At 72.4% G+C, this 56,540-nt stretch carries 51 protein-coding genes, 1 tRNA gene and 2 pseudogenes (1 of these 54 only partly in view); 31 read left to right on the top strand and 23 right to left on the bottom strand.

The genetic code is table 11. The features are described from left to right. Window positions 1-158: 158 nt before the first annotated feature. Window positions 159-1,109, top strand: coding sequence for a cation diffusion facilitator family transporter (locus HNQ79_RS05550; RefSeq protein WP_229923190.1), 951 nt, complete (start codon window positions 159-161; stop codon window positions 1,107-1,109). On the opposite strand, the gene HNQ79_RS05555 is transcribed toward HNQ79_RS05550, so the two are convergent. The 3 genes from HNQ79_RS05555 to HNQ79_RS05565 all read right to left on the bottom strand — a co-directional run bounded on the left by HNQ79_RS05555 (window position 1,106) and on the right by HNQ79_RS05565 (window position 3,944). After that, the gene (locus HNQ79_RS05555) at window positions 1,106-2,626 is read right to left on the bottom strand and encodes a bifunctional phosphatase PAP2/diacylglycerol kinase family protein (protein ID WP_185027446.1); all 1,521 of its coding nucleotides are present in this window, start codon (window positions 2,624-2,626) and stop codon (window positions 1,106-1,108) included. The two genes, HNQ79_RS05550 and HNQ79_RS05555, sit on opposite strands and share 4 nt — an antisense overlap. A gap of 181 nt (window positions 2,627-2,807) precedes the next feature. Further along, window positions 2,808-3,350: a type 1 glutamine amidotransferase domain-containing protein gene (locus HNQ79_RS05560; RefSeq protein ID WP_185027448.1), complete on the bottom strand. Its 543-nt coding sequence runs from the start codon at window positions 3,348-3,350 to the stop codon at window positions 2,808-2,810. Between the two features lie 204 nt (window positions 3,351-3,554). Continuing rightward, window positions 3,555-3,944: a DUF2795 domain-containing protein gene (locus HNQ79_RS05565; protein WP_185027450.1), complete on the bottom strand. Its 390-nt coding sequence runs from the start codon at window positions 3,942-3,944 to the stop codon at window positions 3,555-3,557. Between the two features lie 396 nt (window positions 3,945-4,340). Here HNQ79_RS05565 and HNQ79_RS05570 point away from each other — a divergent pair, with 396 nt between their 5' ends. The 7 genes from HNQ79_RS05570 (at window position 4,341) to HNQ79_RS05600 (ending at window position 9,607) form a co-directional block, all read left to right on the top strand. Further along, the gene (locus HNQ79_RS05570) at window positions 4,341-4,484 is read left to right on the top strand and encodes a hypothetical protein (protein WP_185027452.1); all 144 of its coding nucleotides are present in this window, start codon (window positions 4,341-4,343) and stop codon (window positions 4,482-4,484) included. Continuing rightward, complete coding sequence (locus HNQ79_RS05575; RefSeq protein WP_185027454.1) at window positions 4,447-4,848, top strand: phage holin family protein; 402 nt, start codon at window positions 4,447-4,449, stop codon at window positions 4,846-4,848. The genes HNQ79_RS05570 and HNQ79_RS05575 overlap by 38 nt, the downstream gene beginning before the upstream one ends. Continuing rightward, complete coding sequence (locus HNQ79_RS05580) at window positions 4,845-5,327, top strand: DUF3618 domain-containing protein (protein ID WP_185027456.1); 483 nt, start codon at window positions 4,845-4,847, stop codon at window positions 5,325-5,327. The genes HNQ79_RS05575 and HNQ79_RS05580 overlap by 4 nt, the downstream gene beginning before the upstream one ends. A 1-nt stretch (window position 5,328) precedes the next feature. Next, entirely contained in the window at window positions 5,329-5,595 is a 267-nt protein-coding gene (locus HNQ79_RS05585) for a DUF4235 domain-containing protein (protein ID WP_185027458.1), read from the top strand. A 495-nt stretch (window positions 5,596-6,090) separates the two neighbouring features. Next, window positions 6,091-6,882, top strand: coding sequence for an RNA polymerase sigma factor SigF (locus HNQ79_RS05590; RefSeq protein WP_185027460.1), 792 nt, complete (start codon window positions 6,091-6,093; stop codon window positions 6,880-6,882). A gap of 325 nt (window positions 6,883-7,207) precedes the next feature. Then, a complete protein-coding gene (locus HNQ79_RS05595; RefSeq protein WP_185027462.1) occupies window positions 7,208-8,488 on the top strand; it encodes an aminotransferase class I/II-fold pyridoxal phosphate-dependent enzyme in 1,281 nt (426 codons plus the stop codon). A gap of 60 nt (window positions 8,489-8,548) precedes the next feature. Continuing rightward, complete coding sequence (locus HNQ79_RS05600; protein WP_185027464.1) at window positions 8,549-9,607, top strand: MBL fold metallo-hydrolase; 1,059 nt, start codon at window positions 8,549-8,551, stop codon at window positions 9,605-9,607. 51 nt (window positions 9,608-9,658) lie between these two features. Here the strand turns inward: HNQ79_RS05600 and HNQ79_RS05605 are convergent, their stop codons facing one another. Next, complete coding sequence (locus tag HNQ79_RS05605) at window positions 9,659-10,270, bottom strand: DedA family protein (RefSeq protein ID WP_185027718.1); 612 nt, start codon at window positions 10,268-10,270, stop codon at window positions 9,659-9,661. A 68-nt stretch (window positions 10,271-10,338) separates the two neighbouring features. Next, entirely contained in the window at window positions 10,339-11,112 is a 774-nt protein-coding gene (locus HNQ79_RS05610; RefSeq protein WP_185027466.1) for an MBL fold metallo-hydrolase, read from the bottom strand. 245 nt (window positions 11,113-11,357) lie between these two features. On the opposite strand from HNQ79_RS05610, the gene HNQ79_RS05615 reads away from it, so the two are divergent. From HNQ79_RS05615 to HNQ79_RS05625, 3 genes are all read left to right on the top strand, one after another. Continuing rightward, the gene (locus tag HNQ79_RS05615) at window positions 11,358-11,747 is read left to right on the top strand and encodes a hypothetical protein (RefSeq protein WP_185027720.1); all 390 of its coding nucleotides are present in this window, start codon (window positions 11,358-11,360) and stop codon (window positions 11,745-11,747) included. A 159-nt stretch (window positions 11,748-11,906) separates the two neighbouring features. Next, window positions 11,907-14,039 carry a phage holin family protein gene (locus HNQ79_RS05620; RefSeq protein WP_185027468.1) on the top strand — a complete coding sequence of 711 codons (2,133 nt, stop codon included), beginning with the start codon at window positions 11,907-11,909 and terminating at the stop codon, window positions 14,037-14,039. Window positions 14,040-14,119: 80 nt separating this feature from the next. Continuing rightward, window positions 14,120-15,511, top strand: coding sequence for an amino acid permease (locus tag HNQ79_RS05625; protein ID WP_185027470.1), 1,392 nt, complete (start codon window positions 14,120-14,122; stop codon window positions 15,509-15,511). A gap of 16 nt (window positions 15,512-15,527) precedes the next feature. On the opposite strand, the gene HNQ79_RS05630 is transcribed toward HNQ79_RS05625, so the two are convergent. Further along, window positions 15,528-16,337, bottom strand: a complete 810-nt coding sequence (locus tag HNQ79_RS05630; RefSeq protein WP_185027472.1) for a helix-turn-helix domain-containing protein — start codon at window positions 16,335-16,337, stop codon at window positions 15,528-15,530. Between the two features lie 40 nt (window positions 16,338-16,377). Between HNQ79_RS05630 and HNQ79_RS05635 the strand changes: the two genes are divergently transcribed. Further along, window positions 16,378-16,974, top strand: coding sequence for a GNAT family N-acetyltransferase (locus HNQ79_RS05635; RefSeq protein ID WP_185027474.1), 597 nt, complete (start codon window positions 16,378-16,380; stop codon window positions 16,972-16,974). A 97-nt stretch (window positions 16,975-17,071) separates the two neighbouring features. After that, window positions 17,072-17,377: a 4a-hydroxytetrahydrobiopterin dehydratase gene (locus tag HNQ79_RS05640; RefSeq protein ID WP_185027476.1), complete on the top strand. Its 306-nt coding sequence runs from the start codon at window positions 17,072-17,074 to the stop codon at window positions 17,375-17,377. Between the two features lie 12 nt (window positions 17,378-17,389). On the opposite strand, the gene HNQ79_RS05645 is transcribed toward HNQ79_RS05640, so the two are convergent. Beyond that, the gene (locus HNQ79_RS05645) at window positions 17,390-18,364 is read right to left on the bottom strand and encodes a LysR family transcriptional regulator (protein ID WP_185027478.1); all 975 of its coding nucleotides are present in this window, start codon (window positions 18,362-18,364) and stop codon (window positions 17,390-17,392) included. Between the two features lie 379 nt (window positions 18,365-18,743). Then, window positions 18,744-19,592 carry an NmrA family NAD(P)-binding protein gene (locus tag HNQ79_RS05650; RefSeq protein WP_185027480.1) on the bottom strand — a complete coding sequence of 283 codons (849 nt, stop codon included), beginning with the start codon at window positions 19,590-19,592 and terminating at the stop codon, window positions 18,744-18,746. Window positions 19,593-19,692: 100 nt separating this feature from the next. Here HNQ79_RS05650 and HNQ79_RS05655 point away from each other — a divergent pair, with 100 nt between their 5' ends. After that, window positions 19,693-20,631, top strand: a complete 939-nt coding sequence (locus tag HNQ79_RS05655) for an AraC family transcriptional regulator (RefSeq protein ID WP_185027482.1) — start codon at window positions 19,693-19,695, stop codon at window positions 20,629-20,631. A gap of 21 nt (window positions 20,632-20,652) precedes the next feature. Here the strand turns inward: HNQ79_RS05655 and HNQ79_RS05660 are convergent, their stop codons facing one another. The 4 genes and pseudogenes from HNQ79_RS05660 to HNQ79_RS05675 all read right to left on the bottom strand — a co-directional run bounded on the left by HNQ79_RS05660 (window position 20,653) and on the right by HNQ79_RS05675 (window position 23,725). Continuing rightward, the gene (locus tag HNQ79_RS05660; protein ID WP_185027484.1) at window positions 20,653-21,516 is read right to left on the bottom strand and encodes a trypsin-like serine peptidase; all 864 of its coding nucleotides are present in this window, start codon (window positions 21,514-21,516) and stop codon (window positions 20,653-20,655) included. A 170-nt stretch (window positions 21,517-21,686) separates the two neighbouring features. Further along, window positions 21,687-22,019: pseudogene (locus HNQ79_RS05665) on the bottom strand (serine protease); the annotation flags it as partial. Window positions 22,020-22,182: 163 nt separating this feature from the next. After that, a complete protein-coding gene (locus HNQ79_RS05670) occupies window positions 22,183-22,650 on the bottom strand; it encodes an RICIN domain-containing protein (protein ID WP_185027487.1) in 468 nt (155 codons plus the stop codon). 244 nt (window positions 22,651-22,894) lie between these two features. Beyond that, window positions 22,895-23,725, bottom strand: a complete 831-nt coding sequence (locus HNQ79_RS05675) for an aldo/keto reductase (RefSeq protein ID WP_185027490.1) — start codon at window positions 23,723-23,725, stop codon at window positions 22,895-22,897. 139 nt (window positions 23,726-23,864) lie between these two features. Here HNQ79_RS05675 and HNQ79_RS05680 point away from each other — a divergent pair, with 139 nt between their 5' ends. Then, on the top strand, window positions 23,865-24,683 hold the full coding sequence (locus tag HNQ79_RS05680) for a class I SAM-dependent methyltransferase (protein ID WP_185027492.1): 819 nt from the start codon (window positions 23,865-23,867) through the stop codon (window positions 24,681-24,683). A gap of 218 nt (window positions 24,684-24,901) precedes the next feature. Here the strand turns inward: HNQ79_RS05680 and HNQ79_RS05685 are convergent. The 3 genes and pseudogenes from HNQ79_RS05685 to HNQ79_RS05695 form a co-directional block, all read right to left on the bottom strand. After that, window positions 24,902-25,807 (bottom strand): annotated as a pseudogene (locus tag HNQ79_RS05685) (ATP-binding cassette domain-containing protein); the annotation flags it as partial. 444 nt (window positions 25,808-26,251) lie between these two features. Next, entirely contained in the window at window positions 26,252-28,078 is a 1,827-nt protein-coding gene (locus tag HNQ79_RS05690) for an AMP-dependent synthetase/ligase (protein WP_185027494.1), read from the bottom strand. A gap of 317 nt (window positions 28,079-28,395) precedes the next feature. Further along, window positions 28,396-29,262: a LysR substrate-binding domain-containing protein gene (locus HNQ79_RS05695; protein ID WP_185027496.1), complete on the bottom strand. Its 867-nt coding sequence runs from the start codon at window positions 29,260-29,262 to the stop codon at window positions 28,396-28,398. Between the two features lie 100 nt (window positions 29,263-29,362). On the opposite strand from HNQ79_RS05695, the gene HNQ79_RS05700 reads away from it, so the two are divergent. Both HNQ79_RS05700 and HNQ79_RS05705 read left to right on the top strand, forming a co-directional pair. Next, window positions 29,363-30,448, top strand: coding sequence for a bile acid:sodium symporter family protein (locus HNQ79_RS05700; protein WP_373312452.1), 1,086 nt, complete (start codon window positions 29,363-29,365; stop codon window positions 30,446-30,448). Further along, a complete protein-coding gene (locus HNQ79_RS05705) occupies window positions 30,445-30,849 on the top strand; it encodes a (2Fe-2S) ferredoxin domain-containing protein (RefSeq protein ID WP_185027500.1) in 405 nt (134 codons plus the stop codon). Before HNQ79_RS05700 ends, HNQ79_RS05705 begins: the two co-directional genes overlap by 4 nt. A gap of 146 nt (window positions 30,850-30,995) precedes the next feature. Here HNQ79_RS05705 and fdhD read toward each other — a convergent pair whose 3' ends face one another. Then, window positions 30,996-31,826 carry a formate dehydrogenase accessory sulfurtransferase FdhD gene (gene fdhD, locus HNQ79_RS05710; RefSeq protein ID WP_185027502.1) on the bottom strand — a complete coding sequence of 277 codons (831 nt, stop codon included), beginning with the start codon at window positions 31,824-31,826 and terminating at the stop codon, window positions 30,996-30,998. A gap of 202 nt (window positions 31,827-32,028) precedes the next feature. Here fdhD and HNQ79_RS05715 point away from each other — a divergent pair, with 202 nt between their 5' ends. From HNQ79_RS05715 to HNQ79_RS05765, 11 genes are all read left to right on the top strand, one after another. Next, entirely contained in the window at window positions 32,029-32,988 is a 960-nt protein-coding gene (locus HNQ79_RS05715; RefSeq protein ID WP_185027504.1) for a beta-ketoacyl-ACP synthase III, read from the top strand. A gap of 679 nt (window positions 32,989-33,667) precedes the next feature. Beyond that, window positions 33,668-33,755 (top strand) — tRNA-Leu (locus HNQ79_RS05720). Window positions 33,756-34,363: 608 nt separating this feature from the next. Further along, window positions 34,364-36,148, top strand: coding sequence for a hypothetical protein (locus HNQ79_RS05725; protein ID WP_185027506.1), 1,785 nt, complete (start codon window positions 34,364-34,366; stop codon window positions 36,146-36,148). A gap of 4 nt (window positions 36,149-36,152) precedes the next feature. Further along, complete coding sequence (locus HNQ79_RS05730) at window positions 36,153-37,370, top strand: ATP-grasp domain-containing protein (protein ID WP_185027508.1); 1,218 nt, start codon at window positions 36,153-36,155, stop codon at window positions 37,368-37,370. After that, window positions 37,367-38,152: a gamma-glutamyl-gamma-aminobutyrate hydrolase family protein gene (locus HNQ79_RS05735; RefSeq protein WP_185027510.1), complete on the top strand. Its 786-nt coding sequence runs from the start codon at window positions 37,367-37,369 to the stop codon at window positions 38,150-38,152. The genes HNQ79_RS05730 and HNQ79_RS05735 overlap by 4 nt, the downstream gene beginning before the upstream one ends. Then, window positions 38,149-39,036 (top strand): hypothetical protein, encoded by an 888-nt coding sequence (locus HNQ79_RS05740; RefSeq protein WP_185027512.1) that lies wholly within the window; start codon window positions 38,149-38,151, stop codon window positions 39,034-39,036. Before HNQ79_RS05735 ends, HNQ79_RS05740 begins: the two co-directional genes overlap by 4 nt. Then, on the top strand, window positions 39,033-39,992 hold the full coding sequence (locus HNQ79_RS05745; RefSeq protein WP_185027514.1) for a hypothetical protein: 960 nt from the start codon (window positions 39,033-39,035) through the stop codon (window positions 39,990-39,992). The genes HNQ79_RS05740 and HNQ79_RS05745 overlap by 4 nt, the downstream gene beginning before the upstream one ends. Then, window positions 39,989-40,681, top strand: a complete 693-nt coding sequence (locus HNQ79_RS05750) for a hypothetical protein (protein WP_185027516.1) — start codon at window positions 39,989-39,991, stop codon at window positions 40,679-40,681. Before HNQ79_RS05745 ends, HNQ79_RS05750 begins: the two co-directional genes overlap by 4 nt. Then, complete coding sequence (locus HNQ79_RS05755; RefSeq protein ID WP_185027518.1) at window positions 40,678-42,003, top strand: MFS transporter; 1,326 nt, start codon at window positions 40,678-40,680, stop codon at window positions 42,001-42,003. The genes HNQ79_RS05750 and HNQ79_RS05755 overlap by 4 nt, the downstream gene beginning before the upstream one ends. Further along, the gene (locus HNQ79_RS05760) at window positions 42,000-44,552 is read left to right on the top strand and encodes an ATP-grasp domain-containing protein (protein ID WP_185027520.1); all 2,553 of its coding nucleotides are present in this window, start codon (window positions 42,000-42,002) and stop codon (window positions 44,550-44,552) included. The genes HNQ79_RS05755 and HNQ79_RS05760 overlap by 4 nt, the downstream gene beginning before the upstream one ends. Further along, complete coding sequence (locus tag HNQ79_RS05765; protein ID WP_185027522.1) at window positions 44,545-45,870, top strand: ATP-grasp domain-containing protein; 1,326 nt, start codon at window positions 44,545-44,547, stop codon at window positions 45,868-45,870. Before HNQ79_RS05760 ends, HNQ79_RS05765 begins: the two co-directional genes overlap by 8 nt. 184 nt (window positions 45,871-46,054) lie before the next feature. Here the strand turns inward: HNQ79_RS05765 and HNQ79_RS05770 are convergent, their stop codons facing one another. Continuing rightward, a complete protein-coding gene (locus HNQ79_RS05770; RefSeq protein ID WP_185027524.1) occupies window positions 46,055-46,498 on the bottom strand; it encodes a nuclear transport factor 2 family protein in 444 nt (147 codons plus the stop codon). An 84-nt stretch (window positions 46,499-46,582) separates the two neighbouring features. Here HNQ79_RS05770 and HNQ79_RS05775 point away from each other — a divergent pair, with 84 nt between their 5' ends. The 3 genes from HNQ79_RS05775 (at window position 46,583) to fes (ending at window position 49,371) form a co-directional block, all read left to right on the top strand. Further along, a complete protein-coding gene (locus HNQ79_RS05775) occupies window positions 46,583-47,152 on the top strand; it encodes a PadR family transcriptional regulator (protein WP_185027526.1) in 570 nt (189 codons plus the stop codon). Further along, on the top strand, window positions 47,133-47,975 hold the full coding sequence (locus HNQ79_RS05780) for an SGNH/GDSL hydrolase family protein (protein WP_373312450.1): 843 nt from the start codon (window positions 47,133-47,135) through the stop codon (window positions 47,973-47,975). Before HNQ79_RS05775 ends, HNQ79_RS05780 begins: the two co-directional genes overlap by 20 nt. 148 nt (window positions 47,976-48,123) lie before the next feature. Beyond that, on the top strand, window positions 48,124-49,371 hold the full coding sequence (gene fes / locus HNQ79_RS05785) for an enterochelin esterase (protein WP_185027530.1): 1,248 nt from the start codon (window positions 48,124-48,126) through the stop codon (window positions 49,369-49,371). Window positions 49,372-49,423: 52 nt separating this feature from the next. Here fes and HNQ79_RS05790 read toward each other — a convergent pair whose 3' ends face one another. The 6 genes from HNQ79_RS05790 to HNQ79_RS05815 all read right to left on the bottom strand — a co-directional run. After that, window positions 49,424-49,618, bottom strand: a complete 195-nt coding sequence (locus tag HNQ79_RS05790; protein WP_185027532.1) for an MbtH family NRPS accessory protein — start codon at window positions 49,616-49,618, stop codon at window positions 49,424-49,426. Then, on the bottom strand, window positions 49,615-53,565 hold the full coding sequence (locus tag HNQ79_RS05795; RefSeq protein ID WP_185027534.1) for a non-ribosomal peptide synthetase: 3,951 nt from the start codon (window positions 53,563-53,565) through the stop codon (window positions 49,615-49,617). Before HNQ79_RS05795 ends, HNQ79_RS05790 begins: the two co-directional genes overlap by 4 nt. Beyond that, window positions 53,562-53,804 carry a phosphopantetheine-binding protein gene (locus HNQ79_RS05800; protein WP_185027536.1) on the bottom strand — a complete coding sequence of 81 codons (243 nt, stop codon included), beginning with the start codon at window positions 53,802-53,804 and terminating at the stop codon, window positions 53,562-53,564. Before HNQ79_RS05800 ends, HNQ79_RS05795 begins: the two co-directional genes overlap by 4 nt. A gap of 4 nt (window positions 53,805-53,808) precedes the next feature. Then, window positions 53,809-54,441 (bottom strand): isochorismatase family protein, encoded by a 633-nt coding sequence (locus HNQ79_RS05805; protein ID WP_185027538.1) that lies wholly within the window; start codon window positions 54,439-54,441, stop codon window positions 53,809-53,811. A gap of 53 nt (window positions 54,442-54,494) precedes the next feature. Next, entirely contained in the window at window positions 54,495-56,123 is a 1,629-nt protein-coding gene (locus HNQ79_RS05810) for a (2,3-dihydroxybenzoyl)adenylate synthase (protein WP_190012327.1), read from the bottom strand. 192 nt (window positions 56,124-56,315) lie between these two features. Beyond that, window positions 56,316-56,540 carry the end of an ABC transporter substrate-binding protein gene (locus tag HNQ79_RS05815; RefSeq protein ID WP_185027540.1) on the bottom strand. 768 nt of this gene lie beyond the right edge of the window, so 225 of the gene's 993 nt are visible here — the last part of the coding sequence; its start codon lies beyond the right edge, outside the window — the gene reads right to left on this strand; its stop codon occupies window positions 56,316-56,318.

Here is a 56,540-nt window from a genome sequence, read left to right on the forward strand (position 1 = left end):
GTTCGGGGGGGGGGGTGGGCCCGCGCCCGGGGCCCCCCGAATCCGTCGCGAGGAGCAGCCCTCCCCACGAACGCGGGGAGGGCTGCGTGCGCGCCCGGGGCCCCCCGAATCCGTCGCGAGGATCCCCGCGAACACTTCCCCCGAAGGACCGAGGTGTTGTGACCAGCCGCTCCGACGACCGGAAAACCCGGATCACCATCCTGGTGGCGCTCGCCGCCAACCTCCTCATCGCCGCCGCCAAGGCTGTCGGCGGCGTGATCGCGTCCTCACCCGCACTGCTCTCCGAAGCCGCGCACTCCGTCGCCGACAGCATCAACGAGGTCTTCCTGCTGGCGGCACTGCGCCGCAGCCGCCGCCCCGCGGACCGCCGGCACCCCTTCGGATACGGCAAGGAACGCTACTTCTGGTCCCTGCTCGCCGCCGTCGGCATCTTCGTGCTCGGCGCGGGCTTCTCCTTCTACCAGGGCATCTCGGCCCTCGGCTCCCCCGCGGCCGGGGAGACCGGCACGGGCTACCTCGCCGGCCTCGTCGTGCTCGGCGTGGCCCTGCTCGCCGAGGGCACCTCGCTGGTGCGCGCGCTGCGGCAGGTCCGCCGGACGCCGGGCAGGAGCCTGGCCCAGGACCCGGCGCTGCGCACCGTCGTCGCGGAGGACGGCACGGCCGTGGTCGGCGTGCTCATCGCGATGACCGGGATGATCCTGCACATGACCACCGGGCACGTCGTCTGGGAGGCGGCGGCGTCCCTGTGCATCGGTCTGCTCCTGGTGTACGTGGCCTACCGGCTCGGCTCCGACGCACGTGCCCAGCTCATCGGCGAGGCGGTCGACCCCGAACTGCGCGACGGCATCCGCGACCTGCTCGACGAGCAGCCGGAGATCGACCGCGTGGCTTCGCTGCTCACGATGCGGCTGGGCCTCGACTCCACGCTGGTGGCGGCACGTATCGACCTCCGGCCCGGCCTGGACAGCGAACGCGTCGAGCTGGTCTCGGAGCGCATCAAGCGGAACATAGGGGAGACCTGGCCCGAGGCGGACCAGGTCTTCCTCGATGTGACGGAGGCGCCGACGGACATGGACGGCGAGGGGGAGCTCGTCCCGCAGCGGCGCTAGAGGCTGTTGCTCAGCGCGATCGGCAGCGGGCGGTACACCGTGAGCGCCTCGTCCGCCTTGTCCACGACGAACGCGGCCGGAGCCGTGGCCACCTCGCCGTCGAACGCGAGCGGCGTGCCCGGCTCGATGCCCGCCACCCGCAGCCGGCGCATCCGCCCCGCCGCGTGGAAGGCGGACCTGCTCAGCGGACCGGCGAGCGCGGCCAGCATCAGCCGCAGCCCGGGCAGCCGGCCCCCGTGCACCACCCGGACGTCCAGCAGCCCGTCCGCGAGGTCGAAGCGGCGGCCCGGCGTGGGGCCCATCCGCTGGTACAGGCCGTTGCCCGCGAACAGCATCCACATCCCGCGCCGCTTGCCGCGCACCTCCGCCTCCAACGGCCGCTCCCCGCGCAGTACTTGGAAGGCGGCCAGTACGCCGGCGGGCCAGCCGCCGATGCGCGGCGACCAGTGCTCGCGGATGCGGACCAGCTCCGGGTAGACGCCGAGGCTGAAGGTGTTGAGGAAGTAGCCGGGGGCGCCGTCCGGGTTCGGGCCCGGGGTGAACCGGCCCAGGTCGACCTTGACCGCGTCCCCGGCCGTCAGCGCACGGCAGGTGTCGTCCACGGTCTCTATGCCGAGGTCGTACGCGAAGTGGTTGAGGGTGCCGCCGGGGAACACGGCGAGCGGAATCCCCGCACGGGCGGCGGCCACGGCCGCCCGGTTGACGGTGCCGTCTCCGCCGCACACGCCGAGCGCACGGGCGCTCTTGACGGCCCGGTCGATTTCGTCGCACAGATCATCGGGTTCCACCTCGCGCACCTCGGCCGCGGGAAGTGCCTCCCGCACCAGGGCAGCCTTGGCCGTGGCGCTGCCGGACGCCTTGTTGACGACGACGACCAGATCCTTGCCGCCGGGCAGCCGGGGCGCCTCGGTGTGAGGGCGACCGGGGGAGGGCAGCTGGTCCCGGGTCGGCACCAGCCCGCGTACCGCGAACGCGGCCCCCACGCCGAGTGCCGCACCGACCGCCACATCGCTGGGGAAGTGCGCGCCCGTGTAGATGCGCGACAGCGCGACCGCGCCCGCCACCGGCGCCACGACCGCACCCCACCCCTTCGACTCCAGCGCGACACCCGTCGCGAAGGCCGCGGCGGACGCCGAGTGCCCCGAAGGGAAGGACGTGGTCACGGGCTGCCGCTTCAGCTGCCGCATCAGCGGGACGGCGTCCAGGACGGGCCGTATGCGGCGTACGGAACGTTTGCCGACGGTGTTGACGGTCGCCGAGGCCAGTGCGAGGGAGGCGACCCCGCGCATCGCGGCCCGCCGCGAGCGGGTGCTCTTGCCGACGGCGACGATTCCGGCCGCGGCACCGAACCACAGCAGCCCGTGGTTCGCGCTCTGGCTCAACCGGGGCAGCACCCGGTCCGCGCCCGGCCAGTGCCGCGAGGCGACGGCGTGGAACACGGCGTGGTCCCGCCTGGACAGCCATTCGGCGACGCGGCGGCCCGGAGAGACGGAAACATGCGAAGTGAGCTCGGACATGGCACCCGGTTACCCGCCCCGCCGCCTCCGAACCGGCTTCGGGGTCGCGTACGAGCCCTGCGGGCGACCGGGGTCTGCCCGCAGGGCTCGTACGGTGTCTCCACTTCCCGCGGCTGCCGTGGCGCGCGCGGGACTCCGCTCGTCCTTCAGGGGGCGCGCTGCGCGAGGACGGGGCTGCCGGTCAGCGTGCGCTCTTCGCGAACTCCGCGGTGAACGTTTCGCAGAACGCCTTCAGGTCGTCCGGCTTGCGGCTGGTGACCAGGGTGTTGGGTCCGCCCGTGCAGACCTTGACCTGCTCGTCCACCCAGGTGCCGCCCGCGTTGGTGATGTCCGTGCGCAGGCTCGGCCACGAGGTGAGGGTGCGGCCCGTCAGTACGTCCGCCTCGACCAGGGTCCAGGGGGCATGGCAGATCGCGGCGACGGGCTTGCCCGCCGCGAAGAAGGCCTTGACGAAGGCGACCGCGTCCGCGTCCATCCGCAGGGCGTCCGGATTGGCCACTCCGCCCGGCAGCACCAGGGCGTCGTACTCCTCGACGGAGGCGTCCTTGACCTCCTGGTCGACGGGGAACGTGTCGCCCTTGTCGAGGTGGTGGAAGCCCTGGACGGTGCCGGAGGCCGTGGAGATCAGCCGGGGGGTGTCCCCGGCGGCGGTGACCGCCTCCCACGGGTCGGTCAGCTCGACCTGTTCGACACCCTCGGGAGCGGTGAGGAATGCGATGCGCATGCCGCGGTTCCTTTCTGCGTGCTGATGCCTGCTGTCTGATTGCCTGTGCTGTCTGAAGGGTTTCTGCGGTGTGCGGTGCCTGAACCCGCGTCCCAGCACATCACCGATGTGCTGGGCCCGCATCAGCTGGTCCGCCCCGGCGAGCGGGACTCCCGGCCACGGTGCCGGGCCACGTGGCGTCCGCCGCCCGCACCGTTGCTCGCCTCAGCGGGACCGGCCGGCTTCCGGTACAGCGGCCACGGCGACCGCCTGGACGTTGTCGAACACGGCGTCCCCGGGCAGTGCGGCCACCACGTCGCAGAGCCGGTCCGGGGCGTGGCCGTGCCGCAGCATCGAGACGACGCCGTCCCGGTCCGCGGGGAACTGCGTACGCCCCAGGTGCCGGGCCAGCTCGAAACGCACCTTCTCGAATTCGCCCTCGGGACCCGGCCGCGGCATCGGGTCCGAGGCGAGTTCCGGGTCGTCGTCCGCGACCGGCTCCGGGTCGTGCCATTCCTCGGTCCTGGTCGGATGACCGGACCGCAGCAGCCCCTCCAGCTCGTGCTTCATCTCGTCGTCCTGACGCCGGCTGACGCGGTCGCTGCCTCGCTGCATGTGTGCATCACTCCATGGTCTGTTCGGGGATGAAAGTCGCCTACCCGACACATGGCAGCCAAACGCCGCCCGCCGGGCCGATCCCAACTTCCACGTCCCTCGCGGGGTTTGGGATGGACGGGGCGGGGGACCCGGACCGCGGCCGAGTGGCCACTGGGATAGGGATGGGCTCCGGGCGCGGACCCGCGCACCGTCAGGGACGGCGGTCGCGGACCCCGCGCCCGGAGTGCTGTGCGGACGTCGGCCCGACCGTGCTCACCCGCCCCGAGCGGCCGCGCCCCACCCTTCCGGGGCGGACGGGGTTTACCGGCGGGCACCCGGGTCACCCGCAGGACACAGGCCCGTACACAACCCGTTGTCGGGGACGCAGAAGGGCCCACAGGGAAGGACGGGGCCATGGCCCTGCTGACCGTGCTGCTACCCGTGTTCATGCTGGGCGTGGTCATCGCGCTCGGCCGTTACGAAGAAGTGCTGCTCATCCCAATGACGGAGGCGAAGGACCGTGAACCAGCCCCAGTCCGCCGAGCCCTCGGCAGCTGACCTGGTGAAACGGGCGACGGAACAGTTCTCCGAGCTCGTACGCGAAGAACTGCGGCTCGCCCGCGCCGAAATGAAGGACAAGGGAAAGAAGGCGGGCATCGGCGGCGGCCTCTACGGCGGCGCCGGAATCACCGCCTTCCTGGCCCTGCAGGCACTGGTCGCCACCGGGATCGCAGCCCTCGCCCTGGTGCTGCCCGTCTGGGCGAGCGGTCTGATCGTCACCGCGATCCTGGCCGCGCTCGCCGCGATACTGGCACTGGCCGGCCGGAAGAAGACCCGCAGCGCGGCACCGCTCGCACCGGAACAGGCCGCGGAGAACGTACGGGCCGACATCCAGGAGATCAAGGAGAGGGCACACCGATGAACGACGACGGCAGCGACCACAAGAATCAGGGAAGCGTCGAACCCGCCGAGGTCGAGGAGGCGCGCAAGGACGTCGCCGAGGCCCGCGAGCGGCTGGGCGAGACCGTCGAGGAACTGGCCGCCAAGGCCGACGTGAAGGCACGCGCCCAGGAGAAGGCGGGCGAGTTCAGGGCGCAGGCCCAGGACAAGGCGGCCGAGGTCAAGGTGCAGGCCCAGGTGAAGGCCGCCGAGGTCAAGGTGCAGGCCCAGGAGAAGGCCGCCGACGCCAAGGTGCAGGCCGAGGTGATCGCGGTGCAGGCACAGGAGAAGGCCGCCGAGGTCAGGACCCACGTCCAGGACAAGGCCGCCGAGGTCGCGGCAGGGTTCCAGCAGTACGCCCCCGAGCAGGTCCGCCGCAGCCCCGTGCCGTTCGCGGTGGGCGTCGGCGCGGCCCTGGTGGTCGCCGCGCTGGTCGTGCGCCGCCGGGGGAGGAGTTGCTGACATGAGCAAGGGCAAGGTGCTCTACAAGCCCCTGGGCATGGCCTTCGGCATGGCGGGCGGTCTGCTCGCGGGCGCCGCGTTCCGCAAGACCTGGAAGCTCGCGACCGGGCAGGACGATGCCCCCGACGGGCTCGACCAGGAGCGCAAGTGGCGGGAGATCCTGCCCGCCGTGGCGGTGGAGGGCGCGATCTTCGCGGTCGTCCGCACCGCCGTGGAGCGCGGCGGCGCGACCGTCGTGCGCCGCATGACCGGCTACTGGCCGGACTGACCCGCCGACCGGACTGACCCGCCGGGCGGACTGACCCGCCGGGCGGACTGACCCGCCGGGCGGGCAGGATCCGCGGTGCGGGACGAGAGAGTGGGGGCGGCCGGGTACCGGCCGCCCCTTGTTGTGTCCGGGCTGCCCGCTGCCGGACCCCGACAGGAACCCCGTCGGGCGCGCCGAGTCCGGCAGCCGGCCCGGAGGGTGCGCGGTGCCTCCGGTCCTGGGACGCGTCATCTCCCCGTGCCCGGCCCGGTCGCTTTTCGGCCGGTCCTCGGCCGGACCCCTACGGGTACCGGATTCGGCGCCCAGGAAACCCGTTTGGCTCCCCGGGACCAGGGCAGGCGGACCCCGTGCTTCGGACAGGAGGCACGTCCGTGGGAGTGGCAGTCGGCACTCCGGGCGTGTCGCGGCCGCATGGCCGACCGGGCGCCGGATCTCGACTCCCTTCGCACGGTGACCGCCCACCTTCTGCACCGTTCGAGGTTTCAGGGAGCACACATGCGTACTCAGTCCGTGGGAAAGCACCCGCACGACGACGCACCCGACACGACGGCCGAGTTCCAGCGGCTCGCCGGCCTGCCCGCCGGCCCCGAGCGCGACCTGTTGAAGCAGGAACTCGTCAACGCCTGGCTGCCGATGGCCGAACGCATCGCGGGCCGGTTCCGCAACCGGGGCGAGGCTCTGGAGGATCTCCGCCAGGTGGCCGCGCTCGGCCTCGTGAAGGCCGTCGACAGGTACGACCCGCAGCACGGGGCGGCCTTCGAGAGCTTCGCCGTTCCCACCATCACCGGTGAGATCAAGCGCCACTTCCGTGACCACATGTGGACCCTGCACGTGCCGCGCCGCGTCCAGGACCTCCGCAACCGGGTGCGCTCCGCCCACCAGGAACTCGCCCAGACGATGGTGGGCCGCGGCCCGACCGTCGCCGAGGTCGCCGCCCAGGCCGGCATGACCGAAGCGGAGGCGCTGTCCGGCCTGGAGGCCCTCGACTCCTTCACCGCGCTCTCCCTGGACGCGGAACTGCCCGGCAGCGAGGACGGTTACTCGCTCATCGACGCGATCGGTGGCCCCGACCCGGCGCTCGACATCGTCATCGACCGCGAAGCGGTGAAGCCGGGCCTGCAACGGCTCCCCGAGCGGGAGCGGAAGATCCTGTACATGCGCTTCTTCCGTGACATGACTCAGAGCAGCATCGCGGAGGACCTGGGGCTCTCCCAGATGCACGTATCCCGGCTGATCAGCAGGTGCTGCACACAGCTACGGGCACAGGCCATGAAGGAAGCGGCCTGATCCGAAGGGTTCCGCCGGCCTGCCGTGCGCGCGCCGCGTGCCGGGCCTGACGGCGCGGGCCCGACCGGCCGCGGCGTGCGGCGGCGTCGGGTCGTACCTCCGGGGAGCACGGGCTCGCCCGTCGGGCAGAGGCATGCACGGGCCAGCAGACCGTTCGGCCCCTTCACTTCCCCATGCCCCCAACCGCCCGGCCGGCCCTTCCCCGTGCGCCCGTGCGCAACCGCGCATATAAAGGGCGTGAGGGCGCCCACCGCTGCACATCCGACCCACGCCCCCCACCCGCCGTACGCCCGCCCCGGAAGAGAAACTCACCCGAGAGGTCACCATGCGGACCCTCCCCGAGGACCACGGCCGAGTCCAGCACGGCCCTCCCGTCCCTTCCCCGGGCCTCCCCGTCCTCCCGGAGCTCGCCGCCCTCTTCGCCGCCGCCGCGTCCCGTACCGAACCCGAACCCCCCGGCGGCGCCCGCGCCCTCCGCGAGGCGGCCGCCGCGCACTGGCGCCGGCAGGGCCTGGACGCGGACCCGCGCCACGTGGTCGCCGCACCGGGCGCACCCCAACTGCTCTTCGCCCTGCTGGCCGCCGCCGAGGGCGACGTTCTGCTGCCGCGGCCGTGTCCGGCGTGGTGGGCGCCCCAGATCCGTCTCCTGGGCAGCGTCCACGACCGCACCCGCTCCGCGTACCACGTGCCCACTCCGGCGGAGTGCGGTGGCGTACCCGACCCGTACGCCCTGCTGGAGACCGTCCGGCGGGTCCGGGTCGAGGGCGGCGACCCCCGGCTGCTCGTGCTGTCCGTCCCCGACGACCCGACCGCCACCGTCGCGCCGCCGGAAGTGGTCCACCAGGTGTGCGAGGCGGCCCTCGCGGAGGGGCTGCAGGTCATCAGCGACGAGACCTGGCGCGGTACCGTCCACCGTGCCACCCCCCACCAGCGCGACCGGCTCGCCCACGGCCCCGCGCCGCATCCCCGCGAGCCGGTGTTCGTCGGCCCGGCCGAGATGTTCCCCGATCGGGTGACCGTCCTGACCGACCTGGCCGGCGCGCACCTGCCCACCGCCTGGCCCGCCGCCGTCGCCCGACTGCCGGACACCGCGCACGGGGAGTCCTGGCGCGCCCGCGCCCTCGACGTGCTCGCCGCGCTCGGGGCGGGGATCGCGGCCCCGGTGGCCGAGGCGGCCGCGTACGCGCTCGGCGACCCCGGGCCCGTGGTGGCCCGCGCACGGGCCGCCGCCGCCCTGCACGCGCGCGTGCAGGGCGGCGTTCACCGCGCCGTGCTCGCCGCGGGCGCCCTGTCGCGCCCGCCGACGGCCGGACGCCACCTGTACGTCGACCTCGACCCGCTGCGGGCAGGTCTCGCCGCCCGTGGCGTGAGTGACGCGATGGAACTGGAGGACCACCTCACCGATCGACTGGCCACTCCCGTCCCCGGCGGGCACCGCTTCGGCGATCCGCTGGGCGCGCTGCGCGTACGCATCGCCACCGCGCCTCTTCTCGGGACAACCCCGCAGCAGCGGATGGAGTCCCTCATGGCACAGGACCCGCTTGAACTGCCGCATGTGGAGCGCATGTTGAACGACCTGGGTGCAGCCTTCGCCGAACTGGGCTGATCCGACAGCCGTGCACGTCCCGCGCGCACGGCTGGGCACGCCACCGAACGGAGCCTCTCGATGACGGAACAGACCGAACTCACCGATCCGCCGGAGCACCCCGGCAGCGGCAGGCCGGGCCTGGTGGAACGATCCCGGTGCACCGTCCGTTCCTCGCTCACCCGCTCCCTCGGAGAGGTCCGCTCCACGCCCTGGCCCCGCACCTTCGCCGACCGCCTCACCGCCCCCCTGCCGGGTGTGAAGGCGCTCGCCCGGCTCGCCCGCGAGGGGGCCGTCCGGCCAGGGCGCGAAGGGCTGCGCGACATCGCCAGGCTCCCCTACGAGCCGGGCCCGCTGCCGGTGGCCGACACCGACACCGTCGCCGTCACCTGGGCCGGGCATGCCAGTTGGGTGGTGCGCATCGGCGGGCTCACCGTGCTCACCGACCCGGTCTGGTCCCGCAAGATCCTCGGAACGCCCGCCCGCGTCACCCCCGTCGGCGTCCGCTGGGAGGATCTGCCTCCCGTCGACGCCGTGGTCATCAGTCACAACCACTACGACCACCTCGACGCCCCGACCCTCAGGAGGCTGCCGCGCGACACGCCCCTGTTCGTCCCGGCCGGTCTCGCGGGCTGGTGCCGCCGCCGCGGCTTCACCCGGGTCACGGAGCTGGACTGGTGGGAGGGTGTCGAGCTCAGGGGCGTACGGCTGGACTTCGTGCCGGCGCACCACTGGAGCAAGCGTTCCCTCACCGACACCTGCCGCACGCTGTGGGGCGGCTGGGTCCTCAGCGACGGACGCGGCCGAAGCGTGTACTTCGCGGGCGACACCGGATACGGCCACTGGTTCCGGGAGATCGGCGACCGCCATCCCGGGCTCGATCTCGCCCTGCTCCCCATCGGGGCGTACGACCCGCGGTGGTGGCTGCGCGACGTCCACATGGACCCGGAGGAAGCGGTACGGGCATGCGCGGACGTCGGCGCGCGGAACATGGCCCCCATGCACTGGGGCACCTTCGTGCTCTCCGCCGAACCGGTGCTCGAACCGCTCACCCGCGTCCGCGCGGCCTGGGCGGAGACGGGCCGCCCGCGCGAGGAGCTCTGGGACCTGCCGGTGGGCTCCTCCCGCGTCCTCACATAGGACCGTGCACCGAGGACCGCCTATGTGCGTGCGGAGAACCGTGGATGCGCGTCAGCCCGTGGCCCCGCGCACCCGCCGCCACAGCGCCGGTGCGCCGCTGATCAGCAGCGTCACCGCGATCGCCGCCGCCACCCCCTGCCACGGCCGGGCGAACAGGGCGCCGCCCAGGACACCGACGAGCTGGTACGCGGCCGCCCAGGCCAGGGCCGCCGGCACGTCACCCCGGGCGAACCGGCGGATCGGCATCTTCGCCAGCAGGCACGCCAGCATCACCGGTATCCGTCCCGCCGGAACGAGCCGCGACAGCGTCAGCACCTGCGACCGGTGCTCCTCCAACTTGCGCCGGGCCTGTTCCAGCCGGTGCTGCGGCGCCCGCTTGCGCAGCGCGTCCAGCCACTTCGACCCGTTCTTGGAACGCACCCCGCGCACCCCGAGCCAGTACAGCGTCAGGTCGCCCACGAAGGCAGCGAGCGCCGCGACCAGGAAGACCAGCAGCAGCGACAACGCCGGCACGCTCTGGTGCAGCGCGACCACCGCCGCCGTGCTCACCAGCGCCCCTGTCGGCACCACCGGCACCAGCGCTCCCAGCACCACCAGTGCGAAGAGCGCCGGATAGCCCACCACCTGCTGCGTCGCCTCCGGGGGAACCGCCACCGCCCGCACGGCATCGTCGAACCACTGCCCGCCGAACCACCGCCCGGACAGCGGGTGCCCCGCCGCCCACTGCCCGGTCACGCGGGGCCCTCCGTCCGCACGCTCTCGCCGTGCTCCAGCCGGTGCACCGCCACCCCGGGCGCCAGTACGGCAGCCCGGCGCACGAACTCGATCCCCGGTGTGTGGAACTCGTGCGGCCTCACCCCGTCCAGCCCGATCGGCCAGTACGTCCCGTAATGGATCGGCACCCCGTGCCGCGGCTCCAGCGCGGCCAGCGCCTGTGCGGCCCGGCCCGCGTCCAGGTGCCCGGCCCCCAGATTCGGCCCCCACCCGCCCACCGGCAGCAGCGCCGTGTCCACCGGACCGACCGCCTCCGCCATGCCGTCGTACAGCCCGGTGTCCCCGGCGAAATAGGTGGTGGACGCGCCTTCGACGACGTACCCCAACGCGGGGCAGCGGTGCGGGCCCAGCGGCAGCCGCCGCCCGTCGTGCTCCGCGTGCACCGCCCGCACGGACAGCGCACCGACCCGTATGCGCTCGCCCGGAGCCACCTCGGCGGTACGGAACCGGCGCAGCCCCGGCACCTGGCGCACCGCGCCCCGCGGCACGACCACGAGCGTGCCGGGAGCCAGCCGGGCGAGCGAGGGAAGATGCAGGTGGTCGGAGTGCAGATGGGAGACCAGCACGGCGTCGGCGTGCGCCGCCCGTGCCGTGGGCAGGGCGCCCCGCCGTCGCCGCAGGTGGGCGAAGCGCCGCACGAAGAGCGGATCGGTCAGCAGCCGCACCCCCGAGTCCTCGACCGTGCAGGTGGCATGACCCCACCACGTGACGACGGTGCCTGCGCTGTTCACGGGGTACGGGCTCCTTCCGGGACGTCCGGCCCACCCTACGGCGCACCGCGCGCCCCGTGCGCACGCCTCCTCGCGGCGGGGGAGGGCGGAGTAGGGTCGTGCGGTGACAGCGGCGAAGGGGACGGGTCATGGACGGCGTAGGGGCGGCGAACGCACAAGGCGGCGCCCAGGGCGACGCTCGGGGTGAAACACCGGACGGCGCGGGGAGCCACGAGTTACCGGACCGGGCGCGGGGCGACGTACGCGTGGCCGTCATCGCCAGCTTCACGCCGCTCGAAGAACTCGACGGCGATCCCTTCCTCGTGGACACCCGCAGCCAGTACGCGATGTGCGCCCGCTGGGCCGCCGACAAGGGGTACGTCGTCAGCCGTCAGCTCGTCCTGCACCAACTGCCTCCCGACCACCACGCCCTGTGGGCGGACGTCGAGGCCGGGCACGTGGACTTCTTCGTGACCCCCAACGAACGCGTCCTGGCACGCGCCCTCGCCTCCCCCGTCGACTTCTCCGCCCAGTGCGAGAGGCGCGGCGTACGCCTGGAGACCGCCGGGCTGGACGAGCCGGTGTACAGCGCTTCGATGAAGGCCGGGGTCCACCGGCGGCTCTCCATGCCGACAGCCGGATACGACGGCTGCTGATCCGGTTCGTCCAGCGCTCCGCGCCCCTGTGTCAGGCTTTGGTCGAAAGCCGGGGAGCCGGAAAACGGCACGGAGAGCGGCACGAGCAGCGGCACGCGCGGCGGTGACGTGCGCGGCACGACCGGTGACGCGGCCAGGGACAGAGGCGGGTACGACGTGGTGGGCGAGAGACGAGTGCGCAGAGCGGGCGGCACCCTGCTGCGGGTGATCACCGTCTGGGCGGTGTCCACCCTCACCATGCTCGCCCTCGCCGGCATCCTCCCCGACTTCCAGCTCCAGCGCGACAACGACGAGAGCCTCACCGACGTCGCCCTCACCGCGGTCTGGGCGGCCGGCGCCTTCGGTCTGCTGTCCGCGCTGGTCTGGCCGATCGCCGTACGCGCGCTGCTCCTCGTCCCCGCACTCGTCCTCGGCCTGCTGGTCTTCTTCCTCAACGGCTCGCTGCTGCTCGTCGCGCTCAGCCTCCTCCCCGACGGCAGCGGCGAGGCCGACCCGCGGACCGCCGTGGTCGTCGCCGCCGTGATGTCGGCCGTCGCCTCCGCCACGTCCACCGCCTTCGCGGTGCGCGACGACGAGGCCTACCGCCGCAGGCTCTCCCGGCTCGCCCAGCGCCGCCGCGGCGGACGCCGCGACGAGGCCCGGCACGGCATGCCCGGCACCCTGTTCCTCCAGCTCGACGGCCTCGGCCACGACACCCTGTGCCACGCCCTCGGCAAAGGCCTGCTGCCCACCGTCGCCGCCCTGCTCGACGGCGAGCACCCCAGCCACCGGCTCGCCCCCTGGCACACCGACTGGTCCAGCCAGACCGGTGCCAGCCAGCTCGGCATCCTGCACGGCTCCAACCACGACGTGCCGGCCTTCCGCTGGTACGAGAAGGACAGCGGCCGGACCATGGTGTGCTCCAGCCCGGCCAGCACCGCCGAGCTCCAGCACCGCGCCATAGAGCGCACCGGTGACGGAGGCCTCCTCACCTTCGACGGTGCGAGTCGCGGCAACCTCTTCTCCGGCGGCGCCGACCAGCTCGCTCTGGTGCTGTCCATCGCCGCCCGCCGCGGCCCCAGCAACCGCTCGCGCGCCGGGTACTTCGCGTACTTCTCCGACCCCGCCAACGCCGTCCGCACCGCCCTCTCCTTCGTCGCCGAGGTCGTCCGGGAGATCCACTCCTCCACCCGCTCCCGGCTCCGCAAGGAGACCCCGCGCGTCGGCCGCGGCGGCTTCTACCCCTTCATCCGCGCGTTCGCGACCGTCGTCGAACGGGACGTCGTGGTCGCCGCCGTCATGGGGGACATGCTCGCCGGACGCACCGCGATCTACGCCGACCTCGTCGCGTACGACGAGGTCGCCCACCACTCGGGCCCGCGCAGCCGGGACGCCGAGCGGGTCCTCGGGCGCCTCGACCGCTCGGTCGCCCTGATGGCCGAGGTCGCCGCACACGCCCCGCGCGCCTACCGCGTCGTCCTGCTCTCCGACCACGGGCAGAGCCCCGGCGAGACCTTCGAGGGACGCTACGGGCTGACCCTGCGCGACTACGTCCGCGCCAGCTGCGGCCTGCCCGTCCCGCGCCGCGCCCAGCACAGCAAGTCCGGCTCGGAGGCCCGTGACGTCGTCCGCACCGCACTCCACCGGCCCGTCGCCGGTACGGAGGACGACCTGTCGCCCTCCACCGCACCGGCCACCGACCCGATCGTCCTCGCCTCCGGCAACCTCGGCCTGATCAGCTTCCCCGACCTGCCGGGACGCGCCACCCGCGAAGAGATCGACCGCCGCCACCCCGCCCTGCTGCGCGTGCTCGCCGGGCACCCCGGGATCGGGTTCCTGCTGGTGCGCAGCGAGGAGTACGGGGCGGTGCTGCTCGGCGCGGGCGGCGCGGAGATTCCCCTGCCGGAACTCCACGACGGCGAGGGCCCGTTGAAACCCTTCGGCAAGGGTGCCGCCGATGCGATCCGGCGCACCGACGGCTTCCCGCACACCGCCGACATCATGGTCAACTCGGCGTACGACCCCGCGACCGGTGAGGTGCACGCCTTCGAGGAGCAGATCGGTTCGCACGGCGGTCTCGGCGGCGAACAGTCCCGCCCCTTCCTGCTGTGGCCCGTCACCCTGTCCGATCCGGTGCCCGAGGGGGAGGACATCGTCGGCGCGGAACGCGTTCACCAGGTCTTCCGCCGCTGGCTGCGGGAGTGCCAGGGCCCGCAGGTGCCACTGGGACCCGCGCAGATTTCCCTGCCCACCGACCGGCCCGAAGGAGGTTTTCCCGCCGCAGACCGCGCCGTACAGGATGAAAACGCTTGATTTTGTGCATGCTTCCCCGTACCCGACCATGGCTGTCGCCCGGCGACCCTGGGCACTTCGTACGGCGAGAGGCACCACCCATGCACGACACCGGAACCGCTCCCCAGCCGGATCCGGCCGACACCGCCGAAGGGCAGGGCAAGCACGCGCGGCGCTTCGGCCTGCCGGCCGCCACGGCCCTGGTGATGGGCAACATCATCGGCGGCGGGATCTTCCTGCTGCCCGCCTCCGTCGCCCCCTTCGGCACCATCAGCCTCGTCGCCTTCGGCGTCTTGACCCTGGGCGCGATCTGCCTCGCCCTGGTCTTCGGCAAGCTTGCGAACCAGCACCCCAGGACGGGCGGCCCGTACGTCTACGCCCGTGAGGCCTTCGGTGACTTCGCCGGATTTCTCGCCGCCTGGAGCTACTGGATCACCGCCTGGGTCTCGAACGCCGCGCTCGCCGTGGCCGCCGTCGGCTACCTGGACGTCCTGATCCCGCTCGGCGACTCCAGGTACGCGATGATGCTCGCCGCGCTGGTCATCCAATGGCTGCCCGCCGCCGCGAACCTCGCGGGCACCCGCTACGTGGGCGCGGTCCAGGTCGTCGCCACCGTCCTGAAGTTCGCCCCGCTCCTGCTGGTCGCCCTCGGCGGCCTGTTCACCTTCGAGGCCGGCAACATGGGCCCCTTCCAGGCGTCCGGCAGCGGACCCGTCGGCGCCATCTCCGCCTCCGCCGCGATCCTGCTGTTCAGCTACCTGGGCGTCGAGTCCGCCGCCGTCAGCGCGGGCGAGGTCCGCAACCCGCGCCGCAACGTCGGCCGCGCCACCATCCTCGGCACCCTGGGCGCCGCGTTCGTCTACCTCCTGGGGACCCTGTCGGTCTTCGGCAACGTCCCGCACGACCGGCTGGTGGACTCCGGGGCGCCCTTCTCCGACGCCGTGAACCACATGTTCGGCGGCACCTGGGGCGGCACCCTCGTCGCCTGCGCCGCCGTGATCTCCATCCTCGGCGCCCTCAACGGCTGGACGCTGCTCAGTGCCCAGACCCCGTATGCCGCCGCCAGGGACGGCCTGTTCCCGGCCGTCTTCGCCACCAAGCGACGCGGCGTGCCGACGGTGGGAGTGCTCGTCACCGTCGTCCTCGCCTCGCTGCTGACGGTCTACAACTACACGGCCGGCTCGCAGGGCGTCTTCGAGATCCTGGTCCTGGTCACCACCTTCACGGCCACCGTGCCCTACCTCCTGGCCACCGCGGCCCAGCTGTACTTCCTCTTCTCCGGGCAGTCCGCGCGCGTCGACCGGGGCCGCCTGGTCCGCGACGGCGTCCTCACCGCCCTGGCCGCGGCCTTCTCGATGTGGCTGGTCGCCGGTTCCGGCTACGCGGCCGTCTACCAGGGCGTGCTGTTCCTCTTCACCGGCGTCCTCGTGTACGCCTGCATGGCCGCCCACAAGAAGGGCGCGGCCTTGCGGGAACAGCACGCGACGGAGTGAAAGGAACGCCGACCGCTCACGCGTCGGCCCGTTCGCGCAGAAACGCCACGGTGGCCCGGTCCGCCGGGAGCAACGTCTCGATGGCCAGCTCGGCGACGGTGATGTCCATCGGAGTGTTGAAGGTCGAGATCGACGACACGAACGACAGCACCTGCCCGGCGTGCTCGATCCGCAGCGGCAGCGCGAAATGGGCGGTCGGTGGTGCGGCGGGCGGCTCCGCCCCCTCGGGGGCGGGAGGCATCGGATACGCCGCCACCTCGTCGTACAGCGCCCGCAGCGGCGCCGACCTGGCCAGGGCTATCTGACGTTCCATCTGGTGCAGCAGGTGCCCGCGCCATTCGGGCAGGTTGCGGATGCGCGGGGCGAGGCCCTCGGGGTGCAGGGTCAGGCGGATCGCGTTCAGCGGGGACGCAAGGAGGTGGCCCGCAACGCCGTCGAGGAGCATCCCGATGCCGCTGTTGGCGGCGACGACCCCGTACGTTCCGTCGACGACCAGCGCCGGATAGGGCTCGTAGCCCTTGAGGAGCTGGTCGATGCCGGCGCGCAGGGCGCCCATGGCGGGGTCGTCGAGCGGGGTTTCCCGGTACTGAGGTGCGTAACCGGCGGCCAGCAGGAGGTCGTTGCGCTCGCGCACCGGAACGTCCAGGTGCTCGGCGAGCTTCAGCACCATGTCGGCGCTGGGCCGGGAGCGGCCCGTCTCGATGAAACTGATGTGCCGGGCGGAGGAGTCGGCGCGCAGCGCGAGTTCCAGCTGACTCAGCCGCCGGGTCTCGCGCCAGTGGCGCAGCATCGCGCCAACCCGCTTCTCGGTGAGGGTCGTTGTCATACGACGAAAGTAGCCGCAGCCGCCGTGCCACGATGGGCGGATGATCAACGACATACCTGACGTGGTGCCCGCCGGACGGATGCGGGACATGGTGCAGCCGGTGCTGGCGCTGCCGGGCGGCCTGGAGCTGCGCCCGTGGCGGACGGCGGACGCCCCGCGGCTCGTGGAGGCCCGCCGGGATCCGCAGATCCGGCAGTGGAACCGCCCGGCCCCGCTGTCGGTCGCCGAGGAGGAGCAGCGGATCGGGAAGTGGGCCCGGCGCTGGCGGGACGAGGCGGCGGGAATCTGGGCGGTCGCGGAGCCCGGGGGAGGGGAGGCGGTGGGACTGGTGGGCCTCGGGGACGTGCAGCTGCGGCACGGGAGCGGCGAGATCCTCTACTGGCTGCTGCCCGCCGCCCGCGGCCGGGGCATCGCCGTCGAGGCGGCGGTCCGGCTGACCGGCTGGGCGCTGGACGACCTCGGCCTGCACCGGGTGCGGCTGACCCACTCCACGGCCAACCCGGCGTCCTGCCGGGTCGCCGAAAAGGCCGGCTTCGCGTACGAGGGAACCATGCGCAGTGCCCTGCTGCACGCGGACGGCTGGCACGACGAGCACCTGCACGCACGGGTGCAGGGAGATGCGCTGCCCGCGGTCTGAGTGACCGGGGGCAGTTGGTGGCAGGCTGTTCCCGACAGGTGACGTGTCCTGTTCCCCCACAGGTGACGCGTCGGACCGTACGGAAGGGAGTACAGCCATGGCCCCTGAGCCGCTGTCGCAGAAAGAGATCGAGGACCGGCTCCGCGAACTCCCCGGCTGGTCGCTCCAGGACGACAGGATCGCCCGTACCTACCGGCTCGGCTCGCACTTCGCGGCGGCCGCCATGGTCGTCCACGTGGCCGCCGTCCAGGAGGAGCTCGACCACCACTCGGACCTCGCGCTCGGGTACCGCACCCTCGACCTGTCCGTGCACACGCACAGTGTCGGCGGCGCGGTCACCGAGCTGGACTTCGAACTGGCCCGCCGCGTCGAGGACATCGCCTCGGGGCACGGCGCGCACTGACGCGCGGCGGGGTCAGCGCGCCCCGGCCCCCGCGCCGAAGCCGGGGCGGGGAGCCGCGGCGAGCCACCGCGCGTAGGACTCGCTCCGGGCGACCGCCTCACCGTACGCGGCGGCCGTGTACCCGGCGACCTCCCGCGCGGCCTCCGCGGCGGGCGCAGCCGGATGCCAGCCCAGCAGATGCCGCCAGGTCAGCGGGGCCCCGGCCAGCGGTCTCGTCACGATCCCCGGGGCCGGCGGGAACGTCGCCCGGCACAGGCCCACCGCCCGTCCCACCTGCACCAGATGGACGCAGGACGCGGTGTCCGTCTCGTACACCTGCGTCGGGGCGAACCCGGCCCGTGCGCACGCCGCGGTGAAACAGTCCCCGAAGCAGCCCTCGCCCGGCACGTCGGTCCAGCACTCCGCGGACAGCCGGGACAGCTCCAACTCCTCCTCGTCCGCCAGTGGATGGTTCTGCGGCAGCATCACGAACACCGGATCCACCCCGACCGCCTCCCAGCTCAGCCGGTCCGTCGCGGGCGGACGGCTCTCGCCGCAGGTGCCGATCAGGGCGTAGTCGAGGCGTCCCTCGATCAGCATGGTGCTGATCTCGGTGACCGACCAGGTGGTGTGCGTCGTGACCGGTACGGCAGGACGGGCCGTGGCCAACTGGTCCACCAGGCCGCCGAGCAGCGGTCCGTGCGTCGCCCCCAGCCGGAACCGGTCGAGGTGTGCCCAGGTATTGGCGAAACGGACGGCGTCCTCCTGCAGTTCCCGCACCGCGGGGAGCAGGACGCGGGCCCGGTCCAGTACCAGTTCGCCCAGCGGGGTCGGCCGGGACCCCGTGTGGTCGCGGTCGAACAACGGTCCGCCCAGGGCGCGTTCGATCCGACGCAGCTGAGTGCTGAGCGCGGGCTGTGCGAGTCCGAGCGCGGCGGCGGCCTTGGTGAGGCTTCCGGCGTCGGCGATGGCCCGTACGGTCCGCAGGTGGCGCAACTCCAGGTCCATATCAGCAAGTTATGGGGAGTGGTTACGCCCGGCAATACGCGTGCGCGAGTTATGTGCGGGACGGACGAGGAAAGGGTGACGGAAGTGGCCAAAGTGACGATGGGGGGTGCGCCGAGGACGGAAGCCGACCTGCGAGGCCCGCGTGGCCGGGGCCGGGCCAGAAGGGCGGAGCCCGCCGTACGGGATTCCGCCCGTACTCGACTCCGCGCCTCTTCCTCGCCGAGGCCGGACCAACAGGGCGGCGCCTGCCGCGCGAGGACCCGGCCGGCACCCCGACCCGCCCGCGTACCCGACCCGATTCGCCCCCAGACCCCGATTCGCCCCCAGACCTCGATTCGCCCACGGAGCCCGACGGTGTCGTCTCCACGCCCGGGGCCGGTCAGGACGCCGGGCCTGCCCACACCTCCTCCGCGAACGTCCGGAAGTCGCGGGCCTCCCGTCCCAGTACCGTGCGCACCCCGTCCGTCGTCGTCGCGTTGTGGCCGTCCAGCAGGGTCCCGAAGAGGTCCGCCAGCCACTGCGCCTCGGCCTCCGGCAGCCCGAAGCCCTGCAGTGCGGAGGCGTACTGCTCCACCGTCACCGGCACGTACCGCACCTCCCGGCCCGCCGCCCGGCCGATCTCCGCGGCCACCTCCGCGAAGGTGAGGAGCCGCGGACCCGTCACGTCGTAGACCTCGCCCCCGTGCCCCGGCTCCGTCAGCGTCGCCACGACCACATCCGCCAGGTCGTCCGCGTCCACCCACGGCTCGGCCGTGTCCCCGGCCGGGAAGGCGATCTCGCCGGCGGCGACGCCTTCGCCCATCGCGCCCTCGCTGAAGTTCTGCGCGAAGAACGCCGCCCGTACGACCGTCATGCCCGCGGGTGAGCCCCACGCCTCGCGCAGCGCGGACTCCGCTTCCACAGCCTCCGGTTCACCCCGTCCCGAGAGCAGGACCAGCCGCGTCAGGCCCTGCTCCCGCGCCGTCCGCCCGAAGGTGCGCATCGCGTCCACCGCGCCGGGCGCCGCCAGGTCCGGGTAGTACGTCACGTACGCGGCGTCCGCGCCGGCCAGCGCCGGGCCCCAGCTCCCCTCGTCCTCCCAGTCGAACCGGACCTCGCCCTTGCGGGACCCGGCCCGGACGTCGACGCCGTGCGCCGCCAGCCGCTCCGCCACCCGTCGCCCGGTCTTGCCCGAGGCCGCCGTCACCAGCACCGTGTTGTTCTGCTCCGTGTTCTCGTTCGTTGTCATGGCTCAAGCTTCGTCCGGCGCGAGTGGACGGAACATGCTCCACAGGCTCACTTGCCTACGCGTGCGTCCAACTTCTCGCCGCACGGCTAGGGTTCCGGTCATGGACGCTCTTGCCGGGCTTCTCGACGGGCCCCGTGCCCGCGGTGCCTTCCTCCTGCGGGCCGTGCTCGACCCGCCCTGGTCGATACGCATCGAGGACCGGGCCCCGCTCACCCTCATGTGCATGACCCGCTCGACCGCGTGGGTCATGCCGGAGAGCGGCGACGCCGTTCTGCTGCGGCCGGGAGACCTCGCTGTGGCGCGCGGCCCCGACCCGTACGTCTGCGCCGACACCCCTTCCAGCCCCGTCCGGGCCAGGATCGGACCCGGCGGGGTGTGCCGTACGCAGTTCGGCACGCCGCTCGCCGAGTCCATGCAACTCGGGGTGCGGACCTGGGGGGACCGCGTCGACGGCGAGGCCGTGATGCTGATCGGGACGTATCAGCTGGGCGGAGAGGTCGGGCAGCGGCTGCTCGATGCCCTGCCGCCTCTCGCGTACCTGCCTTCCGAGAGGTGGAACTGCCCGCTGCTGCCCGTACTGGAGGACGAGATCAGCCGGGACGAGCCAGGGCAGAGCGTGTACCTGGACCGGTTGCTGGATCTGTTGCTGATCGCTTCGCTGCGGGCGTGGTTCTCGCGGCCGGAGGCCGAGGCACCCGCCTGGTACCGGGCGATGGGCGATCCGGTGGTGGGCCGGGCGCTCCGGCTGATGCAGAACGAGCCCGCCCGCCCCTGGACCGTCGCCTCCCTCGCCGCGGAGACCGGTGTGTCCAGGGCCGGACTCGCGCGCCGGTTCAGCGAGTTGGTGGGCGAGCCGCCGATGTCGTACCTCACCGGATGGCGGCTGACGCTCGCCGCTGACCTGCTGCGCGGCTCCGACGCGACGGTGGAGTCGGTGGCGAGGAAGGTCGGCTACAGCGGCTCGTTCGCGCTGAGCGCCGCCTTCAAGCGCGTGCGCGGCGTCAGCCCGCAGGAGCACCGGAGGGCTGCCGCGGGCTGACGCCGCGCACGCCGAAAGCCGTTACGGCTTGGGCAGCCCGCAACCGGGACGGGTCAGGTCGATCCTGCTGCCCGCGACGATGCAGGGCACCATCTGGTACGTCTGCTGGCCGTAGTTGATGCCCCTGCGCACGGTTGTCCGGCCGGCCTCGTCGACCTCGCACGGATTGTTGTCGGTACAGCGCCCGCCGCTCTCGTTGCCGGTGTTGTTGACCGCGACGACCTTGCCCGTGCCGGTGTCGAGCACCGGGGAGCCGGAGGTGCCGCCGATGGTGTTGCAGGCCGAGGTGTAACGGACCGAGTCCTTCCAGGTCCAGGCACCCTCCTTGAGGCGGTACGCGAACCCGTCGATGTTGCAGCTGTACGTCCTCTTCCAGTACCCGGAGACGACGGTGATCGGCGTCCCCTGAGCCGGGCGCGCCGCGCTGAGCTCCAGCGCCCTGATCCCGTACTGGGTCTGTATCTGAGCGTAGGTGCTGGTCAGCTGGTACAGCGCGACGTCCGTGTCGGTCATCGTGCCGTACGCGATCTTGCTGGCCCGCAGGGTTCCGACCTTCTGGGCGGCGCCGTTGAGGAGCGAGAAGGTGCGGGACGACGCCCTGTTGACGATGACCTGGCCGGCGGCGGGGAAGCCGGTCTCCAGGCAGTGGCCGTTGGACATCACCAGGGCCGGGTCGTTGGGCTGCGAGGCGGCCGTGCGCACGACCGACCCGGAACAGTTGCTCAGCGCGACCGTTCCGGCGAAGTCGACCGCCTGGGCCGCGACGGATTCCGGGGCGCGCGTGCCGACCGGTGCCGCGTCCGGGCTCGTGGCCGCGAAGGCGGGTGCCGCGCCTGCCCCGAGGAGCAGGGTGGCAAGGAAAGCGCCGACGAGAGGCTTCTTCATGTGGGGGTCCCCTCAGTGCCTTGTGTGACCGGGGCTGGCCTACCCCGGTTGTCATGGGCATTGTTGGGGGAACCGTCGCGTTGGACAAGGGGGCGTCCACGGGACTGCTGTGCGCGTTGCGGTACGCGGGGCGCCCGGCTCGCGACGTGACGCGCGATGCCAGGTGACCGCTACGGCCTCTGTGCGGGCTCCGGCAGTCGGCAGCCCCAACGGCCTGGTTCCACAGAGCTGTTGCGTGAGATGCACCGCGCGATGCGGTATGTCTGCTGGCCGTACCCCATGGCGTGACGCACCGTTACCCGGCCGCGCCGGTCGACCTGGCGCGGATTGCTGAACGTGCAGCGCTCGCCGTCGTCGTTGCCGGTGCTGTTCACGGCGACGACCCTGCCGGTGCGCCGGTCGATCACCGGGGAGCCGGACGTGCCGCCGATGGTGTCGCACTCAGGGGTGTAGCGGAGTGAGTCCTTCCAGGTCCACTCGGCCTCCTTCAGCCGGTGCGCGAAGGCCCACCGGGCAAGCGGGCGGCTGCACGGCACGGCACTCCACGCCCAACCCGCCTGTCCGCCAGGTGAGTTGACCGCCCACGCCGGCTCGTTCCGGGAGCGAACACCTGAGCGTGTCCTCGCCCCGCCGTCACGAACGGGTGAAGCGCCCCGCCCACTCCGCTCACTCGGCCGGTACGGGCTCCAGCTGCCACCACTGCGCGGGGGAGTCGGTGTCCTCCCACTGCTGGACGCCGGCTCCGTCCTCCGCGCTGCCGTCCGCCACTTCCAGCAGCAGTCCGCTGATCCAGCTGACCAGGGAGACGCGGCCCGGCGCATCCGGGTGCCGCTCGACGATCCATTCCTGCGCGCCGAAGTTGTTGGCGCGCCACTGCTGGATGCGGGTGCCGTTCTCGACGGAGGCGTTGGCGACGTCGAGCCGTTTGCCGGTCGCGCCGTTCACCACGTGGTGCAGCCCGCTGCCCTCGTGCACCGGACTCAGCAGCCAGCGCTGGCCCGCGGCGCCCGAGTCCTTGCCCTGCTGCACGCGAGTGCCGCCGCGCGCTTCGAGAAGCAGACCGCTGCCCACGTTGCGCAGCAGGTACGTGCCCGGGAGCGGCGCCGGCGCTCCCGCGTCCTGGCGGGCCGTCAACAGCCGTCTCCGCCGGCAAGGCAGAGGCGCACCGGACAGCCGGGGTCCGCGAGGACGTCCGTTCGCGGGAGCCGGTCACGGTCGGGGTGGGGCATGAGCATGAGCGGAGTCTACGACGGCCTTCGTACGGTGTCCGGGCCGCGGCCCGCGCGGCTTTCCGTACCGTGCGCCCAACCGCCGACACGAGATACGAGTGAGCCGCCACCGGGGACCCGGAGGCGGCTCACTCACCCACTGTGGCTGCTCAGCCGCCGAAGACCGCCGGGTCCGGGCCCAGACGCTTGCCCTCGTCCAGCGCGGCGAACGCCGCCATGTCGTCGGCGTCCAGTTCGAAGTCGAAGACGTCGTAGTTCTCCGCGATCCGCGACGGCGTCACGGACTTGGGGATCACCACGTTGCCCAGCTGGAGGTGCCAGCGCAGCACCGCCTGGGCCGGGGTCTTGCCGTGCTTGCGCGCCACGGCGACGACCGTCGGGACCTCCAGGAGGCCCTTGCCCTGGCCGAGCGGCGACCAGGCCTCGGTGGCGATGGAGTGCTGCGCGTGGCAGGTGCGCGAATCGGCCTGCTGGAGCTGCGGGTGCAGCTCGATCTGGTTGATCACCGGGACGACCGAGGTCTCCGCGATCAGTGTTTCCAGGTGCTCCGGAAGGAAGTTGGAGACACCGATCGACTTGGCGCGGCCGTCCGCGAGAATTTTCTCCATGGCCTTGTACGTGTCCACGAAAGTGCCCTTGGCGGGCAGCGGCCAGTGGATCAGGTACAGGTCGACGTAGTCCAGCCCGAGCTTGCCGAGCGACTCGTCGAAGGCGCGGAGGGTGGAGTCGTAGCCCTGCTTGTCGTTCCACAGCTTGGTGGTGACGAACAGGTCTGCGCGCGGGATTCCGGAGGAGGCGAGGGCACGGCCCGTGCCCTCCTCGTTGCCGTAGATCGCGGCGGTGTCGATGCTGCGGTAGCCGGCCTCCAGGGCCGTGCTCACCGCGGCCGTGGCCTCGTCGTCCGGCACCTGCCAGACGCCGAATCCGAGCTGCGGCATTTCGACGCCGTTGTTGAGTGTCAGGGAGGGGGCCTTGCTCACGGGGAAATCGATCCTTACGTCGTCGTACGTCATCGGTGTTGCTCCACTGTCAACGATCACGGCCCGGGACGCATTCCCGGCCCAGGTGATTTCTCGTGACCCGGTAGCTTTTAACCGTAAAAACGTAGATCATCCTCGTATGAACGCGCATCCGGGCCGTGACCGTACCCACGCCGGCTTCGACGAACTGGTCGCCGAGGCCGACTCCGTCTCCGTCGACGGCTGGGACTTCTCCTGGCTGGAGGGCAGGGCCACCGAACAGCGCCCCTCGTGGGGGTACCAGCGGCTCATGAGTGAGCGCCTCGCCGTCGCGTCCGCCGCACTCGACATCCAGACCGGCGGCGGCGAAGTCCTCGCGGGTGCGCCCCGGCTGCCCCCGGTGACGGTCGCCACCGAGTCGTGGCCGCCGAACGTCGCCAGGGCGACCGCGCTCCTGCACCCCCTCGGCGCGGTCGTCGTCGCGGACGCGGACGAACCGCCGCTGCCCTTCGCGGACGGGGCCTTCGACCTGGTGACCAGCCGGCACCCGGTCAAGGCCTGGTGGGAGGAGATCGCCCGGGTACTCCAACCCGGCGGCACGTACCTCTCCCAGCACGTCGGCCCGGCCAGCGTCTTCGAGATCGTCGAGTACTTCCTCGGCCCCCAGCCCGAGGCACGCCTGGGGCGCCGTCCGGAGACGGCCCGCGAGGAGGCCGGGGCGGCGGGTCTGGAGGTCGTCGACCTTCGGTCGGAGTCGCTCCGCACCGAGTTCTTCGACATCGGGGCAGTGGTCTACTTCCTGCGCAAGGTCGTCTGGATGGTGCCCGGCTTCACGGTCGGGAAGTACCGGGACAGGCTGCGCGAGATGGACGAGCAGATCCGTCGCGACGGTCCCTTCGTGGCACATACGACCCGCTTTCTGATCGAGGCCCGCAAGCCGGTCGGAGACGGCGCGCTGCAGGGGGCGGCCTCCAGGTGACCACCCCTTGCGCGCCCGAGCCGCCGCCCCTCGCACCTTTGGGCTTTCGGAACGGGGCCGGGGCCTCAGACCGCCGCCCCAAGCCCCAGGCGCTCCCCGCTCCACAGGTCCTCGGTCCCCTCGGGGAGGACCAGCACCCGGTCCGGACGCAGGGCCTCGACCGCCCCCTCGTCGTGCGTCACCATCACCATCGCGCCCGGGTACGCGTCGACCGCCGCCAGGGCCTCGAGCATGCGGTCGGCGCGCCGGGCCATGTTCTTGGCGGCGACCGCGATCGCCACGTTGGCCCGCGTCCGGTCCGCCTGGGAGTGCAACACGGACGCCTTCCGCTCCGCGGCCGCCCGCTCCCGGGCTCGCCGCCGCTCCTCGGCGTCCCGCTGGGTGAGATACACGTCCCAGGGGGTGTTGTGCACGTCGAGCGCGGTACGGGCCGGGTCGAGGTGGAAGACCCGGTTGACGGTGGCGGCCAGCAGGCCGAGGTCGTGGCTGACCACGACGAGGCCGCCGCGGTGGGAGAGCAGGAATCCGCGCAGCCAGGCCACGGAATCGGCATCGAGGTGGTTCGTCGGCTCGTCGAGGAGGAGGGCGTCGTGGTCCGCGAAGAGGATGCGGGCCAGCTCCACGCGACGCTTCTGCCCGCCGTAGAGCGCGCCGACCGGACGGTCCATGACAGGCGCGGCCAGCCCGACCCCCGCGGCCACCCGCGCGGCCTCGGCCTCGGCCGCGTACCCGCCCCGCGCGTGGAAGTCGGCCTCGGCGTGGGCGTAAGCGGCCATGGCGCGCCGCTCGGCGGCCGGACCGCCCGCGGAAGCCAGGGCCTGCTCGGCCGCACGCAGGGTACGCACACAGCGGTCCAGCCCACGGGCGGAGAGGATGCGGTCGGTGACGGTGACCGCGGGGTCGGCGGCACGGGAATCCTGCGCGAGGTGACCGAGGGAGCCGGTGCGGGAGATACCGGCCGCAGAGGCGGCTCCGGCACCGGCCAGGGTGTTCAGCAGGGTGGTCTTCCCCGCGCCGTTACGGCCGACGAGGCCGATGCGGTCGCCGGGGGCGATGTGGAAAGAGACGTCGGACAGCAGGGTCCGGGCGCCGACACGAAGGTCGGCGCCGCGCACGGTAATGATGGAATTACGCTCCGGAGAAGCAAAGGGACACACGGGTGGCGCGGGTGTGGGTCCTCAGCTAGGAAACGCGGGGCGTAGACATGAGCGAGAGGCTACGGGACGGCGCGGGAGCGGTGCGAGGGAATTTCCGAGCGAGAGGGGGCGGGGCCGGAGTGGCGGGACGAGGCCGGGGTGACGCGATGGTGCACGGGGGCCTGGCGTCAGAACGGTGCGCATCGCTCCGGGTGACCGCCACGCCCGGCGCAAGCACGACGAGGCCGGGGGCAGCACGGCGCTGCGCGGCGTCCCACCGGGCGTAGGACATCGGTGCGGCCCGCGCCGGCACGGACCGGGAGTGAGCGCGCAGGTCGGCGGCGCGTCCGACGTCGGCACCGCGCGCGCCGCGCCGCAGCCCCCCTCTCGCCACGTCGTCCCACGAGCCCGCCGGCCCCCGCGCCAGCGCCCTCACCGGTACAACGCGTTGACCTCCACCTCGTACGCCCGCTCGATCGCCTTCCGCTTCAGCTTCAGCGACGGCGTCAAGAGCCCCTGTTCCTCCGTGAACTGGTGCGCCAGGATGCGGAACGTCCGGATCGACTCCGCCTGCGAGACCATCGTGTTCGCCGCCACCACCGACCTGCGTACCTCCGTCTCCAGCTCCGGATCCCGTACCAGGTCCTTCGGGGCCAACGGCGGCTTCCCCTGCATCGCCCGCCAGTGTTCGACCGCCTCCAGGTCCAACGTCACCAGCGCGGCGATGTAGGGCCGGTCGTTCCCCACGACGATGCACTGGGCGACCAGCGGATGGGAACGTACCCGTTCCTCGAGCCCGGTCGGCGACACGCTCTTGCCGCCCGAGGTCACCAGGATCTCCTTCTTGCGCCCGGTGATGGTCAGGTAGCCGTACTCGTCCAGGGCCCCGATGTCTCCCGTCGACAGCCACCCGTCGTGCAGCACCGCCTCACTCGCGACCGGGTCGTTGAGGTAGCCGGCGAAGACGTGCCCGCCGTGCAGCCACACCTCCCCGTCGTCCGCTATGTGCACGGTGGTGCCCGGCAGGGGCAGCCCCACCGTCCCGAAGCGCGTCCGTTCCGGCGGGTTGGCGGTGGCCGCAGCCGTCGACTCGGTCAGCCCGTACCCCTCGTAGATCGTCACGCCCGCGCCCGCGAAGAACAGGCCGAGCCGCCGCTCCATGGCCGAGCCGCCCGACATCGCGTGCCGCACCCGCCCGCCCATGGCGTCGCGCACTTTTCCGTACACCAGCTTCTCGTACAGCTGGTGCTGCATCCTCAGTGACGCGGAGGGCCCCGGTCCGGTCCCGAACGCCTTGTCTTCGGCAGCCTCCGCATAACGGACCGCCAGCTCCACGGCCCTGTCGAAGGCGCCGGTCCGGCCCGAGGCCTCCGCCCGCCGCCGGGCCGCGTGGTAGACCTTCTCGAAGATGTACGGCACGGCCAGGATGAACGTGGGCCGGAAGGCTGTCAGGTCGGGCAGCAGCTCCTTCGCGACCATGGCGGGCTGGTGGCCGAGTTTCACCTTTCCCCGGATCGCCGCCACCTCGACCATGCGGCCGAAGACGTGCGCGAGCGGAAGGAAGAGGAGGGTGGAGGCCTCGTCGCCGGGGGAGGGCCGGAAGACCGGTTCCCAGCGGGCGATGACGGTGTCCGTTTCCGTCATGAAGTTCGCGTGGGTGAGGACGCAGCCCTTGGGGCGGCCCGTCGTTCCCGACGTGTAGATGACCGTGGCGACCGTGTCGGGGGTGACGGCACGGCGGTGCCGGTGCACGACGTCGTCCTCCACCTGCGCGCCCGAGGCGACGAGGTCTTCCAGCGCGTCCTCGCTGTCGAGCTGCCACAGCAGGGTCAGCCCGGGAAGCCGGTCGATCACGGAGGCGATCGTCATGGCGTGGTCCTCGTTCTCGACGACGCAGGCCACCACCTCGGAGTCGTGCAGCGTCCACAGGACCTGATCGGCGGAGGCGGTCGGGTAGACCGGCACGGGCTGCGCGCCCACCGTCCACAGCGCGAAGTCGAAGAGGGTCCACTCGTATCGCGTACGGGACATGATCGCGACCCGGTCGCCGAACCGCACCCCCTGTGCCAGCAGCCCCTTCGCCAGCGCCAGCACCTCGTCGCGGAACTGTCCGGCGCTCACGTCCCGCCACTGGCCGTCGGCGGACTTCCGGCCGAGCGCGACGCGGTGCGGGTCCTCGTCCGCGTGACGGAACACGGCGTCGGCCACTCCGCCGACCTGGGGAGACGCAGCCACGGGTGGGACAGTGAACTCGCGCAATGAACCTGCTCCTTGTGACGCTCCGCACGGCGCCGGTGACGGTACCCCAAGGCACGCCGGTGCGGGAGGCTCGGACCGCGACCTTACTGGGGGGTAAGTCACGGTGGGAGAATTTCCACGGAATCCGTACGCGGCGGGCTGCAGGGCGTCCCGGGGGCTGGGGCGGGGACGGCCCAGAGGTTGCGCGCGGCCGTGAGCGTCGCGCTGCCCCCGGCTCGTCCCGCGGCCGACCGGCCGGTGGTTCTCCTCCGCGTATCGCTTCCGCGCCCATTCCGCGTCGTCAGTGCGAAGCCCCCGCTCCCACCGGAGGCGCCCCCTCACCCACCCCTGTGCAAACGGTCCGCCCCCGCCAGAATCGCCCCCGCCAGCGCGTCCGCAGCCTCCCGTGCCGCAGCCCGTCGCCGACCGTGCAGCAGCACGAAGTCCACTTCCCCCAGGTCGGGCAAGCCGCTCCGCGCCCCCACCGCCTCCAGTCCCGGCGGAATCAGCCCGCGGGTATGCGCCATCACCCCGAGCCCGGCCCGCGCCGCCGCCACCAGTCCGCTCAGGCTCCCGCTCGTACAGGCGATCCGCCACGCCCGCCCCTGCGTCTCCAGCACCTCCAGTGCCCGCGCCCGCGTGATCGCCGGTGCCGGGAAGAGGATGAGCGGAACAGGCCGGTCGGATGCCACCCGCAGGCCCGGCGCGCCGATCCACTCCAGTGAGTCCCGCCAGACCAGCTCGCCGTGCGTGTCGTCCGCCCGCCGCTTCGCCAGCACGAGATCGTGCCGCCCGCTCTCCAACTGCCGGTGCAGAATTCCCGACAGTTCCACGGTCAGCTCGAGGTCCACCTCGGGATGCTCGCGCCGGAACGCCTCCAGGATCTCCGGCAGCCGGGTCAGCACGAAGTCCTCGGACGCCCCGAACCGCAGCCGTCCGCGCAGACGCGTCCCCGTGAAGTAGGCCGTCGCCCGCTCGTGCGCGGCCAGGATCGTCCGCGCGAAACCCAGCATGGCCTCACCGTCCTCGGTCAGCGCCACCCGGTGCGTGTCGCGGACGAACAGCTGCCGCCCGGCCTTCTCCTCAAGCCGTCGCACGTGCTGGCTGACCGTCGACTGACGCAGCCCGAGACGGCGCGCCGCCTGCGTGAAGCTCAAGGTCTGGGCAACGGCGAGGAAGGTCCTCAGATGCGTGGGCTCGAACATGCCCCGGACGCTAGCGTCTCCCGGTTATCACTGCCCGTGATAACAGTCAGTACGGTGTACGGCTTTCCCGATCAGCCGGTGGGGAGGGACGATGTCTCGCATGAACCGCCCCAAGCTGCCCTCCTGGCTCCCGGTCGACGGGTACGTACTGGTGCTTCTCGGTACCGTCGTCCTCGCCACCCTGTTGCCCGCCTCCGGCCCGGCCGCGACGGTGCTCGGGTACGTCACGACGGGTGCGGTCGGGTTCCTGTTCCTCCTGTACGGGGCGCGGCTCTCGACGGCGGAGGCGGTGCAGGGCCTCAAGCACTGGCGGCTGCACCTCACGGTGCTGGCGGCCACGTTCGTTGCCTTTCCACTCCTCGGCCTCGCGGCTCGGGCCCTGGTCCCGCACGTCCTCACCCCCGAGCTCTACACCGGCCTGCTCTTCCTGTGCCTGGTGCCCTCCACCATCCAGTCGTCGATCGCCTTCACCTCGATCGCCCGCGGCAACGTCGCCGCCGCGATATGCGCCGGGTCCTTCTCCAGCATCGTCGGGATCCTCCTCACCCCCCTCCTCGCCGCCCTGCTGATCAGCGGCGGCGCGGCCGGGTTCTCCCTGGACTCGCTGCTGAGGATCGTCCTCCAGCTCCTGGTGCCGTTTGTGGCGGGGCAGGTGCTGCGCCGCTGGATCGGCGGCTACGTCACCCGTCACAAGAAGGGGCTGAGCTACTTCGACCGCGGCTCGATCCTGCTGGTCGTCTACGCGGCGTTCAGCGCGGGGATGGTGCAGGGCATCTGGCAGCAGGTCTCCGCGGCCCGGCTGGGGGCGCTGATCGCCGTGGAGGCCGTACTCCTCGCGGTGATGCTGGCGCTGACCTGGTACGGGGCGAAGCGGCTCGGATTCGGCCGGGCGGACCGGGTGGCGATCCAGTTCGCCGGCTCGAAGAAGAGCCTGGCGGCGGGGCTGCCGATGGCGACCGTCCTGTTCGGCGCGCACGCGAGCCTCGCGGTACTGCCGCTGATGCTCTTCCACCAGATGCAACTCATGGTCTGCGCGGTGCTCGCCCGACGGCGCGCCGGGGACGTACCGCCCGAGGACCTGCCTGAGGACGCGCCGACCGGCGACGTGCCGCGGGGCGGGTCGGCCGGGGGAAGCGAGGCCCCCTGGATCCGGCCCGAACCGAAGGCTGGCAAGATCGCCGGGTGACCTCAGCGATACGCACCTTCGGCAACCGCCCCTGCGCCCTCACCGTGTGCAGGGGCTGCTGCTGCGGCGACGTCCGCAAGCATCCCGGCACCGACCACGCGGGCCAGCTCGCCCGCCTGCGCGAGGCCGCGGCGCGGTCCGGGGGACGGCTCGCCGTTCGTACGAGCGACTGTCTGGGCCCGTGCGGACAGGCGAACGTCGTGGTCGTCCAGCCGTCCACCGAAGGCCGCCGCAGAGGAGGCCGGGCCGCCTGGGTGGGCTGGGCGCTGGACGACGACAGTACCGACGAGATCCTGGCGTGGGTCGCCGCGGGCGGACCCGGCATCGCGAAGCCGCCCGCGACGCTGGAACTCCAGTTCTTCCCCGCTCCGGTCGAGTCCCGCACCGCCAAGAAGCGGTAACGCGACCACACGCCGACATACGGGTACGGCTCGGGTCCGACGGCGCGCCGACCCGAGGAGCCGGCCGGGAAAACGTCCCCGCAGAAGCGCCGACGGGCCGCGAGAGCGTCCTCGCAGAAGCGCCGACGGACCGGGAGCGAGCCCGGTTACGGCAGGACGACCCGTTCCTCGCCCGCGTACACGTTCATCTGCGTCCCCCGCAGGAACCCCACCAGCGTCAGCCCCGTCTCCGCCGCCAGGTCCACGGCCAGCGACGACGGCGCGGAGACTGCGGCCAGGAACGGAATGCCCGCCATCACCGCCTTCTGCGCCAGTTCGAACGACGCCCGCCCCGACACCAGCAGGATCGACCGGGACAGCGGAAGCCTGCCGTCCGTCAACGCCCGCCCGACCAGCTTGTCGACCGCGTTGTGCCGGCCCACATCCTCCCGTACGTCGATCAGCTCGCCCGTCTCGGAGAACAGCGCCGCCGCGTGCAGCCCGCCCGTCCTGTCGAAGACCCGCTGCGCCTCCCGCAGCCGCTCCGGCAGCGTCGCGAGCAGTTCCGGGGCCACCCGCACCTGCGGGACGTCCGCCATCGGGAAGCGCGCGGTCGTCCGCACCGCGTCCAGGCTGGCCTTGCCGCACAGCCCGCACGACGACGACGTGTAGACGTTGCGCTCCAGCGACACGTCGGGCACGACGGTCCCGGGAACCAATCGCACGTCGACCACGTTGTACGAATTGCCACCGTCCTCCCGGGCCCCCGCGCAGTACACGATGTTCGCGACGTCCGCCCCGTCGCCGAGCACGCCCTCGCTGACCAGGAAGCCCGCGGCCAGCGCGAAGTCGTCACCGGGCGTACGCATGGTGATGGCCAGCGGCTTCCCGTTGAGCCGGATCTCCAGCGGCTCTTCCGCGACGAGGGTGTCCGGCCGGGTCGAGACCGCGCCGTCCCTGATGCGGATGACACGACGGCGTGCGGTGACCCGGCCCATGGTGAATCATTCCTGCCCGAGAGTGACGATGCGTGCGAGTGTGTGACCAGCGCGTGTGCGCGGGCTGACCATTGTCCGCGGGGTGGGCGGGAAGCTCCAAAGTCCGGGTGGCGAACGCTGTTGGTTCACGCACCTCGTACCGGTGAGTCACAAAGAAGACTGGGTCGCTCCGACTGTCCGCAATGAGGGGTGGAGTCGCCGCATGACCGGTTCACGGATCGTCGCGCTCGGGCATTACCAGCCGGCCAAGGTACTCACGAACGCAGACCTGTCCAAGCTGGTCGACACCAGCGACGAATGGATCACCAGCCGGGTCGGCATCAGGACCCGCCACGTCGCGGGCCCCGACGAACCGGTGGACGAACTCGCCGCGCACGCCGGAGCCAAGGCACTCGCCTCGGCGGGCCTGACCCCCGCCGACATCGACCTCGTCCTGGTCGCCACCTCCACCGCCATCGACCGCTCGCCGAACATGGCGGCCCGGGTCGCCGCCCGGCTCGGCATGGGCTCGCCCGCGGTGATGGACCTCAACGTCGTGTGCTCGGGCTTCACCCACGCCCTGGCCAGCGCGGACCACACCGTACGGGCCGGGGCCGCCACCCGTGCCCTGGTCATCGGGGCCGACAAGATGACCGAGGTCGCCGACTGGACCGACCGCTCCACCTGCGTCCTGGTCGGCGACGGAGCGGGCGCCGCGGTCATCGAGGCGACCACGGAGGACCACCGGGCCACGCACGCGGGCACGATCGGGCCCGTGCTGTGGGGCTCGGTGCCCGAGATGGGCCACGCGGTACGGATCGAAGGCACGCCCCCGCGCTTCGAGCAGGTCGGCCAGTCCGTCTACCGGTGGGCCACCACTCAGCTCCCGCCGATCGCCCGCCAGGTCTGTGAACGCGCCGGGGTCGCTCCCGAGGAACTCGCAGCCGTCGTCCTGCACCAGGCGAACCTCCGTCTGATCGAACCGCTCGCGCAGCGCATCGGCGCGGTCAACGCGGTCATCGCCCGCGACGTCGTCGACTCCGGCAACACTTCGGCGGCGAGCATCCCGATGGCCTTCTCCAAGCTGGTCGAACGCGGCGAGATCACCTCGGGCGCCCCCGTCCTGCTCTTCGGCTTCGGCGGCAACCTGTCGTACGCGGGCCAGGTCGTCCGCTGCCCCTGACGGCCCTCGCCCCGGCCGGGGACCCGTCCCCGCCGGAGGCCGTCCGGGGGGGCGGCGCTTCTCGGCCGCGCCGCGCACCCCGCGCTTGCGCTCCTGCCACCACCAGGTGACCCAGCCGCCGATGCCGAGGAACCCGGCGTACATGGCCGCGTGCGGCAGGACGTCCTGCCACAGGATGTCGGTGAACTTCGCCGGCCCGCCCGCTGCGAGCGACATATGACGGAGCGTCATCGCTGCTCCTGCCTCCACAGCACCGCGAGGGACTCCCGGCTGATCCGGTCGATGACATGGCTGACCCGCGTCAACCGAACCAGGAACGTCCCGCAGATGCTCCCGCAGGGTCGAAAGCGCACTCGCCGTGCGATAACGGAAACCACCCGGAGTGTTCACCCTGCGAAGCCAGGCCGCCTCCCAGCCGTTGCCCCGCCCGCCCCTCCGGACGGAGACGGCAGTCATCGTCCGGCGCAAGCCGTACGGCTCCACCCCCGCCACTACTACGGGTATCAGCCAGGCCACATTCGGTGTGCATGACGGCGCCACGTCGACGAGCTCCGTCCGCCGTGACCCTCACAGGTCACTGACCACGCAATATGCAGGTGAAACCCACCCCAAACCCCTGGTATTGTTTTCCACGTCGGAACGGGCCGGCGCAAGACGGGGCCCGAACGGCAGACACCTTGTCCGGGTGGCGGAATGGCAGACGCGCTAGCTTGAGGTGCTAGTGCCCTTTATCGGGCGTGGGGGTTCAAGTCCCCCCTCGGACACCAGCTGAGACCCCACTTCACGTGGGGTTTTCTGCTTTTCCGGGCTGTGGCGCGACCCATCGCGCCACCCGTAGCCTTGCGCAGGACAGATGTTCGACGGCAGTCATCTCGCGGTAGTCGGGGCCGCGTGCTCGAAGCTGTTCCCCGAAGCCACCGACCGAACGGCTCCGCGCCGACCAGCGCGTAGTCGACCGGCACCACTGCGGTCGCCCCCCTCTGAGTCTCAACTCGCGCACCGTGCAACCCCGTAGGCCCCGTCCCTCCTGTGAGGCCCCAGACGCCTCCGCGAAATTCGGTCGTGGGAAGCCGACTTGGTCATCTGTTGTACGTCTGATGATTGCCGGGTCTTACGCCAGAGGCTAGAGTCACCTCGCGTGCCGGACCGTGCACCATCTGCGATCGGTCGGCACTGGAGCAACGGGGCTCTTCCGGATTCTTCAAGTCGCGGGTTCATCGACCCCTCCTTCGTCCATCCGGTCACTTGGCGCTGTGCGCGGTCAACCCGTGCTCGTTCGTGCTTATTTCGAGTTCGTCCGTCCCAACTGTCCGGCATCTGGCGTTCATCGGCGATCGCTTGCGAAAAGTCACATGTCTTCACAGGGGAATCGCAGATGGGTCTGCTTCGGTCCGAAGGATTCGACAAGCTTCTGGAGAAGGTCGCCACCGAGGCCGGGGAGTTCACCTCCGCCGGTGCCGCCGTCCGTCATCTGGCCACGATCGGTGAGCGGCTCACGCCGGAAGTGGCGCTCGGTGCGCTGCGTCCGGGTGAGCATCACCTGCTCGGAGCGGTGGAGGCGGCCGGCGCGCTGGTCGACGTATCGGCCGCGGGGGATGCGGGCGGCTACCGGTTCGGGCAGTTGAAGGCGGGCAAGGCCTGCCTCCTGGCTCCGGGGGAGGTGGGGGGTGCCGACCTGCGGGTCGTCGCCGGGATCCGCTGGCCCGAGGGTCCGCCGGACGGCCTTGAGGCTGTGTGTGCGGCGCTCGCCGAGGGCGCGGTCGCCGAGGTCGCGGCGGTCCTTGACTGGTTGTCGGAGCAGGGTCAGGAGTATGCGGCGGGTCTGGTGGCCCGCCTGCGGTTCCTGCTCCGGCATGTCGGGCCGATACGGCTCTACATAGGTGACGCCTGCTACACGAACCTCGGCAAGGACGGCAATCTCGTCGGCAAGTCCATCGGGGCCGAGTCCGATCGCTGCCGGATGAAGGTGCTCGCCGAGACCCCGCTGGGGGAGTGGCGTGCCGTCGACGCCTGTTTCGTCGTCTGCATGTCCGCGCTGATATCTTCCGGAACTCCCTCACGCACCGAGGAGTTCAGCGGCACACAGCTGCTGCCGGGCAGGCTCACGGAGTTCATCGAGGGGCGGATCCGGGCGTACGACGGTGCCGTTCCTTCTCCGGCGGCCTCGGGCTCCGCGGTGGGCAGGCTCTTCGAACTCGCCGACCACGCAAGGGAGCTGCGGCAGCGGAAGCTGGAGTCGGGGGCGGTGGTCTATCGGACCGTGCAGGCGATGACCATCAACAAGAAGGAGCACCTCTTCGACACCCCGGTCACCGGGGCGGACGTACCGGAGGCGTTCCTCGGCACCCTCGCGGATCTCGTGCCGTCTGCGCCGGACACCGTGCGCGGCGGGGACTTCGCCGTGGACTGGCAGCCGCTGTTCGACAGTGGTCCTTCGCCTTCGCAGCCAGGGTTCGGCAGCCGCTTCGAAGAGGTGCTGCACCGGCTGGTGGGTGCCGCCGCGTCCGCCACCGGCTCGGACGTCAGCATGTCCCGGGGACCGCGGGACATCCTGCGGCTGAGTTCGCTGCTTGCCGACGGCAGCATCGAACCGGGGCACTGGAAGACCAGCGAGTACTACTGCTGTGTCGTGCCCGGTGAGGACTTCCGTGAGCGGCTGGCCGCCGCGGGGGCCACCGCCGAACTGCCGCAGGTGGTGCGGGCGATCGCGGCCCGGATGCGCTGGAACGGCTGGCACTTCATGCCGCACGCGGCGGCCGTCTCGGACGACGAGAGCTTCGCCGAGCGCGACTGGTTCTTCGCCCCCTCCATGCCCGACATGACCGAGTGGACCTCGCACCACCACCAGGGGCACGTGGCCAACGGGGTACGGCACGCCATACGCGTACCCTTCGGCATCACCCTGGCGGGCGCGCACCGGCCGGGCGTGTACGACCTGCGGCTGATGCGCACGGAGGGCGACGTCTACGGGCTGCGTGAGCTGCGGTCGGCGATCGCGATGGGCGAGGTCCTGCGCGGCTACTACCAGGAGCACGCCGTCCGCGTCGAGAAGAGCGAAGAGCCGTTCGTGGTCGAGGACTTCGGAAACCCCTGGTACCAGGGCCGGTACGGTACCGAGGCGAACGCGCAGGCGAGCACGGCGAACGAGAAGGGTGTCTGACCCCATGACCACAGCTGCGAACCCCCCCACCACGGCCGAGGGCCCCGCGGTGCTCTTTCTGGGCCTGCGCCGCTCGCCCCTGGAGTGGCGTGCCGAGATCGAGGCTGCCGGCGCCTGCGGACTGAGCGTCCATGTCGCGTCGGACGCCGACCTGACCCACACCGAGCTGCCCGAGCGGCGGCGCGGGTCCTTCGACCGTGCTGCGGCGCTCGCCGACCAGGCGACGGAGGCCGCGCGGACCGTGCGGGCCCAGCAGACAAACTCCGGTGCGGACGTGGCCGCGGTGGTCTGCTGGGGCGACAAGTACGTCGGCCTCACCGCGCTCCTCGCCGAGAGGTTCGGGCTGCGCGGCGTCGGCACGGCCGCCGCGGATCGCGCCACGGACAAGGTCGCCCAGCGCCGGGCGATGGAGCCGTTCGGCCTCAACCCGCCCTGGCGTGCGGGCCGCACGGTGGATGATCTGCGTTCCGTGACGGCAGAGCTCGGAGCCGCGGGCAGGCCGCTGGTGTTCAAGTCCGCGCACTGTTCCGGTGGCCGGGGCATGGCCGTGATCGGCCCGGACTCCGACCTGGCCGAAGTGTGGGCGCTGACGTCGACGAACTACTCGGGCACCACCGACTTCCTGGTGGAGGAGTACGTCGAGGGCTCCGAACACTCGGTGTCGGGCGTCGTGCACGACGGCACGGTGCGGATCCTGGGCGTCACCGACAAATACCTGGATGGACCACTGTCCGCGTCGTGGGCGACAGCGGTCCCCTCCGCCCGCACCCAGACGCAGGTCAAGGAGTTGCGGCAGGCCGCCGAGCAGGCCGTGCTCGCGATCGGTCTGCGCACGGGCGGCTTTCACGCAGACCTGCGGTTCGGACCCCAGGGGCCGGTGGTCCTGGAGGTGGGCGGGCGGCTGGGCGGCGACCTGATCAACTCCCACCTCATCCCGTACGCACACCAGGAAGCGGTGCGGCCGTACGAGAGCCTGCTGGCGCTGCTCGCCGGTGGGGAGCTGCCCGACGAGCCCCGTGAGGCGGAACGAGGCGCGGCCATGGTGCTGTTGCCGAAGGCGGGGCGCCCGGTGCAGGACGTAGTCATGTCCGTGCGTGCGCGACCCGGCGTCGTCCTCGCCGAGGACTGGCCGGGCACCGACTCGGTGGTGGCCGTCGTCGTCACCGACGAGCCCGCAGAGCTGCCCGGTGCGGTGGCGGGCCTGCGCGAGTCGGCCTGTTGAGCGCCGGTGGGCCCCGCACTCCGCTGGTCGGAATCCTCGCCTGTCACAAGGAACGGGCCAACGGCACGACGTACTCGCGGGTCAATGACCATCTGACGGAGCCGCTCCTGGCGCACGCGGACGTGGCGGCCGTACTGCTGCACACGGTGCGGCCCGAGCACGCGGCAGAAGTGCTGGCACGCCTGGACGGCCTCGTGCTGCCGGGCAGCGGGTCCTTCGTACATCCGGAGCGTTATGGCGGGCGGGAAGCGGATGGCGTGCCGGACCGGGAGTACGACCTGCCCAGGGACGCGACGGCCGCGGCGCTGCTGCGGGCGGCCGACGCGCTTCCCGCTCTGCCCGTCCTCGCGAGCTGCCGGGGGCTGCAGGAACTCGTCGTACACCAGGGCGGCACGCTCGAAGCGGTACCCGCGTCGGACGTGAAGCACCGGCTGCGGGCGGGTGTGGACGGGCCCGACCGCTGGGCGCCCGCACACACTGTGGAGGTACGACCGGGCGGACTGCTGGCCCCGCTGGTGCAGCCGCGTCAGGATCCGGGCGCCGTGCCGGTCAACTCGCAGCACAGCGACCGGGTCGCCAAGGTGCCCGGCCAGGTGTTCGTCGAGGCGACGGCTGCGGACGGCACCGTCGAGGCCGTCAGCGTCGGTGCTCCGGAGCGCTTCGTGCTCGGCGTGCAGTGGCACTTCGAGCACCACACCGATCAATCGCCCCTGGACCGGGCGGTGCTGGCCGCCTTCGGCCGACGCTGCCGGTCCTGGATGGAGTCGAGGCAACAGCAGTGAACGTGCCAGGAAGCAACACCGTACGGGCGGCCGGACCGGCCGCGGTCGACCACGAGGCGCTCGCCGCCACCGCGCTCGCCGCGGTGGGCTGCGGCCCCGAGGAACTGCTCTTCCTCGCCGGTTCGACGACCGACGGGCTCGCGAACCGCAACTCCGACCTCGACCTGTACGTCGTGGGCGACTTCCGGGTGACGGGCTCGGAGACGGCCGCACGCCAGGGCGAACGGACCGCGACGGTCGCCTTTCACGAGGGCCGGGAGGTGAATGTCGCGGTGCTCGACCCGGCAGCGCTCGACCGGCTGCGGAACGACTTCCGGGCCGCGGTGGCCAGCCTGTCGGAGCAACAGGGCATCGCGCAGTTGGTCGACGGGGACAATCTCAAGATCCTGCACCGCGTACGCACCGGCCAGGCCCTGCGCCGTCCCGACCGGCTTCAGGAACTATGTGACGACCTCGGCACCGGTGACCTGCCGCGCTACCTTCTGAACGTGGCCGCCGTGGCCGCCGTCAACCGCCTCAACGACGTGTCGGGGGAACTCGCCGACGGGCACGCCGAGTCGGCGGCCTGGATGTACCGGGAAGCCCTGGTGCACACCGGACAGTGCGCGCTCGCCGCCGCAGGCGTGACCGTTCCCTCGGTCAAGTGGCTGGTACGGCTCCTGCGACGCGAGGCGGAACGCGGGCCCGCCAGCCAGTCCGCGCCCACCCCCGTCCTCGCGCCAGCCCGGTGCGCGGCGCACACCGCCCGCCGACTGCTCGATCCGCCCGCCGACACGGCCGCCGCGCTCCAGGAGACGCGGGCCGAACTCGCCGCCCTGATCGACTCGGTCGGCGAGCAGGCAGGCCCCTACATACGCCTCGTGGCCCGACCGAAGCTGGGATGACGCCGATGAACCTCGTCGAGCTGTACGACATACCCGACGCGGTGCTGCCCCGTGAACCGCGCCTCGGCGGTTCCTGTGTCGCCGTGCCCGCCGACCGCCTCGCGTCCCTCGCCCGGTCGGGCCCCGCGGTGCTCGGCCTGCGGCCCGGCCTCGCGGGCACCGACGGTTTCACCGCCTCGCTCCTGAAGGAGCTGCGCGCACTGGTGGGCCTGCCGGACGGGCACAGTTGCCTCCTCGTACCCGTGGTGCCGCAGACCCTGGCCCAGCAGTTCGGCCGGGAGAAGTGGGCGATGGCCCACGACGTCGTGCCCCGGCCGGTCGCCGGAGCGGCCCGGCCCTCCGGCGCCGCCGGACCCGGCGGGTGGAGCGCCGCGGATCTCACGGGCTCCTCCTGGCCGCTGGCCGAGGGGCTCCTCGCGGAACTGGACGTGGCGGCCTTCTGCCCCGGCGCGCTGCTCGGCGTCGTGCCCGGCAGCACCGTCCTGACCCTGTCCCCGCGGGCGGCCGAAGCAGCCCGCGGGGAGGAGGACAGCGGCCCCTTCGGCGTCCGCGCCCTGCTCGACGCGGACGCACCCGGCACGCCACGCCCCAGCGCCTCGGACCTGATGATGCTCGCCCACGGCGTGCGGACCCTGGCCGAGTCCCACCCCGAACGCCTGGAGGACGAGGTCGGGGCGCGCCTCGCGCTGGTCCGCGCGCGCACCGCGGGCCGCTCCTGGCTGGCCGGACCGCCCTACCGACGGGGCCGCGACCTCGCGTGCGTCCTGCCCACCACGCTCAGCCCGGCCGCCGTAAGGGAACTGGTGGAGTACCTGGAGAGCCGGGCCCTGGTGTACGGGCTCGCCGACCCGGACCTGCCGACCGCCCTGCGCGTCGGGCTCGGCCGCACGTGCGACGACGACGACCTCGTACGGCTCACCGGACTGCTCGACGTCCTGCTGGAGGAGGCCCGATGAGTGCTGCCGGAGAGACCGCGACGCACACGGGCGCCCTGCTCATCCTCAAGCCCGACATCCTCTCCGGGTCGTGCGCGCGCTGCCCCGCCGCGTCGGCCCGCGACACCGTACGCGGACTCCTTTCCGTGTACGAGCCGACAGCCGAGGACGTCTACGAGGTGGACACCTCCGGGCAGGCCGTCGCCTGGGCCCTGCGCAACATCGAGCGCAAGGTCCGCGCCAGGGACTGGTACGTCCGCACCCTGAGCGACCCCGGCCGCGATCTGGCCGCCCTGCGGGGACTGCTGACCGGGCCGCTCCTCAACCCGGCGGGCGAGGACACCGTGCGCACGGCAGACCTGGTGCTCGGCGTCGTCGACGCTCTCGGGTTCACGGTCGTCGACCGGCTGCGCGCCCGCTGCACCCAGCGCGACTTCCTGGGCCTGTACGCGGACAACACCCACTTCACCCGGCTCGCCGGAAGCCTGCGTGACTACCTGGTCGGGCAGGAGGTCGACATCTGCCGGTGCGCCGGGGAGCAGGAGCTGTCCACCCTCCACATCTTCAAGGAGATGGTGCGCCGCGTCGTGCGGTACCCCACCACCCACTACGACGCGGTGGAGAACCTGCTGCACGTCTCCGACCCCGGTGCCGCCGACTGGACGTACTTCCTCAACTCGGCCTTCGGGGAACGGAAGAGGGCCGCATGAGCACGGTCGGGAGCCTGCGCCGACGCTTCACCGCGGCGGACGCGCTGATCCTGTTGAACGGTGTGTCCACCTTCGGCTCGGGCCTGGTCTACCCCTACACCGCGCTGTACCTCTCGGATCTGCCCGCGATGGGCACGGCCGGCGTCAGCATCTTCTACGGCGCCGCCGCCGCGGCCAACCTGGTGACCGCGGGCGTGCTCGCCGCCGGCTGGCTCACACCGCGGCCCACCCGCCTGGGGTTGGCCGGGACGCTGATGCTCGCCGTGGGCTTCCTGGCGACGGCGGCGGCCGGGTCGCTGACCGCGCTGTTCGTGGCCGTGCTGTTCATCGGCTGCGGCCAGGGCTGTCTGCTGGTCTCCATGGTGCCGGTGCTCAGCACGCTGACACCGCCGGAGCAGCGTCGCTCCGTCTTCGCGCGACGCTACCGGGCCATCAACGTGGGCCTGGGACTCGGTGCGGTCGTCGCCGGTCTGACCACGGGGTTCTTCGCCACCGCTGTGGTGCCGTGGCTGTTCGTCGCCAACGCGCTGAGCTATCTGCCCCTCGCGTACGCCTTCCACCGGCTGCGCGCGCGAGAGCGGCGCGAGGAGGCCGGGGCCGCCGAACGCCGGGCCTCCGCGGCACCCGGAGGAGAAGCCGTCGGGGCATCGTCGGGGGCGGCCGGCGGGCGACTGAAGTGGCTCGGGGCCGCGGGAGCGCTCGCGGTGCTGTTCCAGCTCGGCGCCTACCTCTTCGGGCACAGCCAGTTCGAGGCGACCTCGCCGCTGGTCGCGGTACGGCTCATGGGCATCGGGCTCGGCACGGTCTCCGCGCTGTTGCTCGTGAACACCGCCGTCGTCGCACTGGGGCAGGGCTGGGTCACCCGCCTGCTGAGCAGTCGCGACGAGACGTTCGGGCTGCGGACCGCGGTCCTGCTGTGGGTCGCCGCGTACGTCGTGGCCATGGGGTCGTCGTTCGGCCCGCTGCCGTTGCGGTACGCGGGGCTCCTGCTGTTCGCCGTGGTCTTCGCGCTCGGTGAGTGCGCGTACTCCTGCTCGTTCCACCCATGGCTGATCGGCTCCGTCGAGCCGAAGGACGTCACCCGGATCTCCGCCCTGGCCAGTGGCGCCATGGGCATCGGTACGGCCGCGGGACCCTCGATCGGCGTCGCCCTGACCCTCACGGGCGAGGCCTCGGTGGTGTGGCTGGGACTCGCCTCGTTCTGCCTGCTGCTGCTGTTCACCCTCGGCCGGCGCGGCCTCGCGGTGCAGAGACCCGGCGCCACACCTGCCGACGCCACGCCCGAACAGACACCCGCGTCACACACAGAGGAAACGACATGACGGACACACTGCTGCTGGTCGGCGCGGGCATCATGGGCCGCGGCTACGTCGCCGCCGCACGGGACCTCGACGTGCGGACCGTACTGCTCGACGACGAGGCCTGGCGCGAGCGGCACGAGCAGCATGTCGCGCACTTCGAGACGCCTGCCGGCGCCACCGAGACGCACTGGCTGCGGGCCGCGCTCGACCTCGCCGACCGGCACCCGCCGCACGGGGCCGTGCCGTTCGCCGAGCAGCACGTGATGGCCTCGGCGCGGGTACAGGATCTGCTGGGGCTCCCGGGGCCGTCCCTCGCCGCCGCCGAGGCGAGCCGCAACAAGGCAGTCCAGCGCGCCCTGTTCGCCCACGCGGGGCTGCCGCAGCCCGACCACGCCGTCGTCGACGACGTGGAGCGGGCCGCCGAGTGGAGCCGCGGCCGTTACCCGGTCGTCGTCAAACCGCTGCGGGGCGCGGGCAGCGCCGGGGTGCGCTGTGTGGCGGACGAGGACGCGCTCCGCGCGGACCTGGCCCGCCGGGACGTGGGCCAGCAGGTGCTGATCGAGGAGTACCTGGACGCTCCCGAGTACAGCTGGGAGGGGCTCGTCGAGAACGGCACGGTGATCTTCGGCAACCACACCCGCAAGGTGACCACCGGGCCCCCCGAGTTCGTCGAACTGCAGCACCGGCTGCCCCACCGCCCCGCCGACCGCGAGCGCGTCGACGGGCAGACGGCGGCGCTGGTGGCCGCCGCCGGCATCCGCACCGGCATCGTCCACCTGGAGTACCGGGACGACGGCACCGTCCTGAAGCCCATGGAGTTCGCCGTGCGCACCCCCGGCGACCACATCCTGGAGCTGATGTGCCGGGCATACGGGCACGACTTCTTCCGCAGCGTCATCGAACTGGCCCTCGGGCGCGAGGTCGGTCTCCCCTCGGAACGGCCCCGCGCGGCCGGCGTACTGTTCCTGCCCGCCCCCCGCCCCGGCCGCATCACGGCCGTGGACGGCGTGGAGGCGGCGCAGGAGCGTCCCGACGTGGTGCGGGTCGGCCAGAAGAAGCATGCGGGTGACGTGCTCACCGGCCTCCACTCGTCCGGCGACCGGGTCGCCCACGCGCTGCTGCTCGCGGACACGCCCGCCGGGGTGGACGCGGCGGCCGACGCCGTGCTCCGGCAGATCAGCATCCGGGTCGAGCCGGCCGATGCCGTGCCCGCGCCGGCTGCCGTACCCAAGAACGCACCCGGCGAGCCGCCCCGGATCGCCGAGGACGGCCCCGTCGTCGTGCTCTGCAAGTGGCGGCCCGACATGGTCAGGGCGCTGCTTGCCGCGACGCCCAACCTCCATCTCGTTCTGGAGCACTCCGAGCTGGCGACCGCTGCGGCGTCGCCGGGGCTGATAGCCGCCGCGCGCTCCGTGCACCGCGTCTCCGACATCGACTCCGTCGAGGAACTGACCGGGGTCGCCGTCGACCTGGCGGTCCGGGGAATCGGGGTCGACCAGGTGCTGTCCTTCTCCGAGGACGGGCAGCTCGGCGCCGCCCAGATGCGCGCGTTGCTCGGCTGCGGCGGTGCGAGCGCGCAGATGCGGGCGGGGGTGCGCGACAAGCGCATGATGAAGCACCTGGTGGCCGCCGCCGGCGTACCGGTGACCGAGTGGGCGTCGCTGCCGACCGACGTCACCTTCGCCGACGGCGACACCTCGCCCGACGTGGGGTTCCCCGCGATCGTGAAGCCCGCGTTCGGCTTCGGCACCATGAGCACGACCCGCGTCGAGAACGCCGAGGAGCTCGCCGGCGTCCTGCGCGACCTGGCGAAGCCCGACCGGCTCGCCTCGGGCCACCTCATCCTCGAACGCTTCGTGTCCGGCCGCGAACTGCACATCGACGCCCTGTGGCGGGAGGGCAAGCCGCTCTTCCTGACCGTGAGCGCGTACTACGTGCCCCGGCTCGACCACGTTGCCACCGACGGAGCCGCGGACGAGGCCCCGCCGGGCCGGGACGGCTCGTACATCCTGGCTCCCGAGGAGCACCCCGAACTCTACGAACGTATCCGCACGATGCATACGAGCGTCAACGAGGCCCTGGGCATCGACACCGCCGTCACCCACCTGGAGGTCTTCGAGACCCCCGCGGGCGACCTCCTCTTCTCGGAGATCGCCACCCGGATCGGCGGCGGCTGGATTCCCGACATGCTCACCGCCCGGCTCGGCCGGAGTGTCTTCGACACCGTCGCCACCGGGCTGCTCTACGGCGACACCGGGTTCAGCGGCTCCGGCGGGGCGGACGGGTCCGACGCGGACGCCGTGCCCGCCCCCCGGCACATCGGCGCGCTGCACCTGCGTCCGGCCCACGCCGGGACCGTTACCGGCCTGCCGTCGGGCGAGCAGATCGAAGCGGTCGAGGGAGTCATCGGCTGGCGTCTGATGAAGGAGGTCGGCGACCGGGTCGGGTTCTCCCATGCCATGGACTGGTGCCTGATGGTGGTCGTGGGCGCGGACACGACCCAGGAGTTCGAGGCGGCCCTCGACCGGGTCGAGACCGAGCTGACCATCGAGGTGGACCGTCGTGCCTGAGCTCGGGCCAGGCGCCCGGCCCGGAGCGCGCTCTGTCGTCGTCTTCGTGGGCCTGCGCAAGAATCCGCTGGAGCACCGGCCCGCGTTCGAGGCCGCCCACCGCGAGGGCTACGCGGTGGTGCTGCTGGCGGCCCGCCCGCCGGCCGGGCTGCCGGGAGCGTTGCTCGCCGAGGCGCGGGCGGTCGACCCGCACGACACGGCCGTGTTCGACGCCGTGGTGGACGAGATCGCGGTCAGACACTCCGTCGCCGGCGTCGTCACCTGGTCGGACGCGGGTGTGGAACCGGCGGCTCGCGCTGCCCGCCGCCTGGGGTTGCCGGGCATCACGCCCGCGGCCGCCCGGCTGGCTCGCAACAAGTACCTCATGCGCCAGGCGCTCTCCGGCCAGCCCCACCTGATACCCCGTTACGCCCGGGTACGGACGCTGCGGGATGCCGAACAGGCGCTGGAACACGTCGGGTTCCCGGCCGTCCTGAAACCCGCGGCCGGCAGCGGCAGCAAAGGCATCTTCCTGTTGCGCTCGGCGGGAGATCTGCCGCCCGCGTTCGCCGAACTGGACCGGCTCACCGGCGCCGACGGGGACAGCATCTTCCGCAACGACCGCGGGGAGCTCGTACTCGAAGAACTGCTCGGAGGCAGCGAGCACAGCGTCGAAGGCTTCGTGCACCGGGGCGAAGTGACGGTCTGCGGAATCACCGACAAGACCACCACCGAGCCGTTCCGTCTGGAGCTGGCGCATCAGCACCCCAGCGCGTTGCCCCCCGCGGCCGCCTCCGCCGTGCGCGCGCTGACCCGCGAGGTCGTGGTTGCCCTGGGCTTCGACGACTGCGCCTTCCATCTGGAGTGCATGTACGACGAGGAGACGGGGACCGCCCGGCTCGTGGAGGTGGCCGCACGTGCCGGCGGGGACTTCATCGGCTCCCACCTGGTCGGGCTTGCGAGCGGGGTCCCCTTCCACGAGAACGTGATCCGGGTGGCGACCGGCCGTGCCCCGCGTGTGCCGGACCGCCCACCGCTGCACGCCGGACTGCGCAAGATGATGGCTCCGGCGGCGGGGAAGCTGGTGCGGGTCGACGGACTGGACACGGCGCTTGGCGTCACCGGGGTCCAGCACGTCGTTCTCGACCGCGCTCCCGGCACCACCGTCAAGCTCCCACCCGAGCACTTCTCCTCCAGCGCTGTCGGTGCGGTCATCGCGACCGGCGACAGCGCGGAGTCTGTGGCGAACGCGTTGCGAGCCGCGACGGACGCCCTGCACGTGGAGATGGCACCCGGGCCCGAAGGACACGCGCCGGGGGAGGCCTCGACGCACGGCTGACTCCGCGAGGAACAGGCCGGTGCCACGACTTCCAGAGGGGCGGGGGGCGCCGCCTCGCGGCTGACCGGCTGGGGCTCATCCGGAGCGCCCCTGCCCGCCCCGCCCGCCGGAAAGCCGGGAGCACCGGCCGGACAGGGCGGGCAAGCGGCCCGACTTCTTCCGCCCCGGACACCAGCACGTTCCCCTATCGGCCAGGGGCTTGCTGCCCGCTCCGTGGTACGAGGCCGTCCGCGATCAGGCCTGCGAGGACCGCTTCGCCCAAGGCGTGGACGGCGGACTGCGGGCGGACCATCACCGTGAACTCCTTGATGCGGCCTGCCATGCCGAAGTGCAGGAGGTCGATGCCGTGGATCTCCTTGCCGTGCACGGTGGCCCGGAAGACGAGGGTCGTGGCGGGGGCTTCGCTGCCGTCCGTGCTGGTTTCGGCCGCGCCCTCGAAGTGCCCGACGTACCGGAAGTCCTCGAACGTGCGGAGCAGTACGCCGAAGAGGCCCAGCACCATCGGCCGGCCCTCGAACGGGGTGAACTTCACCGGGCTGTACAGGCGGACGTCCTCGGTGAAGAGGTCCTCCAGGGCGCCGAGATCCCCCTTCTCCACAGCGCTGCGAAAGCGTGCGGCGGTCTCCATGACTCCTCCTCGTACTCAGAGATATGATTAGTCAGTTTCTTGAGTATGGTGCGGGGAGATCCACGAAAAGGGAAGGGGGCCTCGATGGCTTTGCGTCATGCCGTGCTGGCGGCCTTGCTGGACGGCGAGTACAGCGGCTACCAACTCGCCAAGGCGTTCGACGTCGGCGTCGCGAACTTCTGGTACGCGCAGCCGCAGCAGCTGTACGCGGAGCTGGCCAGGCTGGAGAGGGACGGGCTGGTGGCCGGACGGCAGGTGGTGCAGGAGACCCGGCCCAACAAGCGACTGTTCCGGGTCACGGACGCCGGGCTCGCCGAACTGGAGAAGTTCGCGGCCGCCGCGTCGAAGCCCTCGTTCGTACGCGACGATCTCCTCGTCAAGGTGCAGGCCGTCGATCATGTCGGCATCGGTCCGGTGCTCGAACAGCTGGCGGAGCGGGTGCGTGCGGCCGAGGCCCGGATGGAGCTCTTCGGCAAGCTGCTGCGGAAGATGCGCGGCGAGACGCCGGAGGAGGAGTTCCTGCGCGGCGGGGAGCGGATCGGGCCGTACCTGACCTGTCTGCGCGGTCTCGCCTTCGAACAGGGCAACCGGGACTGGTGCCTGCGGATCTCGGCCGTGCTGACGGAGAGGAAGGGTGCGAGTGAACACCGCTGAGCAGCCGAGAACGGACGGATTCCGGCGGTACGTGGCCCTGGGCGACAGCCAGACCGAGGGGCTCGGCGACGGTGACGACGTCGGCGGCCTGCGAGGGTGGGCCGACCGGCTCGCCGAGCATCTCGCCGCCGTCAACCCCTCGCTCCAGTACGCCAATCTCGCCGTACGGGGACGTGTCGCCGGTCAGGTCCTGGCCGAGCAGCTGGGGCCCGCGCTGGACCTCCGCCCCGATCTGGCCTCCGTCGTCGCCGGCGTCAACGACCTGCTCAGGCCGCGTTTCGACGCGGACCGGACCGTGCGGGAGCTGGAGGAAATGTTCGCGGCACTCACCGCCGCCGGGGCGCACGTCGTGACGCTGACCGTTCCCGACATCGGGAGGATCGCGCCGGTCGCCCGGCCGGTCAGGCATCGGGTGTTCGCACTGAACGCCCGGATCCGCGTCGCCGCAGCCCGGCACGGTGTCACCGTCGCCGACACCGCCGTGCACGCCGTCGCCACCGATCCGCGGCTGTGGAGTGCGGACCGCCTCCACGCGAGCCCGCTCGGTCACGAGCGGATCGCCGCGGCCGCCGCGTACGCCCTGCGGCTGCCCGGAAGCGACGACACCTGGGCACGGCCCCTGCCCCCGCAGGAGCTTCCCGGCCGAGGACAGGCCGCCGCGGCGGAACTGCGCTGGGCCGCAGGTTTCCTCGGGCCATGGCTCCTCCGCCGGCTGTACGGACGGTCCTCCGGCGACGGCCGTACCGCGAAACGCCCCCGGCTCATGCCCTTGGACGCCGGACCCGGGTCCCCCGAGGAAACCGGGCTGCGCACAGGGGTGTAGGGGGTGGCGGCTGAACCGGTCCGGTGTCCGGGCGAAACGCCGGCCCCCGCACGCGCGCGGGGTGCCGCCGCACAGGTACCGGACGGGCTTGTCCGTGGCCCGGTGGGTAAGGTTGCCCTTACTCGCTGACGCCCCCTGGAGGATCCGTATGCCCCTGACCGCCCCGCCGCCCGCCGGGACGACCCGTCGGCCCCCGCGCATCGCGCGACCTCGGCCCGTGGAACGGACAGGTAGTGCCTGGGTGGCGCGGGCCCTGGCGGAGGACGACTTCTGGGGGGCGGTGCGGCGGGCGGGCGGCGGACCGGTGATCGAGCCCGACCCGGCGGGCGACGGGACGTACCGGGTGGTCACCTTCCTGTGGCGGGGCAGCGAAGCGACCCGTGCCGTGCTCGTCATGCCGAACAAAATCGTCGACCCGCGGGACCTGCCGCGCAACCTGATGGAGCACGTGCCGGGCACGGACGTCTGGCACTGGTCGGTGCGGATGAGGGCGGACTGGCGGGCCACGTACGCGTTCTGCGTGGACGAGGGGGGCGGGCCCGAGGGGGACGGGTACTGGGCGTGGCTGCGTGGCAGGCAGCAGGGCGACCCGCTCAACGCGCGTACTCTGGCGCGCCGTTGGGGTGGTGACCCGGTCTCGTACGTGGAACTGCCGCTCGCTCCGGCCGGGGACGGCTGGCAGCGGCGGGCGGGGGTGCCCCGAGGCACCGTCAGTGCGCACGTCGTGCGCAGCGATCTGCTCGGCAACGAGCGGCCGGTGCACGTGTACGAGCCGCCGGGCGGCGGGCGCGACCTGCCGGTGCTGGTGCTGCTGGACGGCGAGATGTGGCAGCCGGGGCTGGACGTCGCGGCACTGCTCGACAACCTGATCGCGGACGGCCGCATCCCGCCGCTCGTCGCCCTGCTCCCCGAGTCGCTGAGCGCGGAGCAGCGGTGGGACGAACTCGCCTGCAACGAACGCTTCGTGGGATTCCTGGAACGCGAGCTGCTGCCGTGGGCGGGGGAGCGGTGGCCGGTGACGGGCGATCCGGCCCGGACGGTAGTGGCCGGACAGAGTCTGGGCGGGCTGACCGCCGCGTACGCCGCGGTGTGCGCGCCGCAGCGGTTCGGGAAGGTGCTGGCGCAGTCGGGGTCGTTCTGGTGGCCGGACGAGCCCGGCCCGGCGCGTTCGGAATGGCTGACCGGGCGGATCGCCGCCGCCGAGCGGTTGCCCGTCCGGTTCTGGCTCTCGGTCGGCGAGCAGGAGTGGGTGGGTCTGCCCGCCTCGCGCCGACTGCGCGACACCCTGGCACGCAAGGGGTACGACGACGCCGCGTACCGGGAGTACAACGGAGGGCACGACTACCTGTGCTGGCGCACCGAACTCGCCGACGGGCTGGTCGAGTTGCTGAAATGACGGCACATGACGAGGGAGGGGGCCGCTGCCCGGGCGGCCCCCTCCCTCCGGGTCACGCGGGCGACTCCTGCAGGTGCGCCAGGCACTGCCCGTACGCGGCCGGGCCGTGCACCGTATCCCAGCCCTCGGGGACCGCGCGGAAGACCGGCCAGAGGGAGTACGCGCCGTGCGTACTGCGCAGCACCAGATGGGTGGGCTCCGCGTCCGCACTCGTCCCGGGCGGATCGAAAGGCGACCGTGTCGTCATGCGTGGTCCAACTCCTTGAGACGTGCGGCCAGTACGGCACAGACCTCGTCCAGGCGGGCGGGCTGCGTCAACTCCGGGTGCAGGCAGTCCAGATCACGGTTGATGAGCCGGCCGCCGATGTACGGGTCCCATGCCCGCGACGTCAGCCAGTCCTCGGCGCGGGGGGCCGCGGCGGTGAAGAACAGTACGTCGCCCTCGAAGCGCCGGTGCTCGTGCGCCCGCATGAGACGCGCGTTGTTCACGACGATGTCGACCACCGCGGACAGCGTGCGGTCCGGCAGCCCGGCCAGCGCGCTGCCCTCGCGGTGCAGGGTGGCCAGCACGTCCTCGCGGGTGAGTTCGTCCGTACGGTCGTAACCGGCCATCCGCAGCAGGGCGGTGAGCGCGTCCGTCTCGGCGGGAATCGCCGAGTCCCGCCACTGGTCGGACGGGTACGCGTCGAGCAGCGCCAGCAGCTCGACCTCCTCGCCCGCCTCCTGCAGCTTGACCGCGACGGTGTGCGCCAGCACTCCGCCCACCGACCAGCCGAGCAGCCGGTAGGGGCCGTGCGGCCGGACGGTGCGCAGGGCGTCGATGTACTCGGCGGCCATCTCCTCCATGGTGGCGGGGAGAGACACATCCGGGTCGCCGGACAGGCCACGGGCCTGCAGGCCGTACACCGGCTGGCCCGGGTCGAGCCGTGACAGGAGCCCCGAGTAGCACCAGCTGATGCCGCCCGCCGGGTGGAACGCGAACAGCGGAGTGCGGTCGCCGGTGGCGCGCAGGGGCAGCAGCAGGTCCAGGGCATGGTCCGACGCAGCGTTGCCCGCGTCGAGCTGGGCGGCGAGGGAGGCCGGGGTCTGCGCCTGGAAGAGAGTGCCGATGGTGAGCTCCGCGCCCAGGGTGGTACGGACGCGGGTCACCAGACGGGCCGCGAGCAGCGAGGTGCCGCCCAGGTCGAAGAACGCGTCGTCCACACCGACCCGGTCCAGGCCGAGGACCTCCGCGAAGAGCCGGCCGAGGGTCTCCTCGCGGTGGTTGGCGGGTGCCCGGCCGCCTTCGGCGGTACCGGCCGACGCCGGAGCGGGCAGGGCCCGCCGGTCGAGCTTGCCGTTGGGGCTGAGCGGGAAGTCGTCGAGCACGACGATCGCGCCGGGCACCATGTGCTCCGGAAGGGAGCGGGCCAGCCGGGCGCGCAGGGCCGCCGGATCGGGGGCCGCCCCGCCCGCCGGGGTGACGTATCCGACCAGGCGCTGGTCACCGGGCCGGTCCTCGCGGACCAGGACGCCCGACGCGCCGACCGCCGGATCCTTGGCCAACTCGGCCTCGATTTCGCCGAGCTCGATGCGCTGGCCGCGCAGCTTCACCTGGTGGTCCGTGCGGCCCAGGTACTCGACCTCGCCGTCGGCCGTCCAGCGTGCCAGGTCGCCCGTGCGGTACATCCGGGTGCCGGGCGCGCCGTACGGGTCGGCGACGAAGCGCGACGCGGTGAGAGCGGGTCGGCCGAGGTAGCCGTCCGCCAACTGCACGCCCGCCAGGAAGAGTTCGCCGGGAACACCCGGCGGGCACGGCTGGAGGGCCGCGTCCAGGACGTACAGCCGGGTGTTCCATACGGGCCGCCCGATCGGCACGGGGCCCGATCCGCCGGTGGCGCACGGGTGGTACGTCACGTCGACGGCCGCCTCGGTCGGCCCGTACAGGTTGTGCAGCGGGACGCCGTCCCCCAGGACGCGGCCGAACTCGCGGACCGTCTCGCGGGGGAGCGCCTCGCCGCTGCAGAAGACGTGCCGCAGCCCGGTGCAGGCCGAGGCGGCGGGCTCGCCGAGGAACACCTGGAGCATGGACGGCACGAAGTGGCAGACGGTCACGGCCTGTTCGCGGACGGTCCGGGCCAGGTACGCCGGGTCCTTGTGGCCGCCGGGCTCGGCGACGACGAGCGTCGCACCCACCCGCAGCGCCCAGAAGAACTCCCACACGGAGACGTCGAAGCCGGAGGGGGTCTTCTGCAGCACCCTGTCGCCGGCCCCGATCGGGTACTCGTGCTGCATCCAGCGGAGACGGTTGTCGATCGCCGCGTGCGGGACGACGACCCCCTTGGGGCGCCCCGTCGACCCCGACGTGTAGATGACGTACGCCGGGTCACGCGGGCCGGGCGCGGAGGAGGGGTTCGCCGTGGGGTACCCGGAGATGTCGAGCCGGTCCAGGGCGATCGCCGGCACGCCCGTGGCCGGGACGCGGCCCGGACGGTCCGCAACGACACAGGCCGGTTCGGCGTCGGCCAGCATGTACGCGAGCCGGTCCGCCGGGTAGTCCGGATCGAGGGGAAGGTACGCGCCGCCCGCCTTGAGCACGGCGAGGAGTGCGACCACCAGGTCCAGCGAGCGCGGTACGGCGACCGCGGCGAGCGCGCCCGGCCGGACGCCCGACTCCGCGAGTCGGTGCGCGAGTTGGTTGGCGCGGGCGTTGAGCTGTGCGTACGTGAGCCGCTCGCCGCCGAAGACGAGAGCGGTGGCGTCCGGGGTCCGGGCCGCCTGCTCCTCGATCGGGCCGATCAGTGTGCTCGCCGGGACCGGACGGCCGGTGGCGTTGAACTCGTGGAGAACCTGGGCCAGTTCGCTCTCGCGGGCGATGCTGTGCACGGCGAGCGGGGTGTGCGGGCCGGTGTGGGCGACGCGCTCCAGGAGCTCCAGGAAGCGGGATTGGTGGAGGGCGAGCTCGTCGGGTCCGTACAGGGCCGGATTGCCGTCGTAGTCGATGCGCAGCCCGCTGCCGTCGGTGCGGTCGTAGACGTTGACGGTGAGGTCGTCGACGGGGCCCGCGGAGAGGTTGTGGGCCTCGGCGCGGGCGCCCCCGAAGGTCAACTCGTAGTCGAACGGCATGATGTTGACCAGCGGCCCGACCAGGGAGCGTCCCTCGCCGAGGAGGCCGAGGTCACGGCGGATGTCCTCGTACCGGTAGCGCTGGTGGCGGCGGGCGGCGCGGATGCCGAGCACCACCTGACGGGTCAGCTCGGCGAAGGTGGCGGAGGGGGACACGGTGAGGCGCAGCGGCAGCACGTTCATCACCATGCCGGGGACGCGCAGAGCGACCGAGCCCATGCGGCCCATCATCGGCAGGCCGAGCACTACTTCGGAGCTGTGGGTGGCCCGGGACAGGTACAGCGCCTGGGTGGCGATCAGCACCTCCGGCCACGTCGCCTTGATCGACGACGCCAGTTCGCGCAGCCGGTCGGTGGCGAGCGGCGAGAGGTGTGCGGTGCGGCGGTGGAAGGTGCGGGAGGGCAGCGCGGTGCGCCCGGCCAGGTTCGGCGCCTCGGGGCGGTCGGCGAACGCGCCGTCCCAGAACCGGCGGTCCTTGTCGTACGTCTCCGACACCTGGTAGCCGGCGTCCTCCTCGACCAGGTCCGCCAGTCGGGCGAACGGGCTGCCGGAAGGCGGCTCGCCGGCCGCCAGCGCGGTGTAGACCTCAGCGGTGCGGCGGGCGAGCAGGGAGTAACCGAAACCGTCCATCACGAGGTGGTGCACGCGCTGGTACCAGAGCCAGCGGTTGTCGGCGACCCGCAGCAGGGCGTGCGCGAAGAGCGGGCCGCGGGCCAGGTCGACCGGGGTGGCGAGGTCGGCGCGCATCCAGGCGTATGCGTCCGCGACGGGGTCCGGACCGGAACGGAGATCGGCGATGTGGAGCGGCAGTTCGAGGTCGTCGATCTCGAACTGCCGTGGCCCGCCGTCCCCTTCGGCGACGCGCACGCGCAGGGCGTCCGCCTCGGAGGTGACCTGTCGGAGGGCACGGGCGAAGACCTCGGGATCCACGGGTCCGTGGATCTCCAGGCACTCCGCGGTGTTCTGTGCCGGGCTCTCCGGGTCCAGTGCCTGGGCGAACCACATCCCGGACTGGGCGGCGGTCAGTGGCAGTCCTGCGGCCGGGAGGCGGTTGACCGTGCCGGTGTCCGCTGTGCGGGCGTCCGTCATGAGACCGCCCCCAGGAGGGCGGCCCAGGCCTCGACGGCGGGCTTCTCCGCCAGGTCGACGAAGGACGCGGTGGTCCCGTGGTCGCGGCGCCACCGCTCCACGAGGGTCATGATCCGCATCGAGTCCAGGCCGTAGTCGACGAGGTTTTCGTCGACGGGTATGTCCTGCGGGTCCTCGCCCAGGACGTCGGCGACGTCGGCGCGTATCTGCTCGACGGTGAGGGTCGGGTGGGCTGCCATGTCGTCAGATCCCCTTCAGGACTGTGTCGGTGGTGGTCACGACCGCACACCGGCCGGCCGCGTACGTCAGCGCCATGTCGTGGTCCGCGCGGGAGAAGTCGGCGACCGCGTCCGCGACGACGAACGCCTGCACGTCCCGCATCCACGCGTCGCACGCGGTCATCAGAACCCCGATGTGCGCGTACACGCCGACGACCACGATCTGGTCGCGGCCCGCCTCGCGCATCCGCTGCTCCAGGTCGGTGCGGACGTATGCGCTGTACTTCCACTTGGTGATCACGGTGTCGCCGGGTTCCGGGGCGACCGGGCCCGCGATGGCCTTGGCGTGCTCGTCGTCCGGCAGGCCGGGACCCCAGAAGTCCTGCTGGAGGCCGCGTTCGGCGGGGGACTGGCCGCCGGGCTGCGCGGAGTACAGGACGGGGATCCCGGCGGCGCGCGCGGCCTTCGCCAACCTGCCCACGTTGGCCAGGAGTTCGGTGGTCGGAGAGGTGCCGGGGGTGTACGCCGTCAGGAAGTGGTTCTGGAGGTCGTGGACGAGCAGCACCGCCCGCTGCGGGTCGACGGTCCACGCGACCCGGTTCTCGGGCAGCTCGTCCGGGGCGGGCATGCGGTACGGGGCGACGGCGGGGAGGGCCATGGGTGGGGGCCTTTCGGTAGTGCGGGGCGGTGCGGTGCGTTCCGGGGGCGGGCTCAGCCCTGTGGGGCGGTGGCGATGTTCCGCTGGTCCTTCTTGCTGATCTTGCCGATGCCGGTCTGCGGGAACGCGGTCACGAACTCGACGCGGTCGGGGACCTTGAACGCCGCGAGCCCCTTCTCCCGGACGAACTTCTTGACCGCCACGGGCTTCAGCGGCTCGGCGCCGGTGCGCAGGATCACGTACGCCAGCGTGCGCTCGCCGAGGAACTCGTCGGGGACGGCCACGAGCGAGACGTCGTGCACCGAGGGGTGGCCGAGGATGATGTTCTCGATCTCCTCCGGTGCGATCTTCTCGCCGCCCCGGTTGATCTGGTCCTTCGCCCTGCCCTCGACGATCAGGTGGCCGGTGGGAGTACGCCGCACGATGTCGCCGGTGCGGTAGAAGCCGTCGGCGGTGAACGCGCGGGCGTTGTGCTCCGGTGCCCGCCAGTACCCACGGATGGTGTAGGGGCCGCGGGTCAGCAGGTGTCCGCTCTCGCCCTCGGACACCTCCATGTCGGCGTCGTCGACGATGCGGATCTCGTCGTCGGCGGAGATGGGCAGGCCCTGGGTGGTGACGATGGTCTCCGGATCGTCGTCCAGCCGCGTGTAGTTGACGAGCCCCTCCGCCATGCCGAAGACCTGCTGGAGCGTGCAGCCGAGGGCGGGGCCCACGCGCCGGGCGGCCGACTCGCTGAACTTCGCGCCGCCGACGAGCAGGACTTCGAGGCTGGAGAGGTCGTACGGAGTGCCGGCCGCCGACTCGGTCCAGACGAGGGCGAGCGGCGGGACCACACCGGTGATCGTGACCCGCTCGCGCTCGATGAGGGGGAACGCGGTGGCCGGGTCCGGCTGCGGACACATCACGACGCGCCCGCCCGCGTACAGGACCCCCAGCGAACCGGGCGAGGAGAGCGGGAAGTTGTGGGCGGCGGGGAGGGTGACGAGGTAGACGGAGTCCGCGGTGACGTGGCAGAGCTCGTTGGAGCCCCAGAGGGAGTAGAGGTAGTCGTCGTGCGTGCGCGGGATCAGTTTGGGGACGCCGGTGCTGCCGCCGGAGAGCTGGAGGAAGGCGAGATCGGAGGGGGCGGGCCCGTCGCACTGCGTCGCGTCCAACGGCACGTCGCCGAGGGCGGTGTGCACTCCGGGCTCTCCCACGACGAACACCTCGCGCAGGGTGGGGACGTCGGCGCGGATCGCGGCGGCCAGGTCACGGTGGTCGAAGCCGCCGGACCTGTCCGGGATCACGTAGGCGACGGCCTCGGTGAACTCGCAGAAGTAGCGGATCTCGGTCTCGCGGTGCGCGGGGAGAGCGAAGACCGGGAGGGCGCCCAGGCGGAAGAGGGCGAAGATCACTTCGAAGAACTCGGCTACGTTGGGGAGCTGGACGACGACCCGGTCGCCCTTGGCAATGCCCCGCGCGGCGAAGCCCGCGGCCAACCGGGTCGCGCGGTCGTGGAGTTCGGCGTACGTCCAGTTGCGGTCGCCGTCGGTGACGGCGACGCGGTCCGGGTGGGCCTCGGCCCGGGTGCGGAGCATCTCGCCGAAGGTTTCGCCCCGCCAGTAGCCGGCGGCGCGATAGCGGGCGGCGTAGTCGGCGGGCCAGGTGGGGGCGTCCGGGGTGGCCGGAGTGTCAGGCAGCACGGGGGTCCTCGGCAGGGGGCGGGGGGCTGAGTGGGCGCGCGTTGCTCCAGGTACGGCAGCGCGGGCGACGCGGGTGGGGCGCGGCGCGGGCGGGCCGGAAGGTGCCTGCCCGGTGCGGGGGCGCTGTGCCCGCCCGCGGGCGTCCTGCGGAACTTGTCCGCGGTCCGGCGGGCGGGCACAGCGGAGGCGGGACTACTTGGCGGCCATGGCCTTCTTGATGTCGTCCAGGACGGACATCGCGGCCTGGGCGCCGCCGAGGCTGGTCCACTTCGAGCCGTCGATCTCGGTGACGTGGCCCTTCTCGACCGCGTCGAGCTGCTGGTACGCGGGCTTCTTCTTCAGCTCCGCGAACGGCTTCGCGTCCTTGCCCTGCGAGGACAGGGTGCCGATGAACAGCCAGTCGGCGTCGATCTGCTT

This window comes from Streptomyces candidus, assembly GCF_014207445.1.
GTDB classification, from domain to species: domain Bacteria; phylum Actinomycetota; class Actinomycetes; order Streptomycetales; family Streptomycetaceae; genus Streptomyces; species Streptomyces candidus.

Coding starts and splice junctions, on each gene's coding strand:
- HNQ79_RS05555 (WP_185027446.1), bottom strand. CDS start 2,626: ATGTCCGAGCTCACTTCGCATGTTTCCGTCTCTCCGGGCCGCCGCGTC.
- HNQ79_RS05560 (WP_185027448.1), bottom strand. CDS start 3,350: ATGCGCATCGCATTCCTCACCGCTCCCGAGGGTGTCGAACAGGTCGAG.
- HNQ79_RS05565 (WP_185027450.1), bottom strand. CDS start 3,944: ATGCAGCGAGGCAGCGACCGCGTCAGCCGGCGTCAGGACGACGAGATG.
- HNQ79_RS05570 (WP_185027452.1), top strand. CDS start 4,341: ATGGCCCTGCTGACCGTGCTGCTACCCGTGTTCATGCTGGGCGTGGTC.
- HNQ79_RS05580 (WP_185027456.1), top strand. CDS start 4,845: ATGAACGACGACGGCAGCGACCACAAGAATCAGGGAAGCGTCGAACCC.
- HNQ79_RS05585 (WP_185027458.1), top strand. CDS start 5,329: ATGAGCAAGGGCAAGGTGCTCTACAAGCCCCTGGGCATGGCCTTCGGC.
- HNQ79_RS05590 (WP_185027460.1), top strand. CDS start 6,091: ATGCGTACTCAGTCCGTGGGAAAGCACCCGCACGACGACGCACCCGAC.
- HNQ79_RS05595 (WP_185027462.1), top strand. CDS start 7,208: ATGCGGACCCTCCCCGAGGACCACGGCCGAGTCCAGCACGGCCCTCCC.
- HNQ79_RS05600 (WP_185027464.1), top strand. CDS start 8,549: ATGACGGAACAGACCGAACTCACCGATCCGCCGGAGCACCCCGGCAGC.
- HNQ79_RS05625 (WP_185027470.1), top strand. CDS start 14,120: ATGCACGACACCGGAACCGCTCCCCAGCCGGATCCGGCCGACACCGCC.
- HNQ79_RS05630 (WP_185027472.1), bottom strand. CDS start 16,337: ATGACAACGACCCTCACCGAGAAGCGGGTTGGCGCGATGCTGCGCCAC.
- HNQ79_RS05635 (WP_185027474.1), top strand. CDS start 16,378: ATGATCAACGACATACCTGACGTGGTGCCCGCCGGACGGATGCGGGAC.
- HNQ79_RS05640 (WP_185027476.1), top strand. CDS start 17,072: ATGGCCCCTGAGCCGCTGTCGCAGAAAGAGATCGAGGACCGGCTCCGC.
- HNQ79_RS05645 (WP_185027478.1), bottom strand. CDS start 18,364: ATGGACCTGGAGTTGCGCCACCTGCGGACCGTACGGGCCATCGCCGAC.
- HNQ79_RS05650 (WP_185027480.1), bottom strand. CDS start 19,592: ATGACAACGAACGAGAACACGGAGCAGAACAACACGGTGCTGGTGACG.
- HNQ79_RS05655 (WP_185027482.1), top strand. CDS start 19,693: ATGGACGCTCTTGCCGGGCTTCTCGACGGGCCCCGTGCCCGCGGTGCC.
- HNQ79_RS05660 (WP_185027484.1), bottom strand. CDS start 21,516: ATGAAGAAGCCTCTCGTCGGCGCTTTCCTTGCCACCCTGCTCCTCGGG.
- HNQ79_RS05680 (WP_185027492.1), top strand. CDS start 23,865: ATGAACGCGCATCCGGGCCGTGACCGTACCCACGCCGGCTTCGACGAA.
- HNQ79_RS05695 (WP_185027496.1), bottom strand. CDS start 29,262: ATGTTCGAGCCCACGCATCTGAGGACCTTCCTCGCCGTTGCCCAGACC.
- HNQ79_RS05700 (WP_373312452.1), top strand. CDS start 29,363: ATGAACCGCCCCAAGCTGCCCTCCTGGCTCCCGGTCGACGGGTACGTA.
- fdhD (WP_185027502.1), bottom strand. CDS start 31,826: ATGGGCCGGGTCACCGCACGCCGTCGTGTCATCCGCATCAGGGACGGC.
- HNQ79_RS05715 (WP_185027504.1), top strand. CDS start 32,029: ATGACCGGTTCACGGATCGTCGCGCTCGGGCATTACCAGCCGGCCAAG.
- HNQ79_RS05725 (WP_185027506.1), top strand. CDS start 34,364: ATGGGTCTGCTTCGGTCCGAAGGATTCGACAAGCTTCTGGAGAAGGTC.
- HNQ79_RS05730 (WP_185027508.1), top strand. CDS start 36,153: ATGACCACAGCTGCGAACCCCCCCACCACGGCCGAGGGCCCCGCGGTG.
- HNQ79_RS05745 (WP_185027514.1), top strand. CDS start 39,033: ATGACGCCGATGAACCTCGTCGAGCTGTACGACATACCCGACGCGGTG.
- HNQ79_RS05750 (WP_185027516.1), top strand. CDS start 39,989: ATGAGTGCTGCCGGAGAGACCGCGACGCACACGGGCGCCCTGCTCATC.
- HNQ79_RS05755 (WP_185027518.1), top strand. CDS start 40,678: ATGAGCACGGTCGGGAGCCTGCGCCGACGCTTCACCGCGGCGGACGCG.
- HNQ79_RS05760 (WP_185027520.1), top strand. CDS start 42,000: ATGACGGACACACTGCTGCTGGTCGGCGCGGGCATCATGGGCCGCGGC.
- HNQ79_RS05770 (WP_185027524.1), bottom strand. CDS start 46,498: ATGGAGACCGCCGCACGCTTTCGCAGCGCTGTGGAGAAGGGGGATCTC.
- HNQ79_RS05775 (WP_185027526.1), top strand. CDS start 46,583: ATGGCTTTGCGTCATGCCGTGCTGGCGGCCTTGCTGGACGGCGAGTAC.
- fes (WP_185027530.1), top strand. CDS start 48,124: ATGCCCCTGACCGCCCCGCCGCCCGCCGGGACGACCCGTCGGCCCCCG.
- HNQ79_RS05790 (WP_185027532.1), bottom strand. CDS start 49,618: ATGACGACACGGTCGCCTTTCGATCCGCCCGGGACGAGTGCGGACGCG.
- HNQ79_RS05795 (WP_185027534.1), bottom strand. CDS start 53,565: ATGACGGACGCCCGCACAGCGGACACCGGCACGGTCAACCGCCTCCCG.
- HNQ79_RS05800 (WP_185027536.1), bottom strand. CDS start 53,804: ATGGCAGCCCACCCGACCCTCACCGTCGAGCAGATACGCGCCGACGTC.
- HNQ79_RS05805 (WP_185027538.1), bottom strand. CDS start 54,441: ATGGCCCTCCCCGCCGTCGCCCCGTACCGCATGCCCGCCCCGGACGAG.